46 protein-coding genes and 2 pseudogenes (2 of these 48 running past the window's edge) are annotated in these 57,671 nt (G+C 72.1%); 28 read left to right on the top strand and 20 right to left on the bottom strand.

The window, feature by feature from the left end:
* From glgC to SCAB_RS05570, 3 genes are all read left to right on the top strand, one after another.
* On the top strand, nt 1–1,089 hold the 3' portion of the coding sequence (gene glgC / locus SCAB_RS05580; RefSeq protein ID WP_037726963.1) for a glucose-1-phosphate adenylyltransferase. It extends 132 nt beyond the left edge of the window; 1,089 of the gene's 1,221 nt are visible here — the last part of the coding sequence; its start codon lies beyond the left edge, outside the window; the stop codon is at nt 1,087–1,089.
* A 216-nt stretch (nt 1,090–1,305) separates the two neighbouring features.
* Nucleotides 1,306–2,652 (top strand): wax ester/triacylglycerol synthase family O-acyltransferase, encoded by a 1,347-nt coding sequence (locus SCAB_RS05575; RefSeq protein ID WP_012999073.1) that lies wholly within the window; start codon nt 1,306–1,308, stop codon nt 2,650–2,652.
* A 210-nt stretch (nt 2,653–2,862) separates the two neighbouring features.
* Nucleotides 2,863–4,365: an SDR family NAD(P)-dependent oxidoreductase gene (locus SCAB_RS05570; protein ID WP_012999072.1), complete on the top strand. Its 1,503-nt coding sequence runs from the start codon at nt 2,863–2,865 to the stop codon at nt 4,363–4,365.
* On the opposite strand, the gene SCAB_RS05565 is transcribed toward SCAB_RS05570, so the two are convergent.
* Nucleotides 4,344–4,892, bottom strand: coding sequence for a hypothetical protein (locus SCAB_RS05565; RefSeq protein ID WP_041668908.1), 549 nt, complete (start codon nt 4,890–4,892; stop codon nt 4,344–4,346). The two genes, SCAB_RS05570 and SCAB_RS05565, sit on opposite strands and share 22 nt — an antisense overlap.
* Before the next feature lie 495 nt (nt 4,893–5,387).
* Between SCAB_RS05565 and SCAB_RS47645 the strand changes: the two genes are divergently transcribed.
* From SCAB_RS47645 to SCAB_RS05555, 3 genes are all read left to right on the top strand, one after another.
* On the top strand, nt 5,388–5,558 hold the full coding sequence (locus SCAB_RS47645; protein ID WP_012999070.1) for a hypothetical protein: 171 nt from the start codon (nt 5,388–5,390) through the stop codon (nt 5,556–5,558).
* 52 nt (nt 5,559–5,610) lie between these two features.
* Complete coding sequence (locus SCAB_RS05560; protein WP_012999069.1) at nt 5,611–6,093, top strand: GNAT family N-acetyltransferase; 483 nt, start codon at nt 5,611–5,613, stop codon at nt 6,091–6,093.
* Between the two features lie 102 nt (nt 6,094–6,195).
* Nucleotides 6,196–7,110 (top strand): IS982 family transposase, encoded by a 915-nt coding sequence (locus SCAB_RS05555; RefSeq protein ID WP_012999068.1) that lies wholly within the window; start codon nt 6,196–6,198, stop codon nt 7,108–7,110.
* Between the two features lie 162 nt (nt 7,111–7,272).
* Here SCAB_RS05555 and SCAB_RS05550 read toward each other — a convergent pair whose 3' ends face one another.
* From SCAB_RS05550 to SCAB_RS05540, 3 genes are all read right to left on the bottom strand, one after another.
* The gene (locus tag SCAB_RS05550) at nt 7,273–8,508 is read right to left on the bottom strand and encodes an IS701 family transposase (protein WP_078580060.1); all 1,236 of its coding nucleotides are present in this window, start codon (nt 8,506–8,508) and stop codon (nt 7,273–7,275) included.
* Nucleotides 8,509–8,725: 217 nt separating this feature from the next.
* Nucleotides 8,726–10,075, bottom strand: a complete 1,350-nt coding sequence (locus SCAB_RS05545; RefSeq protein ID WP_012999066.1) for an amidase — start codon at nt 10,073–10,075, stop codon at nt 8,726–8,728.
* A 149-nt stretch (nt 10,076–10,224) separates the two neighbouring features.
* Entirely contained in the window at nt 10,225–11,649 is a 1,425-nt protein-coding gene (locus tag SCAB_RS05540) for a lipase maturation factor family protein (protein ID WP_012999065.1), read from the bottom strand.
* Between the two features lie 76 nt (nt 11,650–11,725).
* Here SCAB_RS05540 and SCAB_RS05535 point away from each other — a divergent pair, with 76 nt between their 5' ends.
* Both SCAB_RS05535 and SCAB_RS05530 read left to right on the top strand, forming a co-directional pair.
* Nucleotides 11,726–13,810: a SpoIIE family protein phosphatase gene (locus SCAB_RS05535; protein ID WP_012999064.1), complete on the top strand. Its 2,085-nt coding sequence runs from the start codon at nt 11,726–11,728 to the stop codon at nt 13,808–13,810.
* A gap of 219 nt (nt 13,811–14,029) precedes the next feature.
* A complete protein-coding gene (locus SCAB_RS05530) occupies nt 14,030–14,899 on the top strand; it encodes an Fpg/Nei family DNA glycosylase (protein WP_012999063.1) in 870 nt (289 codons plus the stop codon).
* 150 nt (nt 14,900–15,049) lie between these two features.
* Here the strand turns inward: SCAB_RS05530 and SCAB_RS05525 are convergent, their stop codons facing one another.
* The 3 genes from SCAB_RS05525 to SCAB_RS05515 form a co-directional block, all read right to left on the bottom strand.
* Nucleotides 15,050–15,709: a hypothetical protein gene (locus SCAB_RS05525; RefSeq protein ID WP_012999062.1), complete on the bottom strand. Its 660-nt coding sequence runs from the start codon at nt 15,707–15,709 to the stop codon at nt 15,050–15,052.
* Between the two features lie 206 nt (nt 15,710–15,915).
* Nucleotides 15,916–16,431, bottom strand: a complete 516-nt coding sequence (locus SCAB_RS05520; protein WP_012999061.1) for a hypothetical protein — start codon at nt 16,429–16,431, stop codon at nt 15,916–15,918.
* Between the two features lie 155 nt (nt 16,432–16,586).
* Nucleotides 16,587–17,132, bottom strand: coding sequence for a sigma-70 family RNA polymerase sigma factor (locus SCAB_RS05515; protein WP_012999060.1), 546 nt, complete (start codon nt 17,130–17,132; stop codon nt 16,587–16,589).
* Nucleotides 17,133–17,350: 218 nt separating this feature from the next.
* Here SCAB_RS05515 and SCAB_RS05510 point away from each other — a divergent pair.
* Nucleotides 17,351–18,246 (top strand): annotated as a pseudogene (locus SCAB_RS05510) (CapA family protein).
* A gap of 48 nt (nt 18,247–18,294) precedes the next feature.
* On the opposite strand, the gene SCAB_RS05505 reads toward SCAB_RS05510, so the two are convergent.
* Nucleotides 18,295–18,756: a universal stress protein gene (locus SCAB_RS05505; protein ID WP_012999057.1), complete on the bottom strand. Its 462-nt coding sequence runs from the start codon at nt 18,754–18,756 to the stop codon at nt 18,295–18,297.
* Nucleotides 18,757–18,902: 146 nt separating this feature from the next.
* Between SCAB_RS05505 and SCAB_RS05500 the strand changes: the two genes are divergently transcribed.
* Nucleotides 18,903–19,778 carry a polysaccharide deacetylase family protein gene (locus SCAB_RS05500; RefSeq protein ID WP_012999056.1) on the top strand — a complete coding sequence of 292 codons (876 nt, stop codon included), beginning with the start codon at nt 18,903–18,905 and terminating at the stop codon, nt 19,776–19,778.
* Nucleotides 19,779–19,821: 43 nt separating this feature from the next.
* On the opposite strand, the gene SCAB_RS05495 is transcribed toward SCAB_RS05500, so the two are convergent.
* Nucleotides 19,822–20,493, bottom strand: a complete 672-nt coding sequence (locus SCAB_RS05495) for a class F sortase (protein ID WP_037726952.1) — start codon at nt 20,491–20,493, stop codon at nt 19,822–19,824.
* 344 nt (nt 20,494–20,837) lie between these two features.
* On the opposite strand from SCAB_RS05495, the gene SCAB_RS05490 reads away from it, so the two are divergent.
* Entirely contained in the window at nt 20,838–21,329 is a 492-nt protein-coding gene (locus SCAB_RS05490) for a hypothetical protein (protein WP_012999054.1), read from the top strand.
* Between the two features lie 93 nt (nt 21,330–21,422).
* On the opposite strand, the gene SCAB_RS05485 is transcribed toward SCAB_RS05490, so the two are convergent.
* The 3 genes from SCAB_RS05485 to SCAB_RS46855 form a co-directional block, all read right to left on the bottom strand.
* Nucleotides 21,423–21,941, bottom strand: a complete 519-nt coding sequence (locus SCAB_RS05485; RefSeq protein WP_012999053.1) for a hypothetical protein — start codon at nt 21,939–21,941, stop codon at nt 21,423–21,425.
* A gap of 228 nt (nt 21,942–22,169) precedes the next feature.
* Nucleotides 22,170–22,934: a bestrophin-like domain gene (locus SCAB_RS05480; RefSeq protein ID WP_078580059.1), complete on the bottom strand. Its 765-nt coding sequence runs from the start codon at nt 22,932–22,934 to the stop codon at nt 22,170–22,172.
* A gap of 16 nt (nt 22,935–22,950) precedes the next feature.
* Nucleotides 22,951–23,574, bottom strand: coding sequence for a hypothetical protein (locus SCAB_RS46855; RefSeq protein WP_231884897.1), 624 nt, complete (start codon nt 23,572–23,574; stop codon nt 22,951–22,953).
* 274 nt (nt 23,575–23,848) lie between these two features.
* On the opposite strand from SCAB_RS46855, the gene SCAB_RS05470 reads away from it, so the two are divergent.
* From SCAB_RS05470 to SCAB_RS05460, 3 genes are all read left to right on the top strand, one after another.
* On the top strand, nt 23,849–24,856 hold the full coding sequence (locus SCAB_RS05470) for an SCO0930 family lipoprotein (protein WP_012999050.1): 1,008 nt from the start codon (nt 23,849–23,851) through the stop codon (nt 24,854–24,856).
* 364 nt (nt 24,857–25,220) lie between these two features.
* A complete protein-coding gene (locus tag SCAB_RS05465) occupies nt 25,221–26,033 on the top strand; it encodes an SAM-dependent methyltransferase (RefSeq protein ID WP_012999049.1) in 813 nt (270 codons plus the stop codon).
* The gene (locus tag SCAB_RS05460; protein WP_012999048.1) at nt 26,030–28,174 is read left to right on the top strand and encodes a putative bifunctional diguanylate cyclase/phosphodiesterase; all 2,145 of its coding nucleotides are present in this window, start codon (nt 26,030–26,032) and stop codon (nt 28,172–28,174) included. The genes SCAB_RS05465 and SCAB_RS05460 overlap by 4 nt, the downstream gene beginning before the upstream one ends.
* 149 nt (nt 28,175–28,323) lie before the next feature.
* Here the strand turns inward: SCAB_RS05460 and SCAB_RS05455 are convergent, their stop codons facing one another.
* Nucleotides 28,324–29,208: a LysR family transcriptional regulator gene (locus SCAB_RS05455; protein ID WP_012999047.1), complete on the bottom strand. Its 885-nt coding sequence runs from the start codon at nt 29,206–29,208 to the stop codon at nt 28,324–28,326.
* Between the two features lie 93 nt (nt 29,209–29,301).
* On the opposite strand from SCAB_RS05455, the gene SCAB_RS05450 reads away from it, so the two are divergent.
* From SCAB_RS05450 to SCAB_RS05430, 5 genes and pseudogenes are all read left to right on the top strand, one after another.
* Nucleotides 29,302–30,027, top strand: coding sequence for a succinate dehydrogenase (locus SCAB_RS05450; RefSeq protein ID WP_046773914.1), 726 nt, complete (start codon nt 29,302–29,304; stop codon nt 30,025–30,027).
* Between the two features lie 2 nt (nt 30,028–30,029).
* Nucleotides 30,030–31,988 carry a fumarate reductase/succinate dehydrogenase flavoprotein subunit gene (locus SCAB_RS05445; RefSeq protein ID WP_012999045.1) on the top strand — a complete coding sequence of 653 codons (1,959 nt, stop codon included), beginning with the start codon at nt 30,030–30,032 and terminating at the stop codon, nt 31,986–31,988.
* Complete coding sequence (locus SCAB_RS05440; protein WP_012999044.1) at nt 31,985–32,734, top strand: succinate dehydrogenase/fumarate reductase iron-sulfur subunit; 750 nt, start codon at nt 31,985–31,987, stop codon at nt 32,732–32,734. Before SCAB_RS05445 ends, SCAB_RS05440 begins: the two co-directional genes overlap by 4 nt.
* Nucleotides 32,735–33,059: 325 nt before the next feature.
* Nucleotides 33,060–33,830 carry a GNAT family N-acetyltransferase gene (locus SCAB_RS05435; protein WP_012999043.1) on the top strand — a complete coding sequence of 257 codons (771 nt, stop codon included), beginning with the start codon at nt 33,060–33,062 and terminating at the stop codon, nt 33,828–33,830.
* A gap of 4 nt (nt 33,831–33,834) precedes the next feature.
* Nucleotides 33,835–34,602: pseudogene (locus SCAB_RS05430) on the top strand (lysophospholipid acyltransferase family protein); the annotation flags it as partial.
* 61 nt (nt 34,603–34,663) lie between these two features.
* On the opposite strand, the gene SCAB_RS05425 reads toward SCAB_RS05430, so the two are convergent.
* The 6 genes from SCAB_RS05425 to SCAB_RS05400 all read right to left on the bottom strand — a co-directional run bounded on the left by SCAB_RS05425 (nt 34,664) and on the right by SCAB_RS05400 (nt 45,336).
* Nucleotides 34,664–35,713: an LLM class flavin-dependent oxidoreductase gene (locus SCAB_RS05425; RefSeq protein ID WP_012999042.1), complete on the bottom strand. Its 1,050-nt coding sequence runs from the start codon at nt 35,711–35,713 to the stop codon at nt 34,664–34,666.
* 107 nt (nt 35,714–35,820) lie between these two features.
* Nucleotides 35,821–41,013 carry a family 43 glycosylhydrolase gene (locus tag SCAB_RS05420; RefSeq protein WP_012999041.1) on the bottom strand — a complete coding sequence of 1,731 codons (5,193 nt, stop codon included), beginning with the start codon at nt 41,011–41,013 and terminating at the stop codon, nt 35,821–35,823.
* Between the two features lie 260 nt (nt 41,014–41,273).
* Entirely contained in the window at nt 41,274–42,233 is a 960-nt protein-coding gene (locus SCAB_RS05415; protein ID WP_012999040.1) for a GNAT family N-acetyltransferase, read from the bottom strand.
* A 287-nt stretch (nt 42,234–42,520) separates the two neighbouring features.
* Nucleotides 42,521–43,288, bottom strand: a complete 768-nt coding sequence (locus tag SCAB_RS05410) for an FAD:protein FMN transferase (RefSeq protein WP_012999039.1) — start codon at nt 43,286–43,288, stop codon at nt 42,521–42,523.
* Nucleotides 43,289–43,292: 4 nt separating this feature from the next.
* Complete coding sequence (locus tag SCAB_RS05405; RefSeq protein WP_012999038.1) at nt 43,293–44,033, bottom strand: FMN-binding protein; 741 nt, start codon at nt 44,031–44,033, stop codon at nt 43,293–43,295.
* Between the two features lie 16 nt (nt 44,034–44,049).
* Complete coding sequence (locus SCAB_RS05400; protein ID WP_012999037.1) at nt 44,050–45,336, bottom strand: ferredoxin reductase family protein; 1,287 nt, start codon at nt 45,334–45,336, stop codon at nt 44,050–44,052.
* Nucleotides 45,337–45,540: 204 nt separating this feature from the next.
* On the opposite strand from SCAB_RS05400, the gene SCAB_RS05395 reads away from it, so the two are divergent.
* Entirely contained in the window at nt 45,541–46,230 is a 690-nt protein-coding gene (locus SCAB_RS05395) for a response regulator transcription factor (protein WP_012999036.1), read from the top strand.
* A complete protein-coding gene (locus SCAB_RS05390; RefSeq protein WP_012999035.1) occupies nt 46,227–47,684 on the top strand; it encodes a sensor histidine kinase in 1,458 nt (485 codons plus the stop codon). The genes SCAB_RS05395 and SCAB_RS05390 overlap by 4 nt, the downstream gene beginning before the upstream one ends.
* A 37-nt stretch (nt 47,685–47,721) precedes the next feature.
* On the opposite strand, the gene SCAB_RS05385 is transcribed toward SCAB_RS05390, so the two are convergent.
* Nucleotides 47,722–48,489, bottom strand: coding sequence for an SDR family NAD(P)-dependent oxidoreductase (locus SCAB_RS05385; RefSeq protein WP_037727071.1), 768 nt, complete (start codon nt 48,487–48,489; stop codon nt 47,722–47,724).
* Between the two features lie 935 nt (nt 48,490–49,424).
* On the opposite strand from SCAB_RS05385, the gene SCAB_RS05380 reads away from it, so the two are divergent.
* The 7 genes from SCAB_RS05380 to SCAB_RS05350 all read left to right on the top strand — a co-directional run.
* A complete protein-coding gene (locus tag SCAB_RS05380) occupies nt 49,425–50,201 on the top strand; it encodes a response regulator transcription factor (protein ID WP_374195353.1) in 777 nt (258 codons plus the stop codon).
* Between the two features lie 382 nt (nt 50,202–50,583).
* The gene (locus SCAB_RS05375; protein WP_012999032.1) at nt 50,584–51,825 is read left to right on the top strand and encodes a cytochrome P450; all 1,242 of its coding nucleotides are present in this window, start codon (nt 50,584–50,586) and stop codon (nt 51,823–51,825) included.
* Nucleotides 51,826–51,860: 35 nt separating this feature from the next.
* Nucleotides 51,861–52,058 carry a ferredoxin gene (locus SCAB_RS05370; RefSeq protein ID WP_037698895.1) on the top strand — a complete coding sequence of 66 codons (198 nt, stop codon included), beginning with the start codon at nt 51,861–51,863 and terminating at the stop codon, nt 52,056–52,058.
* Nucleotides 52,055–53,278 (top strand): NAD(P)/FAD-dependent oxidoreductase, encoded by a 1,224-nt coding sequence (locus SCAB_RS05365; RefSeq protein ID WP_012999030.1) that lies wholly within the window; start codon nt 52,055–52,057, stop codon nt 53,276–53,278. Before SCAB_RS05370 ends, SCAB_RS05365 begins: the two co-directional genes overlap by 4 nt.
* The gene (locus tag SCAB_RS05360; RefSeq protein WP_012999029.1) at nt 53,247–54,086 is read left to right on the top strand and encodes an SDR family oxidoreductase; all 840 of its coding nucleotides are present in this window, start codon (nt 53,247–53,249) and stop codon (nt 54,084–54,086) included. The genes SCAB_RS05365 and SCAB_RS05360 overlap by 32 nt, the downstream gene beginning before the upstream one ends.
* Nucleotides 54,087–54,157: 71 nt before the next feature.
* Complete coding sequence (locus tag SCAB_RS05355; RefSeq protein ID WP_012999028.1) at nt 54,158–56,011, top strand: flavin-containing monooxygenase; 1,854 nt, start codon at nt 54,158–54,160, stop codon at nt 56,009–56,011.
* Nucleotides 56,008–57,671 carry the 5' portion of an NHL repeat-containing protein gene (locus SCAB_RS05350; protein ID WP_012999027.1) on the top strand. It continues 31 nt past the right edge of the window, so 1,664 of the gene's 1,695 nt are visible here — the first part of the coding sequence; it begins with the start codon at nt 56,008–56,010; the stop codon falls past the right edge of the window. The genes SCAB_RS05355 and SCAB_RS05350 overlap by 4 nt, the downstream gene beginning before the upstream one ends.

Genomic DNA, 57,671 nt, shown 5'->3' with positions numbered 1-57,671 from the left:
GTCCTGTCCAATCTGGTCAACGCGGACATCCTGCGCATCTGCGTGCTCACGCAGTACAAGTCGCACTCGCTCGACCGGCACATCACCACGACGTGGCGGATGTCGAGCCTGCTCGGCAACTACGTCACCCCGGTCCCGGCGCAGCAGCGGCTGGGCCCGCGCTGGTACCTCGGCAGCGCGGACGCGCTGCTGCAGTCCCTGAACCTGGTCCACGACGAGCAGCCCGAGTACGTGGCCGTGTTCGGCGCCGACCACGTCTACCGCATGGACCCGCGCCAGATGCTGGCGCAGCACATCGAGGGCGGCGCCGGCGTGACGGTGGCCGGTATCCGGGTGCCGCGCACGGAGTCGTCGTCCTTCGGTGTGATCACGCCCGGCTCCGACGGCCGATCGGTGGAACGCTTCCTGGAGAAGCCGACGGACCCGCCCGGCCTGGCCGCCGACCCCGAATGCGTGTTCGCTTCCATGGGCAACTACATCTTCACCACCAAGGCCCTGGTGGAGGCGCTCCAGCGGGACGCCGAGGACGAGGACTCCATCCACGACATGGGCGGGTCGATCCTGCCCCAGCTCACCGACCGCGGCGAGGCGCAGCTCTACGACTTCAGCGCCAACCACGTGCCCGGCGAGACCACCCGCGACCAGGGCTACTGGCGGGACGTGGGCACGCTCGACGCCTACTACGACGCCCATATGGACCTGATCGCCGAGCGCCCCGCCTTCAATCTCTTCAACCGCAGCTGGCCCATCTACACCAGCTCCGGCCAGCTCTCCCCGGCCCGCTTCAACGCGGGCGGCATGGCCAGCGAGTCGATCATCAGCGCGGGCTGCCTGATCCGCGGCCAGGTCACCCGATCCGTCCTCTCCCCGGGGGTCGTGGTGGACCCGGGCGCGGTCGTCCAGGGCTCGGTCCTGCACGACAACGTGCACATCGGGCGGGGCGCGGTGGTCCGGGGCGCCGTGCTCGACAAGAATGTCCAGGTGCCCCCGGGGGCGACCATCGGCGTCAACCCCGAGCGGGACGCCGAGCTGTACACCGTCTCCGAGGGCGGAGTGATCGCTCTGGGCAAGGGGCAGCAGGTTCCCTAGCCGCCGGGCGGTCCGGCGGGCGGTCCGCCGCACGACCGGACCGCCGGATGGTCCGTCAGGGTGACCTCGGTGCACACGGATGTCCCATGCGTCCCGCCTTCACCAGGAGATGGAACGTAATCTGTTGTTAACTGTGCGTAGCTTGATCGTACTTGACCGTAATCGGCCAACAGCGATTGACTGCTGACTCACCCGTCGTCGACGCGAGGCAAGCCATTGACTTCCGACCTGCTGGCCCCCCTCGACCTGGCGTTCTGGAACATCGAGTCCGCCGAACATCCCATGCACCTGGCCGCCCTCGGCGTCTTCACGGCCGACTCGCCCACCGCGGGCGCCCACGCCGCCGAACTGCTCGCCACGCGGGCCGCCGCCGTGCCGGGACTGCGGATGCGGATCCGGGACGTCTGGGTCCCGGACGTCCGGCTGCCGCTGGCGTTCGGCGGCGCGACCCGGGAACCGGTCGCCGACTTCGAGCCCTTCGACCACGTACGGCTGCACGCGCCGACCCCCGACTTCCACGAGGCGGCCGGGCGGCTGATGGAGCGTCCGCTGGAGCGCGGCCGGCCGCCCTGGGAGGCCCATGTGCTGCCCGCGGCGGACGGTGCCTCCTTCGCCGTGCTGTTCAAGTTCCACCACGCCCTGGCCGACGGACTGCGGGCACTGACGCTCGCCGCCGCCGTCATGGACCCCGTCGAGATGCCCGCGCCCCGGCCGCGTCCCGCCGAGCCGCCGCGCCGCCTCCTCGACGAGGTGCGCAAACTGCCCGACCTGGTCCGGGGCACCTTCTCCGACCTCGGGCGCGCCCTCGACATCGGCGCCTCCGTGGCCCGCACCACACTCGACGCGACCCTCGCCGCCCGCTCCTCCGCCGCGCTGACCTCCGGGGCCAGCGGCACCCGCCGCACCGCCGGGGTGCTGGTGGACCTCGACGACGTGCACCGGATCCGCAAGACCGTCGGCGGCACCGTCAACGACGTCCTCATCGCCGTGGTCGCGGGGGCGCTGCGCCGGTGGCTGGACGAGCGCGGGGACGGCAGCGAGGGGGTCGCCCCCCGGGCCCTGATCCCCGTCTCCCGGCGGCGCCCCCGCACCGCGCATCCGCAGGGCAACCGGCTCTCCGGCTATCTGATGAAACTCCCCGTGGACGACCCGGACCCGCTCGGCCGGCTGCGGACGGTGCGCGCGGCGATGGACCGCAACAAGGACGCCGGGCCCAACCGGGGCGCCGGCGCGGTCGCCCTCCTCGCGGACCACGTGCTGCCGCTCGGCCACCGGCTCGGCGGCCCGCTGGTCAGCCAGGCCGCCCGCCTCTGGTTCGACATCCTCGTCACCAGCGTGCCGCTGCCGAGCCTCGGGCTCCGCCTCGGCGGCTGCCCCCTCGCCGAGATCTACCCCCTGGCCCCGCTCGCCCACGGCCAGTCCCTCGCGGTGGCCGTCTCGACGTACCGGGGCAGCGTCCACTACGGCCTGGTCGCCGACGCGGAGGCCGTCCCGGACCTGGAGCGGCTCTCCCGGGCGGTCACCCGGGAAGTGGAGGACCTGTTGGCGGCGTGTGAGGTGTGACGCGTAGGGGTGCGTCGCCGCGCCCCGTGCCCTTCGGGCGGAAAAGCAGGGGCGCAGCCCCGCTTTTTCAGGGGCGCGGGGAACTGCGCGACCAGCCCCCACCGGCCCGCACCCGAAGTTTGGCCACTACAGCCTCCCCTCCGTACAATTCCCCGTTCGACAGCGGACGCGTCCCGGCGGGCCGCACGTGATCAGGGAAGCGGCAGCGCGATGACGGTGACAGAGGACGGCCCGGCGGCCATGGACGAGGTCGTGTACGGCCCGGGCATCGACCCGGACCGGCTCGCCGTGTGCCTCGGCGTGCTGGAGGAGCTGGACAAGCTGGAGGTCGACCACCCGGACGCCATCGCGGTGCGCCGGGCGACCGCCGGTGTCTACCGCATGGTCAAGCAGCGCCGCCGCCAGGAGCGCCGCGCCGCGAAGACCGCCCACGACAAGGCGGTCACGGAGTCCACCGCCACCGGCTCCGCCCAGCGGATCGACGACGAGACCGAGGGCATCCTGCCGTCGTCCGTGACGGAGGAAGGGAAGATCGCGGGGATACTCCAGCGCCCCCGCTCCTGCTACACCTGCAAGACCCGGTACGTCGAGGTCGACTACTTCTACCACCAGCTCTGCGCCGACTGCGCCAGCCTGAACCGCGGCAAGCGCGACGCCCGCGCCGACCTCACCGGCAAGCGCGCCCTGCTCACCGGCGGCCGCGCCAAGATCGGCATGTACATCGCCCTGCGGCTGCTGCGCGACGGCGCACACACGACGATCACCACGCGCTTCCCCAAGGACGCCATCCGCCGCTTCAACGCCATGGACGACTCGGCGGACTGGATGCACCGCCTGGAGGTCGTCGGCATCGACCTGCGCGACCCGGCCCAGGCCGTGGCCCTCGCCGAGCGGGTGGCCGAGGCGGGCCCCCTGGACATCCTCATCAACAACGCGACCCAGACCGTACGCCGGCTGCCCTCCGCCTACGCCGCCCTGGTCGAGGGCGAGAGCGCCCCGCTGCCCGCCGGCGAACTCCCCCCGCACCACGTCATCGGCGCCTTCAACTCCGGAGCGGTGGACGGCCTGACCGGGCTGACCGCACTCCCGGCGGGGGTCAGCGGACTCGACGCGCAAGCGGTCGCCGACCTCGCCCTGGTCGCCGGCAACGCCAGTGTGGCCCGCCACCTCGACGGCACCGCCATCGACGCGGGCGGCCTCGTCCCCGACGTGGTCGAGAGCAACACCTGGGTGCAGACCATCGAGCAGATCTCCCCGGTGGAGCTGCTGGAGACCCAGCTGTGCAACTACACGGCGCCCTTCATCTTGATCAGCAAGCTCCGCCCGGTCATGGCCGAGGCCGCGAAGGCGGCGGCCAGCGGACGGGCGTACGTCGTGAACGTCTCCGCGATGGAGGGCGTCTTCGGCCGCGGCTACAAGGGTGCGGGCCACCCGAACACCAACGCTGCCAAGGCCGCGATGAACATGGTGACGCGCACCAGCGCCCAGGAGATGTTCCAGACCGACGGCATCCTGATGACCTCGGTCGACACCGGCTGGATCACCGACGAACGCCCCCACTTCGACAAGCTGCGCCTCGCCGACGAGGGCTTCCACGCCCCGCTCGACCTCGTCGACGGCGCGGCCCGCGTCTACGACCCCGTCGTGCTCGGCGAGCAGGGCGAGGACGTGTACGGCGTCTTCCTGAAGGACTACGCGCCCGGCAAGTGGTGAGCCGACGCCCCGACCTGGCGGGCCCGCTCGGCGCGGTCCGCCCGGTCGGCCACCAGTTCCAGCACGGTGCGCCAGTCCTCCGGATCCCCGGTGTCCAGCCCCGCCGACCGGCCGGCCTCACCCGCCTGGCGTAGCGTCAGTACGTCCTCGACCAGACCGGCGTCCACCCAGCCGCCCGCGTGCAGTCGTACCAGGTGATCGGGGCCGAGAGCGTGCAGGCGTACGAGATGGGCGACGCGGTCGCCGAGCAGCGGCCGGACCGCGTCGGCCGCCAGATCCGTGTCCTCCGTGTCCTCACCCGGTCGGAGCAACTGCCCCAGGGTGTGCACCAGACCGGCCACCTGCAGTTCCTTGTCGGCGGGCCGGCCCCGGCGCAGCAGCGCCGCGGTCCGCAGCGCGTGTGCGTGCGGGTCCGGACGGGTGCCGGGAGGGCGGTCCGGTCCGTCCCGGCGCCGCTGTGGTGCCGGGACGCCGCCCCGGCGGCCGTGCAGCAGATCCATCAGCTCGTCGACGCCGCGCAGTTCCATCCGCCGGTCCTCCCGAGTCCGCCCGCGAGAAATGCCGTTGCGGCACAGGAGCAGATCATGGTCCGCTTGCCATTCGGCCAACGGGACCTGAACTGCGCGCCGAGGCCGGTGATCCGACGGGTCGTCGGGCCGGTGCGCGGAGCGGGAACTGAGCCGAACGGGTGATGAGAAAACCTACCAAATGGGTCAAATTGCCCTAGGGTGGGGCCTGCTGGGCGCTGAACGACTCAAGACAGTTACCTCTTGTTTCCAGCCCCATAGAGCGGCCACCCGCTCATTTGGTTACTCTGTACCGGACGGACAGCCTTATCTGGGTCCCACCCACACCCACGGTCCGTCCCGGGACAAGCCGGTCACCACGGCCTGATCTCACACCCATACGATCCGGCGCCACCGCGTCCGAACTGACATCGACTCAGACCCGAGCGGACGTCAGGCGCACAGCGGCAGGCTGGGCCGACGTCCCGAGGGTGACCGACACATAAGGAGTGCGCGGTGACACCAGAGAAGACGAAGGGCGATCAACGCCCCAAGGAACGCACCGAGGGCGGCCGGGCGAAGAAGGACCTGGGCAGCCTGGACGTGTGGGCCAGGTCCGCCCCGATCCGGCTGGCGGGCTACGAGGACGACCTCGCCGAGCCCCACATCCTGCCCAGCGTGGACTGACCGGCACAGGCATGTGATCGCCGACCTGCATGGGCGTGCCAGACTCGCGCCCATGCAGATCAGAGAAGCCACCGCCGACGACTGGCCCGGCATCTGGCCGTTCTGGCACCGCGTCGTCGCCGCCGGGGACACCTACACCTGGGACCCGGACACCTCCGAGGAAGCCGCCCGCGCCCTGTGGATGGCCCCCGCCAAGCGCGTCTACGTCGTCGAGGACGAGACCGGGGCACTGACCGGCTCCGCCTTCCTCACCCCCAACTACGGCGGTCCCGCGGCCCGCGTCGCCAACGCGGGCTTCATGGTCGACCCCGCCCACGGCGGCCGGGGCATCGGCCGCGCCCTCGCCTCTCACGTCCTCGCCGAGGCCAGGGCCCAGGGCTTCCGGGGCATGGTGTTCAACGCCGTCGTCGAGACCAACCCCGCCGTACGGCTGTGGACCTCGCTCGGCTTCACCGTCCTCGGCACCGTCCCGGACGCGTTCGAGCATCCGAAGCACGGCCCGGTGGGGCTGCACATCATGTACAAGGCGCTCTGACGCGGGGCGCCGCGACGCCGCGGAGATCCGTCAGAAGGGCCTAGATGAATGAGTCCAAGGGTTGGCCTGCGAACATAGGACGAGGGCGTCCAATGTCAGTGTGTGAAGACAGACCTGGACACCCTCGCAACGGCACTCTATGCCCGAATCGACGACGAGTTGAAGGCTTCGCCGTGGCTGGCCCCGTACCGGCCCGTCGTCGGGATCGCGCCCACGCTCAGTGACGCCGAACTGGTCACCCTCGCGGTCATGTCGGCGCTGCTCGGTTACACCTCCGAGCGGCGCTGGCTGCGCCGTGTGGGGAAGGACCTCGGTCGCCTCTTCCCTTACGTGCCCCAGCAGTCCGGCTACAGCAAGCGGCTGCGCGCCGCTTCCTCGCTGCTCACCAGCATGATCCGGATCCTCGCCCGGGACACCTCGCTGTGGAGCGATGACGTGTGGCTGGTCGACTCCACCCCGGTCGGCTGCGGATGCTCCCGCGAGACGACCAAACGCTCGGACCTGGCGGGCTGGGCCCAGTACGGCTACTGCGCGTCGCACTCACGGTACTTCTGGGGACTGCGGCTGCATCTGGTGTGCACGCTTGGCGGGCTGCCGGTCCTGTTCGCCCTCACCGGTGCGAAGGCCGACGAGCGCGAGACACTGCGCGACATGCTCGACACCGCGCCCGATGTCACAGCGGCCCGCCCCGGCCAGACGATCATCGGGGACAAGAACTACTACGGCCGCGAGTTCGAGCACGACCTGGCCGAGCGTCACCTTGAGTTGCTGCGGCCGGCCCGCAAGGGAGAGGCCGAACGGGCCGGGGCACACCTGTTCAAGCCGCTGCGGCAGGTCATCGAATCGATCAACCAGACCCTCAAGGCCCAGCTCGACCTGGAACGACACGGCGGCAAGAGCCCGGCAGGGGTGGCGGCCCGCGTCCTGTGCCGGATCCTCGCGCTCACAGCGGCGATCTGGCACAACGACAAGACCGGACAGCCGATCAAACGGTCACTCACCGCCTACGATCACTGACCGCAACGACACCCCTTGGACTCATTCATCTAGTAGTGCTTCGTTAGGTTCTGGGCTGTCTGTGGCGGCTTCGAGGGCGGGGCAGGGGGCGGCCGCAGGTGGTGCAGGTACCGGTCCAGCACCTCAGCAGGCCCTGAAGGACGTCGAGGACCTGGTAGAGGGTCAGGCCGGTGTGCGGACTTTTGGGTCGAGCCGCCGCAGGGTGAGGAAGGCTTGTGCGGCGGTGACGAGGGTGACGTGGTGGTGCCAGCCGCGCCAGGTGCGGCCCTCGAAATGGTCCAGGCCGAGGCCGTGCTTGAGTTCGCGGTAGTCGTGCTCGATCCGCCAGCGCATCTTCGCCCACCGCACCAGGTCAGCGGTCGGTGTGGTGGCGGGCAGGTTCGATATCCAGTAGTTGGTCGGAGTGTCCTGCCCGTCGGGCCATTCGACGAGCAGTGTCCGGACGGGCAGGATGCCGTCCCACCGGTTGCGGCCGCCGCCCGCCTCCTGAGCTGCGGCCAGGGACTGCTTGCCCGCGGGCCGCATGGTCAGCACCGCGAACCGTGAGGTCATCGCGCCTTTGCTGCCCTGCCTCCAGGTCACCTCGGTGAACTGCCGTGCACCCGCGTGCGCCGCGAGGACGGAAACGGCTTGGGGTGGGGTGCGGTAGCGGGGAAGGGCGGGCGGTCCGAGCCCGCCGTAAGCAGGCCGGTGCGGCTCGGCTTCGTCCGGGTGGGCGACTTCCTTCCCGGTCAGGGCCAGGACATAGGACAGCCCCCGCTCCTCAAGACCGAGCCGGAACAGAGTGCTGACGCCGTAGCCGGCGTCGGCGACCACGACCGGCGCCTTCAGCTGCCACTCGGCGAGCGTGTCCAGCAGGCCGAGCGCGAGGCGCCACTTCTCCCGGTGCACCACATCGTCGGGGACTCCTGCTCTGCGGCACCGCTCCGGCTCGTCCGTCCACTCCCGCGGCAGATACAACTGCCACTGCAACGGGCACGAGGCGGTGTCGGTGGCGGCATGGACACTGACCGCGACCTGGCAGTTCGCCCGCTTGCCGACCGCTCCGCAGTACTGGCGGGCCACCCCGACCGACGCCTTCCCGCACTTGGGGAACGACACGTCGTCGATCACCCACACCTCGGGCCTGACAACTTCGCACAGCCGCCCGGCGATCCGCCGCCGGACCGGCAGCGGATCCCACGGCGACTGGCTCACGAACTGCTGCAGAGCCTGCATGTTCCCGTCCGGCAGCCGCTCGGCCATCGGCTGCACCGACTTGCGCCTGCCGTCCAGCATCAGACCCCGCAGATAACACTCGCCCCACCGCCGCTGATCCCGCCGCGGAAACGACCCGAACACATCGGCAACGAACTCCGCCAACTCACCCCGGAGCCGTTCCACTTCCCCCAACCTCACCCCGGGAAGCTGCCCACGAACAGCCGAGATCACCCAACGTAACGAAGCACTACTAGTGCCGCGGCAGGCAACGTTCGCCCCGTCGCGACGCCCGGCACGCACTCTCGCCGCACCGGGCACAAGCCCAAGTACATCCAGTACGAGGGCATGCGCCCGGCACGCCGAGAGCACGCACCGGACGCCGCTCCTTCACGGGCAAACGTTGCCTGCCGCGGCACTAGTCGAGCGGCGCCGTCCGCCGCCACGGGTTCAGCTCCTCCAACCGGCCCGCCACCTCCAGGAGTTGCGGTTCCGAGCCCGGCAGGCCCACCAGCTGCACGGCGCAGGGCGCGCCCGAGGGCAGCGTGCCGAACGGCACGGACATCGCCGGCCAGCCCGTGAGGTTCCACGGCGGCGTCAGCGGCGAGCAGGCGGTGTTCACCAGCAGATTGCGCAGCCACCCCCGCTCGTGCCAGGGCGCGGCCGCGGGCCCGCGCCGGGCCAGCGCCGGGGTGAGGAGCACGTCGTGGGCGGCGAAGAACGGCTCCAGACGCCGGCGCAGCCGCTCCCGGTGGTCGCCCGTGCGCACCCCCTTCACGAAGCGTCGCCCCACGGCCGCGTGCACCCGCGTGCGCCGGGTGAGCAGCCTCGGGTCCAGGCCCTCCGCGTCCACCGCCGTGCCCGCCGTCCAGTGCGCCAGCGACGTCGTGCCCAGCCGGACGGGGTACGGCGGATCGGCCGGCCGGACCGTCAGACCGTCCCCGGTCAGCAGCCCGGCCGCCCGGCGCGCGGCGTCGGCGTACGGGCGGGTGACGGTCACGCCGACCAGGGGGCTGCGCACGGACAGGGCGATGCGCGGTGCGGACGGGGCGGAACCCGGCGGCGGGGCGGTGCCGGTGCCCGCCAGGACGCCGAACATCAGCCGGGTGTCCTCGACGGTCGTTGCCAACGGCCCGTTCTCCGACATGCCGAACCAGTCGCCGTGCCCGATGTCCGCCGGGACGACACCGAAGCCCGGCTTGAGCCCGAGCAGGCCGCAGTGGGCCGCCGGTATCCGCAGCGACCCCATCCCGTCGTTGCCGAGGGCCAGCGGCACCAGCCCGGCGGCGACGGCGGCCGCGCTGCCGCCCGACGAGCCGCCCGCCGTGCGCGAGGTGTCCCAGGGGTTGCGGGCGATGCCGTGCACGCCGTCCGTGGTGCCGAACACGCACAGCTCGGGCACGTTCGTCAGCCCCACGACCACCGCGCCCGCCGCCCGCAGCCGGGCCACGGTCACATGGTCGTCCCCGGCCGGCGTCCGCGGGGTCGCGGCGGACCCGTTCAGGGTGGACTCGCCCCGTACGCCGAGGTTGTCCTTGACCGCCACCGGCACACCTGCCAGCGGCAGTCCGGCGAGGTCGGCCCGGCCGGCCACCTCGTCCGCCTCGGCCAGGGCCGCCTGTGCCCGGACCGAGCGGAACGCCCCGATGCGCCCGTCCAGCGCCTCGATCCGCGCCAGGTGCTCCGCCACCACCTCGCGCGGCGTCACCCGCCCCTCCCGTACGGCGTCGGCGATCTCGGCGGCGGTCCGGCCGGTCCAGCTGGTCACGGGCGCTCCCTGGCGGTGTCGTGCGCGTCGGTGTCGTACGCGGTGCGCGAAGGCGTACCCGTGAGTAGTGATCGAGTACGGGAGCACTGTGCCCTGCGGCGCGGCCCCGCGTCGAGGGTCCACCGGGAAGAAGTCCGTCCCCGACCCCGCTACGGCCTGCGCGTCGGCGTGCCGGTCAGCCGGGTCGGCGGCATGAACTCCCGTACGTAGGTGCGTTCCCAGCAGGCGCCGGTCTCCCTCAGCTCGCGCCAGGTCGTGTACCGGTAACGGAAGAGCCGGGCGCGGACGAAGCGGGGCGGGGCATCGGCGGGGAACGGGGAGCGGCCGAGCAGTCGCAGGGTGTCGCGGTCGTTCTCCAGGAGCCGTTCCATCAGGGCGCCGAACCAGGAGCCGGCGTACGCGGGGGAGAGCGCGGCGAACCACATCAGCCAGTCGAGCCGCAGATGGTACGGGGCGAACTGGCGCGGCCAGCGGCGTGGATCCCCCGGCTTGCCCCGGAACTCGTACTCCCGCCAGCCCGCGTCCTCGCGCGGCACCTCGTCCGCGGTCCCCTCGATCACCACCTCGTGGCGCACCCGGCTGACGCTCCCGAACGCCCCGTAGGTGTTGACCAGGTGCAGGGGGTCGAAGGAGCGGTTCATGACCTGGCGGCGGGAGAGCATGTTGCGGACGGGGCGGTGGCTGAGCGCGAGCACCAGGGCGGTGACCGCGAGCACCAGGGCCGTGTACCAGAGCGGAGTGCCGGGGGTCCTCGGCGCCGGCCCGCCGACGTCGACCGCGGACAGGGCCAGCACGATCGTGATCCAGTTCAGCCAGGCGAAGTTTCCCGACAGGACGAGCCAGAGCTGGGTGAGGATCATCAGCGCGGCGGCGCCCGTGGCGACGGGCTGCGGGGCGAACAGCAGGAACGGCACCACCAGCTGGGTGACGTGGTTGGCGGCCACCTCGACGCGGTGCAGCGGCTTCGGGAGGTGGTGGAAGAACCAGCTGAGCGGACCGGGCATCGGCTGGGTCTCGTGATGGTGGTCGAGGCACGTCAGCTTCCGCCAGCACGCGTCGCCGCGCATCTTGATCAGCCCGGCGCCGAACTCCACCCGGAACAGCACCCAGCGCAGCAGGAACAGCACGACGACCGGCGGCGCCACCTCGTCGTTGCCGAGGAAGACGGCCAGGAAGCCGGTCTCCAGGAGCAGTGACTCCCAGCCGAACCCGTACCAGGTCTGCCCGACGTTCACGATCGACAGGTACATCGCCCACGGCACCAGCCACAGCGCCATGCCCGCCCAGAGGGGCAGCAGCGCGTCCAGTCCCGCGACGAGCGCGGCCGAGACCGCACAGCCCGCCCAGGCCCACCCCGCGAAGAAGCGGTCCGAGTAGTGGAGGTGGAACACGCTCGGCGCCCGCCGGAACGGCACCCGCTCGACGAAGCGGGGCACCGGCAGCATGCCGCGCTCCCCGATCAGTGCGCGGAACTGCAGGGCCGCCCCGAGGAAGGCGACCAGATAGAGGGCGGCCAGCGACCGCTGGAGGAGCAGTCTGCTCAGCCAGAGGTCGGGCGCGGCGAACCAGTCCACGCCACCGACGATAGTGAGTGTGCCGACAAGGGTCACTCCACTCGAATATTCGGGCAAATGCTGTCAAAGTGTCCCCATGGTTGATCGGGGAGCGAGTGATTCGGACGTCCCGGACGACTGGCTCTCCCACCCGGACCCGGTCCTGGCGCTCAACCTCATGGGCACCTTCGACTGGGACCTCGACGCCGGTGCGTTCCACATGGACGCCACGGCCCACGAGATCTTCGACGTGCGCCCGGACGAGTACGACGGCAGGCCCGAGACCCTGTCGCTGCGGGTGCCCCCGATGGAGGGCCGCAGGCTCGACACCCTCGTCTCGCAGGCGCTCAAGGACGGCAGCGAGAACTACGGCGCCTACTTCCGTCTCCGGCTGCGCGACGGCACCATGCGCTGGACCCACACCCAGGGCTACATCCGCCGCGACGAGACGGGCCGCCCGTACCGGGTCATCGGCATCGTCCGCGACGCCACCCGGGAACTGCGCGAGATCCGCTCCCGCACCGAGCGGACCGCACACGACGAGGTCCGCCGCAGACAGGCCAACGTCGTCCAGATCATCACCGCCGCCCTGGCCCACGCCCGGACCGTCCAGGACGTGATCGACGTCCTGGAGGACACCGACGGCCTCACCCACCTCGGCGCGACCAGCCTGGTCATGGGCCTGCTGGAGGCCGGCCGCGTCCGGATGGTCGCCGCCGGCCCCGAGGACAGCTACGTGCCCGGCACCCGCGTCACCCGCCTCGACGTGAAGTACCCGATGAACGAGGTCGTACGGCAGCTCGCCCCGCACTTCATCGAGTCGCCGGAGGAGTTCGCCGAGTCCTACCCGCTGCTGTGGCCGCACATCACCGACCTCAAGATCACCTCGGCCGCCTATCTGCCGCTGATCGTGCAGGCCCGCCCCATCGGCGCGATGGGACTGCTCTACAACGACCGGCGCGGCTTCAGCTCCGAGGAGCGCGACGTCCTCATCGCGCTCGGCAGCAGCATCGCCCAGAGCCTGCAGCGGGCCATGTTCTACGAGCAGGAGAAGGACCTCGCCGAGGGTCTGCAGCAGGCCATGCTGCCGCGGTCCATCCCCAGCGTCCCCGGCGCCGACATCGCCGTCCGCTACCGGGCCGCGTCCTTCGGGGGCTCCCTCGGACGGGACATCGGCGGCGACTGGTACGACCTGATCCCGCTGCCCGGCGGGCGGGTCGGCGCGGTCATCGGTGACGTCCAGGGCCACGACACGCACGCGGCGGCCGTCATGGGCCAGCTCCGCATCGTCCTGAAGGCCTACGCCACCGAGGGCCACACCCCGGCCACCGTGATGGCCCGCGCCTCCGCCTTCCTCCACGAACTCGACACCGACCGCTTCGCCACCTGTCTGTACGCGGAGGCCGATCTGGCCACCGGGGTGGTCCAGGTGGTCAGGGCCGGGCACATCGACCCCCTCGTCCGGCACACCGACGGCAGCTGTCACCGGGTGACCGTGGAGGGCGGGCTGCCGCTCGGGCTGTCCGCCGAGTTCGGCGGCCTGGAGTATCCGGTGACCGCCGTCGAGCTGGACCCCGGCCAGACGCTGCTGCTGTGCACCGACGGGCTCATCGAGGAGCCTGGCGCCGACCTCGACGACGGCATGCGGACGCTGCGGGCGCTGATCGCCACCGGGCCCGAGGACGTCGACGATCTCGCCGACCGGCTCATCGACGTGGCGGAGGAGCGGGGCGGCGACGACGACGTGGCCCTGCTCCTGCTGCGCCGCCGCAGCCGCAGCGCCGAGCAGCCCGGCGGGCGGCTCCAGCAGCACGTCGGGCCCGGCGACCCGGAGGCGCTCAGGGAGGCCCGGCACATGATCGGCGCGGCCGTGCGGACCTGGGGGGCGGGGGACCGGGCCGACGAGATCGAACTCGTCGCCGACGAGCTGGTCACCAATGCGCTCATGCACACGGAGGGGTCCGCGATCGTGACGCTGCGGGCGCTCGCGGGGTCGGACCGGCGGCTGCGGGTGGAGGTCGAGGACTCCTCCAGCGCGCTGCCGCGGCGGCGGGAGGCGGGGGAGGCGGGGGTGTCGGGGCGGGGGTTGCTGCTCGTGGACCGGCTGACGGATGTGTGGGGGGTGGAGGCGCGGGGTGGGGGCAAGTGCGTGTGGTGCGAGTTTCTGCTGGTGGGTGCGTAGGGGGTGGGCGGTTGGGGTGCGTGTCGGGTGCGGGTGCGTGGGGGCTGGTCGCGCAGTTCCCCGCGCCCCTAGAAGCATCAGGCCCCTGCGGGCCTGAAAAGCACGGGGCGCAGCCCCTGCTTTTCAGGGGCGCGGGGAACTGCGCGAGAAGCCCCACCCACCCGCACCCGACAAACGCACCCCCCAGCGCCCGGTAGCACCCCATGGCACCCTTGACGTATGCCTGAATTGCCCGAAGTCGAAGCGCTCCGGGACTTCCTGGTGGGGAGCCTCGTCGGGCACGAGGCCGTGCGCGTCCTGCCCGTGGCGATCAGCGTGCTCAAGACGTACGACCCACCCGTGAGCGCGTTCGAGGGGCGGGAGATCACGGACGTACGGCGCCACGGCAAGTTCCTCGACATCGAGGCGGACGGGGGAGAGCTGCACCTCGTCACCCATCTGGCGCGCGCCGGGTGGCTGCAGTGGAAGGACCGGCTGCCGGACGGCCCGCCGCGGCCGGGCGGCAGGAACCCCCTGGCCCTGCGTGTCGCCCTGGAGACCGGCGAGGGCTTCGACCTCACCGAGGCCGGCACGCAGAAGCGGCTGGCGGTGTACGTCGTACGGGACCCGGCGCAGGTCCCCGGCATCGCGAGGCTCGGTCCGGACCCCCTCGCCGACGAGTTCGACGTGACCCGGTTCGCCGGGCTGCTGGCGGGGGAGCGGCGGCAGATCAAGGGCGCGTTGCGCGACCAGAGCCTGATCGCCGGGATCGGGAACGCGTACAGCGACGAGATCCTGCACGCCGCGCGGATGTCGCCCTTCCGGCTGACCTCGTCCCTGAAGCCGGAGGAGATCCGGCATCTCCACGAGGCGCTGCGCACCACGCTGACCGAGGCCGTGGAGCGCTCCCGGGGGCTTGCGGCGGGAAGGCTGAAGGCGGAGAAGAAGAGCGGGCTGCGCGTGCACGGCCGGGCCGGGGAGCCCTGCCCGGTGTGCGGTGACACCGTCCGGGAGGTCTCCTTCAGCGATTCGTCGCTCCAGTACTGCCCGACGTGTCAGACGGGCGGCAAGCCGCTCGCCGACCGACGGCTGTCACGGTTGCTCAAGTAGGGCGACGGCCCGGCCCGGATGTCCCCCGGAGCCACCCGGAACCGGGTCCCTGCCGGGTTCCACCATGATCCGCAACCATTGAAGGTCCGGACCAATTCAGCGGGCTTCGGTGGTGATGCGGGGAAGGGGCGGGGGGCCGGTTCGGCGCCTTCAGCGCCAGGCGGGGGCCTTCAGGGTCACCAGGAGATCGCCCTCCTGGCTGCGCACCTCGAAGTGGCTGATGTCCTCGCGCTGCATGGCGGTTCCGCCCACCATTTCGGAAGCCTTGTCGGCGCCCTCGGGGGACTTCCAGTTGGCGGCCGTCTCCTCGGAGCCGTCCTTGCCGATCACGACGAGCCGGCAGGCGTGGACGCCCTCGGCCTCCTTGACCTTCAGCTCGATGTCGCTGCCCCAGAGCCGTTCCTCGGCCCTGACCTCGGCCCAGACGCCCGTCTTGGCGTCGGTGGCGGCCACGGTGTCCGGAGCCTCGCCCGGACCTGCGAGAACGGCCACGGCGGGGCCGCCGACGGCGATCACCACGGACGCCGCGAGGGCGAACAGCCAGCGCCTGCGCTTCGCCCGGTGGCGGGCGGACACCTCGTCGAGCAGCCGCCCGAGCATCCGGGGGCCGGGGGCCGCGAAGGGGTGCACGGCGCGCGGTGTCGCGTTGCGGTAGAGCATCAGCTGCCGGGCAGCCGGGCGGAACTCGGTGACCTGTACCGCGCACTGCGGGCAGCCGCGGACATGGTCCTCGAAGTGGAACGAATCCACCTCGTCCAGCACGCCCAGCGCGTACGCGCCGACGTCGTGATGACGATCCTGGGACCACATGGCAATTCCTCGGGCCGGTGTGCGGTGGGGGTTGCTTCCTGCCCCCACCGGTACGGACCGGACCGGCGAATCACTCAAGCCACCCGGCCAATGCCAACCAAAAGATTCGGAGCCCTCCGCCACGCGGATTGGTCCGGGACCGAAAAACTTGGTTCACCGAGGCGGCGACATCCGGGCGGACGCCGGATGAACGCCGGGTGCCGCCGCTAGAAGAGGTGGATCGCCAGGTGCCCCAGCGGCAGACCGAGCCGCCAGGCCGGCGTCCAGACCTTTGGGCCGTCGTCCTCCCCCGGGACCGCGCCGCCCCCCGGCACCGCGTCCAGATCGGGGGCGAGCAGTTCCGTCTCCTCCAGCCACCGCCACGCGGCGGCGGCCAGCTCCAGATCGGGCGACGGGCCGCCCGCCTCCAGCGCCTCGGCGGTGAAGTCGGCCATGCGCTCGCACACCCAGTCCTGCCACGGCTGGTCGTACGCCGTCAGCGACAGCCACATCTCCAGCTGGGTGACGACCCGGATGCCGGACAGCTCGCGGCCCGCGTCCGAGAGGAAGATGGTCAGCGCCAGGGCGTCGCGCCCCGCACGGAACTCGAAGGACGTCGGCGGCATCAGGTCGCCCGTCCGCAGCAGTTCCTCCGCGATGTACTCGGCGTAGAACCACGCCATGGGGACGGTCAGTTCGCCTCCACCGGCGCCGTCCGTGCTCTCCTGCCCTCTGTGCAGCATCCCTTCCTGCCTTCCTCCGGTGCGTGCGCGTCGCCCGACCCGGGCCTGGAGACCAGGCTGCGGGCCCCCATCCGGAACACGGATAGAAGACAGCTGATTGCTCAACCGGGGTCCTCAGCAAGGCGCTTTACGGAGGTTTGACTCGGCCATGGGTTTCACCGCAGGTCGGCCGCGTATCCGGGAAGCACCCGGCGAAGGGCGCGCAGCGCGTAGTACGCGCGGGACTTCACCGTACCGGGCGGGATTCCCAGGGCCTCGGCGGCTTCCGCCACACTCGCACCCTGGAAGTACACCTGCACCAGTACTTCGCGGTGCTCGGGAGTGAGTGTCTTCACAGCTTCCCGTACGTCGAGGGTCGCCACCGACCGTTCGGCGTGATCGGCCATCACACGCGCGTTCTCCAGCACCGCGTCCCCCACCTCGGCGGGGCGCGCCTGCCGGGCCCGCCGCGCGTCGATGGCGAGCCGCCGTCCGACGGTGAGCAGCCAGGGGCGTACGGAGTCGAAGGCGTCGGCGCGCAGGGCCTCGGGGTGCTGCCAGGCGCGTACGAAGGTCTCCTGCACCAGGTCCTCGGCGCGATGGCGGTCCCCGTCGGAGAGCCGCAGCAGCAGGGCGAAGAGGGGGCGGCCGTGTTCGCGCTGGAGTTCGGCCAGCTCGTGTTCGGCGGTCGTCCCGTCGGTGATCGTGGTTCCGGCCGTCATGGCCGTATGGGAACGCGGGGCGCGGCGCGAGGACAGGGGCCGGTCACGGATCTGCGGCGGGCGGTCGAACCTGTCGGCGAACGGTGCGACGAACGGTATGCCGCCGGACGGGGCACGGTGTACCGGTGCGCCGGTGTGCCTGCTTGACGGGTGTGTGTCGCTGTATGTGGATGCGTATCGAGTAGTCATTTAATACGACAAAATTGGGGTACTCATCCATGACCGCACACAGGGGTCCCGTCGCCCTCTCCGTGGCCCTCCTCCTGGCCGCGACCGCCGCCTGCCAGTACCCGGGCCCCGGCCCCCGGCCCGGGCCCTCCGCCTCCGACGACGACGGAGGCTTCACCCTCGTCGCCTCCGGTGACGTCCTCCCCCACATGTCGGTCATCGAGCAGGCGCACGCGGACGCGGGCGGCCACGGCCACGACTTCGTTCCCATGCTCGCGGGGGTGAAGCACGTGGTGTCCGCGGCGGATCTGGCGATCTGTCATATGGAGACGGTCTACGGGGCGGACGGCGACTACAGCGGCTACCCGGTGTTCAGGTCACCGCCCGAGGTGGCGGAGGCCCTCGCGGCCACGGGGTACGACGCGTGCTCCACAGCGTCCAACCACACCCTGGACGACGGCGCGCCCGGTGTCCGGCGCACGCTGGACGCGCTCGATCGCGTCGGCGTACGCCACGCGGGCTCGGCGCGAACGGAGGAGGAGGCCCTGCAGCCGACCCTGATGCGCGTCCGGGGGGCCCGGGTGGCGCACCTGGCGTACACGTACGGGACGAACGGCATCCCGCTGCCGGCGGACCGGCATACGGGATGGGCGACCAGGTGGCGGGGGCGATGCGCAACCACTCCGGCGCCGCCGACCCGCGCGGCAACCAGGGCACCCTGGCCCGCTTCACCTTCGCCCCGCCCGCCCGCGCGGGCGACCGCTGGGCGGTGACGAGGGCGGAGTTCGTGCCGCAGTGGTTCGATGTCGCCCGGGGCCGCGTGGTCGACCTCGACTCCGTGATCGAGGCCGGGGCGGGGGCCGGCGTCACCGCCGTGCGCGACCGCATCCGGGAGATCGTCCTCAGCCGGGGCGCGGCCCAGGACGGACTGGTCACGGGGCGGTAGCCGCCCGAGCCCCGGGCGTCGCCGTGGACCCGTCGGGCTCCGCCGTGCCTACGGCACCACCGTCACCGGCCAGCGACCCGCCTTCACCAGGCGCAGGGCCACCGAGCCGACGATGCGGTGGCCGGCCTGCTGGGAGGCACCCACCACCACCGCGTCCGCCTTGAGCTGCTCCGCCGCCGTCACCAGGCCGTTGTACGGGTCGCCGCGGAAGGTGTGGAACTCCCAGCGCACCTCGAAGATGCCCTTGACCTGCTCGGCGGCCTCCCGGACCTCCGCGACCAGGTGCTCGGCGATCTCCTCGGTCGCCCCCGCGACCGGCACCCCGAGCGCCGCACCGGCCGCCAGCAGGGGCTGCACGTACACGATGGCGAGCAGCGCGTGCTGGCGGCGCGCGAGGCCGGCGGCGTACGCCACGGCCCGCAGGGAGGTGTCGGAGCCGTCCAGCCCGACGAGGACGACCTTGGGCCCGTCGGTACCCCGTTCGAACCGGTGTGCTTGCTGATCGGTCACGCTCGCGAGGCTATCCGAGCACCCGGGCTCCGGCGTGCGCCGGTCGTGCTTCGGGGGCGCGGACGACTACTCCCATCGGGTGTTTCCCTGCCGCCGCACCGGTGTCGTGGTGGTGCGGCGTCCCCGACTTGGTCGACTGATGAGTCATGACGAAGGATCAGATGTTCACGCGTCGGCACGTGTTGACGGGCGCCGCGGCCCTGCTGGGCGCGACCGCCACGGCGGGCACGGCCGCGTTGCTCGTCGGCGACGGAGGCACCGGCGGCGCGGCACCTGCCGACGCGGCCCCGGCCGGTGCTCCCGGCCCGGCGGCGGGCCCCGGGGGCCGCCCGGCGCTCACGCCCTCCTCCTACCGTCTGCGGCCCATCGCGGGCTACGGCCCCCCGCCCCGGCGCCGCACCCCCGTCCGGCCCGCCGTCCGGCACGAGCCGTTCCTGCGGGTCGACGGGCGCGGCCGCGGCATGGTGCTGACCTTCGACGACGGCCCCGACCCCCGCTACACCCCGGACATCCTGCGCATCCTCCGCGACCACGACGTCCGGGCGATGTTCTTCGTGTGCGGCGAGATGGCGGTCCAGCACAAGGACCTGCTGCGGGAGATGGCCGACGACGGCCACGTGGTCGGCAACCACACCTGGTCCCACCCTCTGCTCACCACCCTCTCCCGGTCCAGGATCCGTTCCGAGATGGGCCGCACCAGCGAGATCATCGAGAAGGCGTACGGCGAACCGCCGCTGTGGTTCCGCGCCCCGTACGGCGCCTGGAACCGGGCCGCGTTCCGGTTCGGCGCGGAACTCGGCATGGAGCCGCTGGCCTGGACCGTGGACACCCTGGACTGGCGGACGCCCGGCGCGCGGACCATCGCCCGGCGCGTGGAGGACGGGGCCGGTCCCGGTGTCGTCGTGCTCTCCCACGACGCGGGCGGGGACCGCTCGCAGAGTGTCAGGGCCCTGCGCGACTATCTGCCCGAACTTCTGGATTCCGGCTATCGCATCACCGTGCCCCGGCGTGAATACGTGTGACGCATTCCTTCGCGATCCCGCCCGCCCGGCCGGGGGAAAGCTTTCAGCGCACCTCGACCAGGCGGGCGAAGACGACGACGTTCCCGTCGTAGCCGTTCTGCTTGGAGAAACCACCGCCGCAGGTGATGACCCGCAGTTCGGGAATTCCGTTGTTCCCGTAGACCCGGTCGCCCGGGAAGTCGTTCTTCGCGAACACCTCGATGCCGTAGATCTCGAACACGGCGGTCTTCCGGTCCGCGCGCAGGATCTCCACCCGGGAGCCCTTCTTCAGCGCCCCCAGTCCGTAGAACACGGCGGGACCCTGGTTGTTGTCGACATGGCCGACGACCACGGCCGTGCCCTTCTCGCCGGGGGAGACCGCGCCGGTGAACCACCCGGCGAGATTCGGATCCCGGGCCGGCGGCGCGTCCACCCAGCCCTGCGTGTCCAGCCCGACGGGCGTGGCCGGCGCGTCGACCCTGATCGACGGGATCCGCACCCGGTCCACCATGGCGTACGGCAGCGGGTCGGGAACATCGGTGAAGGTCCCGTGCGGGGTCCGGCGGCCGTCCGCGGCCGCGGCCGACGCGGGCTGCGGCGGGCCCACGTCGAACTCCCCCGAGCCGTTGCGGATGAGAGCAAGCCCCGTCAGCAGAACAAGCGCTATCACGCCCCAGGGGGCACGCTTCTTCCGCGGCACCTCCCATGCGGACTCGGCCGGTCCGGACGAAGACATATCCCATCCCCTCTCGACCCGGCCGTCGCCGTGTCCCTCGCGCATACGGAAAAGCTAAGCCTGCCGCACGGCGAAGGCGACGGGGCAGGTGCGAACGGGTGGCGGGGGCGGGGGATCCTGCGCCATCCGGGTTCGCCGCCCCGAGGAATTTCCTGACGGTCCGTGACCTGCGGCGATATCCGATCGTACGGAGATATCCCGGCGTGTCCCTCCCCAGGAACTCACCAGGACGGACCAGCGCCGAAATGCGGGCCCGCCCACGGCATCTGAGGGTCTTTTTCGGGAGGCGTTTTCTCGCCGATCGACCGGGGACGGGACCCGGGGCGTCTTCCGCGGAGGATCACATGCGTACTACTCGTGTCCTGGCGGCCTCGGCCGCCGCGGTCGCCCTGGTCGGCGTGGCCGCGCCGACGGCCGCCGCCTGGGACCAGCCGAGCGCGGTCACGGCCGCCCCCAACGTCATCGCCCGCGGCGGTCAGCTCGTCCTCACCGTCAGCGGCGGTGACGCGTGCGCGATCGCCGGCAGCACCATCGCCTCGAACGCCTTCCCCACCACCAACCTCAGGTCCATGGGCGGCCCGACCGCCACGGCCGCGGTACGGGTCAACGCCGACGCCGCTCCCGGCTCGTACAGCGTCACCACCAACTGCGAAGGCAGGCGCAAGACGTTCACCGGTGTCTTCACCGTGATCGGCGGGGTCCGCGGCGGCCTCGGCGGCAGCAGCTCCACCGGCGCCACGGCGACCGACATGGCCATCGGCGGCGGCCTGGTGACGGCCGCGGTCGTCGGCGGTGGCGTGTTCTGGATGCGTCGGCGCGCGGAGAACAAGGTCTGAGCCCCGGCGGCACACGCGGCACGGCTCTTCGCCCCGGACCCTCACGGGTTCCGGGGCGAAGAAGTGTGCGAGCGGCGCCGCCATGGGCGCCCGTCAGGAGTGGCCGCCCTCCTCGGGGCGGCGACGCGCCCGGTGCCAGGCCACGCCCAGGGCCCCGGCGACGAGCGCGGCGCCGAGGCCGATCTCGTGCGCGTCGAAGCCCGCGACGGTGCCGCCTTCGCCGGCGTGGGAACCGCGGGTGGGGTAGTGCGTGGGGTGATGCGTCGGGTGGCCGGAGGAGATGGTGAGATCCGTGCGGCCGCTCTCGTCGCCGCACTGGAACAGCACCTCGTACACCGTGCCGGGCCGGGCGTCCCGGTCGACGGTCGCCGTGGCCGAGGAGTGGCCCCGGGGAATGACGACGGCGTCGAAGGCGCCGGAGGAGACGGTCGTCCTGTGGTGGCAGCCGTCGACACGCAGCAGCACCTGCCCGCCGGGGGCGACCGTCGAGGGCGCGACGCCGAAGCCGAACGACGTGATGTCGCCGGCCCGTGCCGCGTGCGCGGCGGGAGCGGTGAGGGAGAGGGCGGCCGCGCCCAGCAGAGCGGCCGAAGCGACGCGTATCGCGCGCATGATGAGCCTCCGGGTCCCCGAGGAGCCTGCCGCGGACCGGTTCCGCCTGCGTCTGAAATGCACCTCGATGACCGAAACGCTAGGAAGGCGCGCCCGGTGGCGCGATCGCAGTAGCGCGAATGGGGCACGCGTGTGCTCCGCACAGGGGACCGGCACGGGTACGGCCGGGGGGCCGGGCGCGGCGTGCCGCCCGTCCCCCCGGCCGTACGGCCGCGCGGGTGCGTCGCTCTATCGGTCCGCGTTCGGGAACAGGCTCAGGAACGGATCGGCCGTGGCCGACAGGCCCCGGCTGTAGGGCGCGTCGAAGTCCCAGACGAGGAACAGCAGGAACGCGATGAGGGCGGAGAACAGACCGGCGAGGATCAGCTCGCGCGGCGTGCGCCGGATCTGCAGGGCGAACACCATGCCGACCGTCACGACGGCCCCGATGATCAGGCCGAACCACACCACGCCGGGCATGGTCTCGCCGGTGGAGTCGGCGCGGCTGCCGCGCGCGGCGTCGGCCGTGGCCACCTGGTCGAGCAGCGGCTGGTACGCCTGTGCCTCGAAGTCGTCACGCGGTTCGTAGTCGGTGACGTCGTGGCGGACGGTCTCGAACAGCTCGGCGCCGCGCTCGGTCACCTCGCCCTTCTCGGCCATGACCTTCCACTCGGTGGACACGACATGGCCGACGTAGGCGTCGATGTCGCCGCGGATGCGGTCGCGCACGTCCTCGGGGTACACCCGCACCCGCTCGCTGATCTCGTGCAGGGCCTGCGCCTCGGCCTGGACCTGGTCCTGGGCGGCGCTGCGGGCCTCCCAGACGCCGGCGATGGCGAGACCCAGCACGATGGCGTACACCACGCCGATCATCATGGTGATGTACTCGATGACGTCCGGGGTCTCGGACGGGTCCTCGTCCGCCGGCGCGGCGTGATGCCGTACCAGGGCCACGAGGAGGACGACCACACAGGCCGCCCCCATCGCGAGGGTGAGAACAAGCCATTCCGACAAGAGGTTCCTCCAGGGATCAGCGGGGGCGCAGTGCGGCGGCGGCGAACACCGCGGGCACGGTGACCAGCAGGGCGAGCGAGACGAGGGACGGGCCGGAGCGCTTGGCAGCGGAGTGGGTCGGCGCGCGGTACGGCGGATAGCTCACCGGGGTCGGCGAGACCTCCGGGCGGACGCTGGGCGCGGGGTCGGGCCGTGCCTTCGGTTTCGGCGCGGGAGTCGGGGTGGGGGCGGGCCGGGGTGTCTGCGTGACGGGCGGCGGGGGAGGCGGGGGCGCGGCCTTGCGGGGCGGGGCGGGCGTCGGCCTCGGGGGCGGCGGGGGGTCCGGGGCCGGGTCGGGGGTGGGTGTGGGCGACGGCGGTCTCGGCCGGGGCGGGGGCGCGGGGGTGGGGGGCGGCTCCGGCGGGCACGACGGCGACGGAGTCGGCGGGGGCGGGGGTGGGGGCGGCGGGGTCGGCTCGCAGGAGTCGGTGCCGCCGACCGCCACGGCGACCGCGCCCCCGCCGCCCGGGCCGACGTCGGCGTACGCGCAGGCGTCGGCGGCCGCCGGGCCGCTCGGTGCTCCGGCGAGGAGCCAGGTCAGTGCGAGCAGGGCCGACAGCCGCAGGGCGAGAGCGGACCGGGTCCGCTGGGGTCCTTGCACGTCGCAGATCATCCGTGCTCGCGCGCCCGCGTACGCGGGAGCACGGGCCGAATGCTCCGGACGAGGGAAAAACGGACCTCGAAGGTTTGAGTGCGGATGCACCGTGCTGACCCCGTTTTCGAACCCTCCGCAGGCGGACGGCCGGTGCCGTGTCACAGCTTTCGGAAAGAAATTCGCGCCACGTTGAACACTTCGGCCACCCCCGCCCGTACCTAGGACCAGCAAGCGGCGCACTAGGGCGCTGCAACACCCACCGGATATACGGGGAGTTGGAATGAAGACCTCCTGGCGGAGCGCCTCGCTCGTAGCGACAGCTGCGGCTGTACTGGTGCTGACGACGGCGTGCGGTCAGGAACAGGGGTCGACGTCCTCGCAGAACGTGGGCGCCGCTTCCAGTCCGACGCTCGGCGCCGGCACCATCGCGGGCACCGGTGCCGGTACGGCCGGTGTCGGCGCGGCCGGTTCCGACACGTCGGACCAGGCCCAGTCCACCACGGCGGCCTCGGCGGGCCAGCTGACGGTGTGGAACAGCGACGAGTACGGCAAGGTCCTCACGGACAGTTCCGGCCGCACCCTGTACCGCTTCGACAAGGACTCCTTCGAGCCGCCGAAGACGACCTGTGAGGGCGAGTGCGCCACCACCTGGCCGCCGGTTCCCGCCTCGGGCGCCACGGCCGCCGAGGGTGTCGACCAGGCCCTGCTCGGTGAGGTCAGCCGTCCCGACGGGACCAAGCAGCTGACGGTCGCCGGCTGGCCGCAGTACTACTTCGCCAAGGACACCAAGGCCGGCGACATCAAGGGCCAGGGCCTCAAGGGCTCCTGGTTCGCCTCGGCGCCCAACGGCAAGAAGGCCTCCACCAAGGGTGGCGGTGCCGGCGGTACGGGCGGCACCGGCGGAGGCGGTGGCGGTGCGGTCGAGCAGGCCGGCCTGACCACCCGCAAGGACGCCAAGCTCGGCGAGATCGTCGTCGACAAGAACGGCATGACGGTCTACCGGTTCCTCAAGGACAAGCAGTGGCCGATGTCCACCAAGTGCACCGGCGCCTGCCTCGACAAGTGGCCCGTCGTCGCCCCGGTCGACAAGAACGACACCAAGGGCATCCTGCTGAAGGGCTACACGGTCTTCGACCGTCCTGACGGCTTCAAGCAGCAGACCATCAACTGCATCCCGCTCTACACCTTCGCCAACGACAAGTCGCCCGGCGACACCAACGGCCAGGGTGTCGGCGGTACCTGGTTCGCCATCAACGGCGACGGAGAGCCGATCGGCGCGCAGCAGTAAGGACACCTTCCCCAGGGTGGACCGCCTCGCCATTCACATCACCGCACGCGGAAGGGAGTGGACGAGAAGAGAGTGCCGGACGCACCACACCAGCGCGGCCGATCAGGTCCGCCCCCTCCGCACCGCACGGAGGGGGCGGACCGCTTGGCATGCCCGGACACGCCCGAACAGGGGTGTCCGGGCGCGGTGTTCTCCGGCCGCCGGCCGAACCGGCACGCCCGGGCCGTCGGTTGAGCGGCCACCCCTGCGGAGATCTTGAACGGACGGTCAATTTCCGTTTTTACTCGCTCCTTCGGCGGACGATCAGTAGCCTCAGCTCGAACACCGGATCGCCCACGTCACCCCGAAGCGTTGGAGTACACAGATGGAGCGTCCCGCCTGGGCGCCGCGGAGCATCGACATCTCGATGCCGTCCGTGGCACGCATCTACGACTACTACCTGGGTGGTTCGCACAATTTCGAGGTGGACCGGGAAGCGGCCCGCAGGGCCATGGAGTTCGTCCCGGGACTGCCCAAGATCATGCAGGCGAACCGGGCGTTCATGCGCCGCGCCGTGCGCCACGCGGCCGACGCGGGCATCACCCAGTTCCTGGACATCGGATCCGGGATCCCGACCTTCGGAAACGTGCACGAGGTCGCCCGGGAGGCCAGCCCCGGCGCACGGATCGTCTACGTCGACCACGACCCCGTCGCCGTAGCACACAGTGAGGCCGTTCTGAAGGGGGTCGACGGCGTGGACGTGGTCGCGGCCGACCTCCGCAAGCCCCGCGAGATCCTCGAGAGCCCCCGTGTCCGGCAACTGATCGACCTGAACCGGCCGGTGGCGCTGCTCCTGGTTGCCATACTGCACTTCGTGGAGGACACGGACGACCCGTACGGGGCGGTGGCGCAGCTGCGCGACGCGCTCGCGCCCGGCAGCATGATGGTCGTCTCGCACGCCTGCAGCGAGGGGATCCCGCTGCCCGCGGAGCGGGCGGCGGCCATGGTGGACGTGTACAAGAACATTCGCAATCCGCTGACCATGCGCTCGGCCGACGAGGTCGCACGGTTCTTCGAGGGGTACGACATGGTGGAACCCGGAGTGGTGCCGATGGCGAAGTGGCGGCCCGACACGGCTTCCGAGGACGAGGATCCGTACGCCTACGCCCAGTTCGCCGGCGTGGGGACCAAAGCGTGAGGGCGGAGCCGGACGGGCCGGAGGACAGACTCCGCCGGTTCGCGACCATCTGGAGCCGCGCGGTCTTCCCCGCCACCTCCACGTCGCTGACCCGGCCCGAGTTCGAGGAACGCCTGCTGCCGCTCGCCCGCAGCCTGAGCGAGGCACTGCGGGCGAGGACGTACGACGCCGGAGCGGGCAGGGCCGTCGGCGCCGCCCTCGTCGAGGCGCACTGCACCGAACCCGACGCGCTCAGCCAGACCCTGGACTGCGTCGACGCCTATCTGGTGCTCTACTGCGGCGGCGACGGACCCCAGGAGGACCTGCGGGCCCGTGCCGGACGGCTGCAGTCCGCGATGGCCGCCGGGTTCGCCGAGGCCCTGCGGCAGCGGACGCTGGCCGAGCAGGAGGCCATCGCCCGTGCCGCGCTGGAGGCCCAGGGCGCGGTCGCCCTGGCGCTGCACGCCACCGAGGCCAGGTTCCGCGCGGTGTTCGAGGGCGCCGCCATAGGCATCGGCATCGCCGACCTCGACGGCAACATCCTCCAGGTCAACGGGGCGCTGCTGCGCATGTTCGGGCTCACCGAGCAGGCGATGCGCGGGCGCCGCGTCCCCGAGTGGAAGCACGCCGAGGACGCGCCCCAGGTGTGGCGCCTGTACGACGAACTGGTCGGCGGCGAACGCGAGCACTACCACACGGAGAAGGCGTTCCACCGGCCGGACGGCACGGTCCTGTGGACCAATCTGACGGTGTCCCTGCTGCGGGACGCGGACGGCCGGCCCCAGTACCAGCTGGCCCTCATGGAGGACACCACCGAGCGCCGGCTGCTCAACCTCCGCCTGCGCTACGAGGCCACCCACGACGCGCTCACCGGACTGCCCAACCGCACCCTGTTCTTCGAGCGTCTGGAGAAGGCCCTCGCCGCGGGCGACGGCCAGCGCTTCGGTCTGTGCTACCTGGACCTCGACGGCTTCAAGACGATCAACGACAGCCTCGGACACGCGGCCGGCGACCGGCTGCTCGTCGAGGTCGCCGACCGGCTGCAGTCCTGTGCGACCGCGCCCGGCGAGATGGTCGCCCGGCTCGGCGGCGACGAGTTCGTGGCCCTGACCACCGGCACCGACACCGAGCGCGAGGTCGACGATCTCGCCGACCGCATCATGAACGCGCTGGTCACCCCGGTCCGTATCGAGGGCCGTGAACTGCTGGTCCGCGGCAGCATCGGCATCGTCGAGGGCCCGGCGGGGGAGCGCGGCCCGGCGGAGGTGCTGCGCAGCGCCGACATCACGATGTACCGGGCCAAGTCCGCGGGCGGCAACCGCTACGAGGTCGCCGACGCGGAGGCCGACGCCCGCGCCATCACCCGGCACGGGCTCACGACGGCCCTGCCCGCCGCCCTGGACCGGGGCGAGTTCTTCATCGAGTACCAGCCGCTGGTCCACCTCGGCGACGGCACCGTGCGCGGCGCCGAGGCCCTGGTCCGCTGGCTGCACCCGCAGCACGGTGTCCTCGGCCCCGACCGCTTCATTCCGCTCGCCGAACGCACCGGCCTGATCGTCCCGCTCGGCCGCTGGGTCCTGGAGCAGTCGGTGCGCCAGGCCCGCGCGTGGCAGGAACGCGGCGGCGGCACACGGGCCGCCGGCCCGCTGCGCGTCAACGTCAACCTCTCCCCGTGCCAGCTGACCCACCCCGGGCTGGTCCAGGACACGGTGGACATCCTGGAGCGCGCCGGGCTCCCGCCGGACGCCCTCTGCCTGGAGGTCACGGAGTCCGCCCTGATCGGCGCCGACGACGACCTGCTCAAGCCCCTGCGCAGGCTCTCCGAGATGGGCGTCGACATCGCCCTCGACGACTTCGGCACCGGCTACTCCAACCTCGCCAACCTGCGCCGGCTGCCGGTCCGCGTCCTGAAGCTGGACCGGTCCTTCACCCAGAGCATGCAGCGGTTCCCGGCCGACCCCGTCGACCTGAAGATCGTCGAGGGGATCGTCTCCCTGGCGCACAGCCTCGACCTCGCGGTCACCGTCGAGGGCGTCGAGACCGGCGCCCAGGCCGAACAGCTGCGCATCCTCGGCTGCGACACCGCCCAGGGCTGGTACTACGCCCGCCCCGGCCCCCCGGACCGCCTCCACGAACTGGCCCTGGTGGACGCGACGGGGTAGGGGGTTCCTTTCTAGCCGCCGGGCTTTTCTCTGGGGGGCGCGCAGCGCCCCTTAAGGGGCGCGGGGAACTGCGCGACCAGCCACAACGAGCCCGCAGACCCGAACGGCGGCTCACCACCAACGGCGAAACAGGGCACAACACCCCACCCTCACCGCTCCACCAACATCCGCTGCAACTCCCGCGCGGCCCGAGGCGGAGCCACATCGCTGCGGTGGGCGAGGGCGATCGTGCGATGGAGGCCGGGCCGGGCCAGCGGGGTGACCCGCAGCCCCCGGCCGGCCCCGACGGCGACCATGCGGGGGACGACGGCGACGCCGAGCCCGGCCCGGACGAAGCCGAGGACGGCGTCCATCTCGCCGCCCTCGACCGCGAAGTCCGGCTCGAACCCCGCGGAGCGGCACGCGGCGACGGTGAGTTCCCGCAGGTCGTAGCCGTGGCGGAACATCACGAGGCGCTCGCCCTCCAGATCGGGGACCCGGACCGTGCGGCGGCCGTCGCCCGGCCCGGGCGCGTCCGGCGAGGAGACCACGACCAGGTCCTCGCGCAGCAGCTCCACCGTGGTGAGCGCGGGGGAGGGCGTGGGGAGCGGGAGGACCACCAGGGCCAGATCCAGCGCGCCGCGCGCCAGCTGCCGTACGAGGTCGTGCGAGCCGCCCTCCTCGATCAGCAGCCGGATGCCCGGGTAGCGGTCGTGGAAGGCGCGCAGCACGTCCGGGAGCAGGCCCGTGCACAGGCTCGGGGTCGCGCCGAGCCGGACCCGGCCCCGCCGCAGCTGGACCAGCTCCTGCACCTCGTGCCGGGCGGTGTCCGTGTCGGCCAGGATGCGGCGGGCCAGCGGCAGCAGCGCCTCACCGGCGTCCGTCAGCGTGATGTTCCCGCGCGCACGCCGGAAGAGGTCCGCGCCCAACTCCCGCTCCAGCGCCTTGATCTGCTGTGACAGCGAGGGCTGTGCCACATGGACCAGCTCGGCGGCCCGGGTGAAATGACGGGTCTCGGCCACCGCCACGAAGTACTGGAGCTGCTGGAACTGCATCCCCTCACGATACGCGGCGATAGTCTCTAGCTATCAAAACGAGCCGCTTCATGTCTTGGACCGATGGGGTGCGGTGGTTCTAGCGTCTGTCGTATGGCTCTGGCAACGCGGACGGACCGGGCGGACCGGACGGAACGGAAACCGTCCTTCGCACGCTCGGTGTGGGACAGCTCCCTCGGCAAGAAGACGGTGATGGCCGTCAGCGGACTGATCATGCTGGCGTACCTGGTCGTCCACATGCTCGGCAACCTCAAGATCTTCTTCGGCTCGGACGAGTTCAACGGCTACGCCCACTGGCTGCGCACCCTCGGCGAGCCCTTCCTGCACCACGAGTGGGCGCTGTGGATCGTCCGTGTGGTGCTCGTCGCCGCGGTCGTCGCCCACGCCACGGCCGCCTACCAGCTCAGCCGCCGCGACCTGCGGGCCCGGCCGAGCAGGTACGTGCACAGGAAGCGCCGGGCGAGCTACGCGACCCGCACCATGCGCTGGGGCGGCGTCATCCTCGCCCTGTTCCTCGTCTGGCACATTCTCGACCTGACGACCGGCACCGCCCACCCCGGCGGATTCGAGGCCGGACACCCGTACCAGAACGTGATCGACACCTTCTCCACCTGGTACGGCAACGTCGTCTACATCGCCGCGGTGCTCGCACTCGGCCTGCACGTGCGGCACGGCTTCTGGAGCGCCGCCCAGACCCTCGGCGCCGGCAGCCGCACCCGCGACCTGGCCCTGAGGACCACCGCGAACGTCCTCGCGCTCGTGCTGACCGCGGGCTTCGTCTCCGTACCCGTCGCCGTCATGACCGGAGTGGTGAGCTGACCATGACCCTGTCCTCCGCCTACACGGACTACACGACCGGGGCACCGGTCGTCGACGGCAAGGCCCCCGCGGGGCCGGTCGCCGAGCGCTGGGACCGGCGCCGCTTCGAGGCCAAGCTGGTCAACCCCGCCAACCGCCGCAAGCACACGGTGATCGTCGTCGGTACGGGCCTCGCCGGCGGCTCGGCGGGTGCCACGCTCGCCGAACAGGGGTACCACGTCGTCCAGTTCTGCTACCAGGACTCCCCGCGCCGCGCCCACTCGATCGCCGCGCAGGGCGGCATCAACGCGGCCAAGAACTACCGCAACGACGGCGACTCGGTCCACCGGCTGTTCTACGACACCGTCAAGGGCGGCGACTTCCGGGCACGGGAGTCGAACGTCCACCGGCTGGCGCAGATCTCCGTCGAGATCATCGACCAGTGCGTGGCCCAGGGCGTGCCCTTCGCCCGCGAGTACGGCGGGCTGCTCGACACCCGCTCCTTCGGCGGCGTCCAGGTGTCGCGGACGTTCTACGCCCGGGGCCAGACGGGTCAGCAACTGCTCCTGGGTGCCTACCAGGCGCTGAGCAGGCAGATCGCGGCCGGGAACGTGGAGATGCACCCGCGCACCGAGATGCTCGACCTGATCGTGGTCGACGGGCGGGCGCGCGGCATCGTGGCCCGGGACCTGATCACGGGGAGGATCGACACCTACTTCGCGGACGCCGTGGTGCTGGCGAGCGGCGGGTACGGCAACGTCTTCTACCTGTCGACCAACGCCATGAACTCCAACGCGACCGCCGTGTGGCGGGCGCACCGGCGGGGGGCGCTGTTCGCGAACCCGTGCTTCACCCAGATCCACCCGACGTGCATCCCCCGCACCGGCGACCACCAGTCCAAGCTGACACTGATGAGCGAGTCGCTGCGCAACGACGGCCGCATCTGGGTGCCGAAGGCGCGCGGCGACCGGCGACCGGCGAACCGGATCCCCGAGGACGAGCGCGACTACTACCTGGAGCGGATCTACCCCTCCTTCGGCAACCTCGTCCCCCGTGACATCGCCTCCCGCGCCGCGAAGAACGTCTGCGACGAGGGGCGGGGCGTCGGGCCCGGCGGGCAGGGCGTCTACCTCGACTTCGCCGACGCCGTCGCGCGCATGGGGCGGGGGGCCGTCGAGGCCAGGTACGGCAACCTCTTCGACATGTACCAGCGGATCACCGACGAGGATCCCTACGAGGTGCCGATGCGGATCTACCCGGCCGTGCACTACACGATGGGCGGGCTGTGGGTCGACTACGACCTCCAGACCACCGTCCCCGGCCTGTTCGCCGTCGGCGAGGCCAACTTCTCCGACCACGGCGCCAACCGGCTCGGCGCCTCCGCGCTCATGCAGGGCCTCGCCGACGGCTACTTCGTGCTGCCGGCCACCATCAACGACTACCTCGCCCGGCACCCGGAGCAGGACGGCATCGGCCCCGAACACCCCCTCGTCCAGGAGGTGCTGGCCGAGACCGAGGACCGGCTGAACCTGCTGCTCGCCGTCGACGGCGACCGCACGCCCGACTCCTTCCACCGTGAACTCGGCGAACTGATGTGGGAGTTCTGCGGCATGGCGCGCACCGACAGCGGCCTGCGCAAGGCCCTGGAGCGGATCCCGCAGATCCGCGAGGAGTTCTGGCGGCGGATCAAGGTCCCGGGGACGGGCGAGGAGTTCAACCAGTCCCTGGAGAAGGCCAACCGGATCGTCGACTACCTCGAACTCGCCGAACTGATGTGCCTCGACGCGCTGCACCGCGCCGAGTCCTGCGGCGGCCACTTCCGCGAGGAGTCCCAGACGGCCGACGGCGAGGCGGAGCGCCGGGACGAGGAGTTCTCGTACGCCGCCGCCTGGGAGTTCACCGGCACCGGCACCGCCCCCGTCCTGCACCGGGAAGACCTGGTCTTCGAGTACGTCCACCCCACCCAGCGGAGCTACGCATGAAGCTGACCCTGCGCGTCTGGCGGCAGCGGAACGCCGACGCCGACGGTGCCATGTCCACGTACGAGGTGGACGGCATCTCCCCCGACATGTCCTTCCTGGAGATGCTCGACACGCTCAACGAGGAACTCATCCTGCGCGGCGAGGACCCGGTGGCCTTCGACCACGACTGCCGGGAGGGCATCTGCGGAGCGTGCTCGCTCGTCATCGACGGCGACGCGCACGGGCCGGAGCGGACGACGACCTGCCAGCTGCACATGCGGTCCTTCTCGGACGGCGACACGATCGACGTCGAACCCTGGCGGGCGGCGGCCTTCCCGGTGGTCAAGGACCTGGTGGTGGACCGGTCGGCGTTCGACCGGATCATCCAGGCCGGGGGATACATCACCGCGCCGACCGGGGCGGCACCCGAGGCGCACGCCACGGCCGTCCCCAAACCGGACGCGGACCTCGCGTTCGAGCACGCGGAGTGCATCGGGTGCGGGGCCTGCGTGGCCGCGTGCCCGAACGGGGCGGCGATGCTGTTCACCTCCGCCAAGATCAACCATCTGAACGTGCTGCCGCAGGGCGCGCCCGAGCGGGAGACCCGGGTGCTGGACATGGTCGAACAGATGGACGCGGAGGGGTTCGGTGGGTGCACGCTGGCGGGCGAGTGCGCCACGGCCTGCCCCAAGGGCATTCCGCTGATGTCCATCACGAGCATGAACAGGGAGTGGCTGCGGGCCGCCCGGAAGGCCGGGACGAGGTAGCACGGTACGCGGCGGGGCCGGGCGGGCCCGCCGCGCGCCCCCGAGCGGGGGCAGGGAACGTTCGCCGACAGGTGCGGACGGGCGGGGCCGGGCGTGGTGCTCTCTCCCGGCCCCGCCAAGGTCTCGTCACCGTCGCGACACCCGCCGGTCGACGGACCCGGACGCCCCGGACACCTGGTCCGAGCCGTTCAACCTCTCCACATCCGGGCTCCCGCGACCGGTCACGCGGGTGTCAGCCGACGCCGGGAGAACTGGGGCGGCGGGCCGTACGTCCCCGGGTCCGCGCCTGACGCCGCCGAGTCGGCCCGTGTGACCAGGAGATGCCATGACCGCCTCCACCCTCGACAGCCCGCCCCGGCCGACGGCCCCCACCCGCTACACCGTCACCCTGGCCCGCGGCGAGGAGGACGTCCGCGCCGCCCAGCGGCTGCGGCACGACGTGTTCGCCGGGGAGATGGGAGCCCTGACGGCGTCGCCGCAGCCGGGACTCGACATCGACCCCTTCGACGCCCACTGCGACCACCTGCTCGTCCGGGACACCCTGACCGGACAGGTCGTCGGCACCTACCGGCTGCTGCCGCCCGAGCGGGCCGCGGTCGCCGGACGGCTGTACTCCGAGGGCGAGTTCGACCTCGGCAGGCTCGACGCGATCCGCCCCTCGCTGGTGGAGGCCGGCCGGTCCTGTGTGCACCCCGACCACCGTGACGGCACCGTGATCGGCCTGATCTGGGCCGGCATCGCCCGCTACATGGTCCAGGGCGGCCACGAGTGGCTGGGCGGCTGCTGCTCCCTCCCGCTCGCCGACGGCGGAGCCCTCGCCGCGGGCACCTGGGACCGGGTCCGGACCAGGAACCTGGCGCCGGAGGAGTACCGGGTACAGCCCCTGCTGCCCTGGGTGCCGAAGGCCGGGGCGGCGCAGGGCCGTACCGAGCTGCCGCCGCTGCTGCGCGGCTATCTGCGGCTCGGCGCCTGGGTGTGCGGCGAGCCCGCGCACGACCCGGACTTCGGGGTCGCCGACCTGTACGTCCTGCTGTCGATGCGCCGGGTCGACGCCCGCTACCTGCGGCACTTCCTCTCCCTCGTCCCGGCGGCGTGAACCGGTGAGCGCATGGCTGCCCGGCGCGCCCTGCAGCCCGCGGGCGTGCGTGACGGCGACCGGGCGGGGAGTGTCCCTGCCGCGGGCCGTGGCCCGGTTCGCGGCGGTCGTGGCCCTGGTCGCCGTCGGGGTGCTGGTGAGCCTCGCCGGACTGCGCCCGCCGTCCGGCGTCGTGCGCCGGTGGAGCCGGGCGGTCGTCAGAGCCTCGGGCGTCCGGGTACGGATCTCCGGCGCCGCACCGCCCGCCGGAGGACTGCTCATGGTCGCCAACCACGTCTCCTGGCTCGACATACCGCTGCTCGGGGCGGTGCGCCCGGCGCGGATGCTCGCCAAGGCGGACATCCGGGCGTGGCCGGTGGCGGGCGCTCTCGTCGCGCGCAGCGGGGTGCTGTTCATCGAGCGGGACCGGATCCGCGCGCTGCCGGAGACGGTCGCCCGCATCGCCGGGGCCCTGCGCGGGGGCGCGGCCGTCGTCGCCTTTCCCGAGGGGAGCACCTGGTGCGGCCGGGCGCAGGGCCGCTTCCGGCGGGCCGTGTTCCAGGCCGCGCTCGACGCCGGCGTGCCCGTGCAGCCGGTCCGCGTCCGGTACCGGGGGGCCGGGGGAGGGGCGAGCACCACGCCCGCCTACGTCGGGGACGACGCGCTGCTCACGTCGGTGTGGCGGGTGGTGTCCTCGCGCGGGATCGTCGCCGAGGTGGAGGTACGGCCCGTCGTCGCCCCGGCCGGCCGGCTCGACCGGCGGACCCTTGCGCGGGCGGCGCAGACGGCGGTGATCGACGGGCCGGCTCCGGTCGCGCCCCCGCCGGGCGCCGCCCTCGCCGGCCACGCCGCCCTCAGCGGTCGCGGGGAGAACCGTCCGAAGGTCGGGCCTCGGCCGGGGGGCGGCCGAGGCCCGCGATCCGGGACAGCCTCCGATACGAGTCCAGCAGCGCCTCGCGGTCGTACGTACTCGTCGTGACCAGGACCTCCTGGGCGCCCGTCTCCTCCACCACCGACTCCAGTGCGCGCGCGACCTGTTCCTCCGTGCCGTGCACGTGGCCGGTCAGCCCGGACTCGTAGAAGGTCCGCTCCCTGGCCGTCATCGACCGCCGCTCGACCTCCTGCGCCGGGGCGAGCGGCGGGAACGTGCCGTGGGTGCGTGAGTACGCCATGGCCCAGGCCTCCGGCAGGAGCAGACGGCGGGCGCTGTCCGGCGTGTCGGCGACGGCGACCGTGCCGGAGACGACGACGTACGGCTCGTCGGCCCACGCGGACGGGCGGAACCCGGCGCGGTAGCGGTCCACGCCCCGGCGCATCCGGTCACGGTCGCGGAGGTCGCCGATCACCAGCGGCAGGCCCGCCCGTGCGGCGATCTCGGCGCCCTCGCCCGTCGCCAGCACGAACGGGGGTACCTTCAGGCCCTCGGGAGGACGCGCGTGCACCCCGGTCGGGGACGTGCCGGCGAACCAGCCGAGCAGCTCGTCGAGCCGGCCCTCGAAGTCCTCGGCGTCGTCCTTGTCCCGGCCCAGTGCGCGGCGCACACCGTCCGTGAAGCCGACGGAGCGGCCGAGCCCCATGTCGATCCGTCCGGGGAACAGGGACGCGAGGACGCCGAACTGTTCCGCGACGACCAGCGTGCGGTGGTTGGGGAGCATGACCCCGCCGGTGCCCACCCGGATCGTGCGGGTGGCCGCCGCCACGGCCGCGGCCAGCACGGTGGGCGCGGAACCGGCCACCCCGGGCACCCCGTGATGTTCCGACACCCAGAAGCGGTGGAAGCCGAGACGCTCCGCGTGCCGGGCCAGTCGCACGGTGTCGCGCAGGGCCTCGGGGGCGCTGTGGCCCTCGCGGATGCGGGAGCGGTCGAGGACGGAGAAGCGGGTGGCGGCGAGTACGGAGGTCACACGGGGTTCAACGTCCTGGGGGTGAGGGGATTCCCCCGCCTCACGCGCCGAGCCGCGCCCGGAAGGATCCGGACGCGGCTCGGTGGTGCCGGTGTGGTGCCTCGGTGCTACTTGCGGCCGATGGTGACGCCCTTCGTCGTCGAGGCCGTCCGGTTGTCGTAGACCACCTTGCCGTCGGACTTCTTCCAGATCTTGATCTGGAAGGTGTCCGGACCGTCGGTGGCCGTGACGCGGAAGAGGTAACCGCCCTTGCCGTTGACCGTGCCGTAGCCCTGGAGGACCGCCTCGGAGCCGGTGACCACGAGCCACTCGGTGCTGGTGGAGCGGAACTTCAGCTTGGCGCCGGCGAAGTCGAACGCGACCTTGCCGGACGGCTTGTTGCCGCTCTTGCCGTACGCGGCGGTGAAGGAGAAGTCCGCCTTGCCGGTCAGCTTCGGGCCGGCCGGGTAGGCCCCGGCGGGGGAGGTGAAGCTGCCGTCACCGGTGGCGCCGCCGGCCTTGCGGTCGTAGACGACCAGCTCGGCGACGGTGTGGCTCACCGAGGCGCCGTCGTCGTCGGTGACGGTGATCACCGGCGCGAAGAGGCCGGCCGTGCGGTAGGTGTGCTCGGCCTTGCAGCTGCCGGCCGTGACCTTGCCGGCCGCCGGCTTGGAACCGTCCTTCCAGTCGATCCGGCAGGTGTGCTCGTCACGGGTGCCCGCGTCGGTGAACTTGACCCGGACCCGGGTGACCTTGCCCGTCTCCACGGTCTTCCCGCTGCTCACCGAGGTGATCTCCGGGGCCGCGTTGGTGACGGTGACGGTGGCCGTGTCCGAGCTGCGGCCGCCGGTCAGGGTGACCTCGTAGGTGCCGTTGTCGGCACAGGTGATCGTGGTCCTCGCGGATCCGGCGTCGGCGAAGACGCAGGGCGCGCCCTTCTCGGCCGTCCACTTGGCGGTGCCCGCGCCGGAGACCGTGCCGTTCAGCTGGATCTTGGAGCCTTCCTTGCCGGAGACGTCCGCGCCGGCCCGGGCGATGGTGACCGGGTCGATGCTCTCCAGGGTGGGGACGACCTTCTTCAGCAGGCCGTCGGCGTCGAACTCCAGCTTGTCGATGGTGGTTTCGCGGTGGGTGCCGTCTCCGCCCGGGATGGCGAAGCGGTGGTAGGCGATGTACCAGTCGTCGGTGCCGGGGACGTGGACCACGGAGTGGTGGCCGGGGCCCTTGACGCCGAGCGAGAGGTCCTTCTCCAGGATGACGCCCCGCTTGGTCCAGGGACCGGTGGGCGAGGAGCCGGTGGCGTAGGCGACCTGGTAGTTCTCGTCACGTGTGTCGTTCTCCGACCACATGAAGTAGTAGGTGCCCTTGCGCTTGATGACGAACGTGCCCTCGTTGTAGCCGCTGGGGGTGATGTCCGAGATCTTGGCGGAGTCGAACGACACCATGTCGTCGTTCAGCGGGACCACGTAGGCGCGGCCGTTGCCCCAGTAGAGGTACGACTTTCCGTCGTCGTCGGTGAAGACCGCCGGGTCGATCATCTGACCCGGGAGGGTTCCGGCCTTGAGCAGCGGCTTGCCGAGCGCGTCCTTGAACGGGCCGGTGGGCGAGTCGGAGACCGCGACACCGATGTTCGCGTCGGCGCAGAAGTAGAAGTAGTACTTGCCGTCGCGCTCCTCCATCGCGGGGGCCCAGGCCCTGCTGTCCGCCCAGGAGACGTCCGGACCGAGGTCCAGGATGACGCCGTGGTCCTTCCAGTTGACCAGGTCCTTGGAGGAGTACGCCTTGAACTGCGTACCGCTCCAGCCCTCGAAGCCGTCGGTGGTCGGGTAGATGTAGAAGGTGTCACCGAAGCGGACGATGTTCGGGTCCGCGTTGAGGCCGGGCAGCACCGGGCTCTTGAGCTCGCGTGCCGACACCGTCCAGGTGCGCTTCTTGCCGTCGGACCCGGTGACCTCGTACTTCACCGGCTTGGTGAAGTTCTGCGCGGTGCCGGAGGCGGGGCTGATCTTCGCTCCGTGGGCGAGGGTGAACTCCGGTGCCAGCTTGGTGAGATCGGTGCCCGGCTTCATCGGCAGCGTGACGCGGCTGCCGGCGTCGTCGATGACGGCGTCCGTCTTCTGCGCCGGGTGGGTCACCTTGGCGATGCCCGTGGTGTTGCCGCTGATCTCCAGGATCTCGGCGGGCTTCAGAGCCCGGTCGTAGATCCGGAAGTCGTCGACCTCACCGCCGAAGTACGGGTCGGGGGAGTACATGGACCGGCCGATGTAGCCGCTGTAGTCCTTGTTCGCGTCGTACAGGTCGGACGGCTTGACGGAGACGTCGGTGGCGCGGGAGACCTCGACGCCGTCCGCGTAGAGGATCGCCGTCTTGGCGCCGCCGTCGACGGTGACCGTGACATGCTGCCACTTGCCGGGGGTGAGCCGGGCGCCGGACAGCTTCTTCTCCGCGCCCCAGCTCGCCGCCGTGATGGCCGAGTAGAGGGACGAGGAACCGTTCGACGGGCTGGCGAACAGGTACTTGTTGCTGTCCGGGCCGAGGCCGAACAGCCACTGCCAGTTGTCGCCGCCCTTCCACTTCGCGTACGTGGAGACGGTGACGCTGTCGGCGCCCTTCAGCACGCCGTTCGGGATCTTGACGTAGGGCGAGCTGGAACCGCTGTTGCCGCCGGACATCTTGAACGAGCCGCCGTCGACGCCGGTCGCGAAGTCGGGGGTGCGGACATAGGTGCCGTGGTAGCCGTGGCCGCTGGAGTCACGGGCGATGCTGCCGCCCTTCTCGTCGAAGCCGTAGTGCACCAGCAGGTCGGCCGGGACGTCCGGGCCCCCGGTGGAGACCGTGACCTCGGCGCGGACCTCGATGGCCGAGTCGCCGGGCAGGTCGCCCTTCACCGTGAAGGTGCCGGCCTGCGCGTACTTCGAGGGGTCCACGTCCGCCCAGGTGACGGCGACGGGCCGCTTCGCGCCGTCGGCGAACTCGGCGATGACGGTGGCCGGCAGGACCGGGGCGTCACCGATGCGGGTCGTGACCTTGACGTCCTCGACGCTCGTGACGATCCCGTCGGGCTGGTAGGTCTTCAGCAGCCGGTCGTACTCGGACTGGGTGACCGGGAGCACGGTGCCGTGCCGGGGCTTGGACGGCAGGTCGTAATTGGTGGACGGCGTCCAGACGCCGGAGTCCAGGTCCTTCGTCTCGAAGGGGATGTAGCCGCGGCCGCCGAACTCGTCGAGGAACGCGTACCACTTGTCCTCGGTGTTCGACTTGAATACCAGCGGCCCCTCGGCGGCGCTCATCGTGCCCTTGCCGATGCCCTCGGCGACGGCGGTCCAGGAGAGGCTGCGGAGCGTGTCGCTCTTCTCCTCGAAGATGAACTTGCTGTTGGGGGTGGAGGAGCTGTTGTTCCGCTCGTCCTTGGAGAGGCGGTAGTACTCGCCGTCGTGCTGGATGACCGTGGAGTCGATGACGGAGTAGCCGCGGTCGACCCAGACCTTGGGCTCGCTGAACGTGTAGAAGTCACGGGTCGTCGCGTACATCATGCGGTTGTACGTGTCGCCGGAGTGGGCCTCGTTGTCGTACAGCTTCGACGCCCAGAACACCACGTACTCGCCGCGCTGGTCGTCGTAGTACGCCTCGGGGGCCCAGGTGTTGCCCGCCGAGTCGGGGGAGACCTTCACCAGGCGCTGGTTCGTCCAGTGCACCAGGTCGGTGGACTCCCAGACCATGATCGACTTGCTGCCGGTGCGCTGCGAGGCGTCCCAGTCGCCGTTGCCGTAGATCTTCAGGTCGGTGGCGATCTGGTAGAACTTGTCGCCCTCGGGGGAGCGGATGATGAACGGGTCGCGCAGGCCCTTCTCACCGAGCGTGGAGGTGAGGACCGGCTTGCCGTCGTTCAGCTCCCGCCACTTCAGCGGGTCGTTGCCCTTGCTGAGCGCGGCGTACAGCTGCTCGCCGTCCGAGGTGCCCTCGCCGGTGAAGTAGCTGAACATGTAGCCCTTGAGGGCTTCCTTCGCGGGCAGTTCCGGCACCTTCGCGGTGAAGGTGCGGGTGGTCTTCGCGTCGCCCTTGGTGACCGTCGCGGTCAGTGCCGCGGTCGTGTCGCCGCCGCCGTGGGCGGGACGCTTCACCACGCCGTTCGCAGAGACGACGTCCGGGTTCGCGGAGGACCATGCGACCTTCGTGCCGAAGCCGCCGTCGCCCGGGAGTGTGAGGTTGCCGCGGACGTCGTCGAGGTTGTGCACCGTCAGCGCCTCGGCGGCCTGCTTGACGGCGGTGGTGTCGTCGAACGTCGGCAGGACCGTGACCTCGAAGGACTTGGTCGCGGTCGCCGGACCCTTCTTCAGGGTCGCCGTCAGCGTGGCGTGGCCGTTCGGCTCGCCGGCGGCGGGACGGGTCACCGCGCCGGAGTTCGAGACCACGCCGGTGTTGTCGCTCTTCCAGGTGATCGTGGAGCCGCCGGCGGTACCGGTCTTCGGCAGGGTCAGGTCGGCGGTCACCGCGCTGGTGTCGCCCAGGGTGAGGGCGGCCTTGTCGGCGGCGAGGCCCTCCTCGGCGATGGGGAGCGCGAGCTGCTCGACCTCGGAGCCGGCGAGCGCGCGGTCGTAGACCCGGAAGTCGCGGATCTTGCCCTGGAAGAGCTTGTCGCCGGTGTAGACCGACTTGCCTATGTAGTTGGCGGTCGTCGTGCCCGCGCCGATGGACCCCGGGGTGGTGGTGACCGACGTGTTGCGGCCGACCTCGGCGCCGTCCTCGTAGAGCACGCCCGTGGTGCCGGTCTGGGTGTAGGTGAGCTGCTTCCACACCGAGCGGCTCAGGTTGTGCCCGTCGGAGGGCCGGGTGTTCTGCTCGGTCGACCAGTTGCCCGAAGCGATGGCCGTACGCAGTGAGTTGCCGGTGGCGAAGAGGTAGCCGTTGCCCGTGCCGCTGCTGCTGTTGCCGAAGCCGTAGATGAAGTAGGGACCGGTCTGCGCCTCGTCCATCAGCACGTCCATGGAGACGCTGATGGAGTCCATGCCCTTCATGACGTCGTTCGGCACCTTGATGTAGGTGTCCGACCCGTTGAAGGAGAGCCCCTGGCCGTTGCCCGTCCAGCCCGCGGTGCCGTTCACCGTGCCGTCGCGGCCGTGGCCGGAGGCGTCGACGGCCTTGCTGCCGGAGGTGGCGTCGAGCTTGTACCAGAGGGCCAGCCCGTCGGTGAGGCCGGCGGCGTCCGCGGCGGCCGGGGCGGCCGGCCCGGCCAGTCCCAGGACGAGTGACGCGGCGGTCAGTCCGGCGAGCGGACCCGCCCAGCGTCTCGCGCGGCCGCGCAGACGTTCGATGTACGTCATATCGAGATATCCCTGCTGAGAGCACGGCTGATGAAGGGGTGGCGAAGGCAAGGTGAACGCGAGAGGGGAGGGGTCGGGAAGAGGCGGGAACCCTCGCCCCGGGCATCCCGCTGTTTCGACCATGTGACGTCGTGTTGCGAGAGTGTCAATCGGCGTGTGCTGAGGCGTCAAGAGGTTTCGAACAATGTCCGACATGCCGAACGCAGAACCCCCGTTCCCCGGGGGACATCCCGGGAGAACGGGGGCTTCATGGACCGCGTCTACTGGACGGGGCGTATCAATTCCCAGGTGTCGACGGCGAAGTCCAGCTTCATGCCGTGCCGTTCGTAGAGGGCGAGAGCACCGGTGCTGTTGTCGGTGTCGACGCCCAGACCGATGCGGTCGCGGCCCAGCGCCGCGAAGTGACCGAAGGCGTGGCCGAGGAGCAGACTGCCCAGGCCCCGGCCCCGGGCCTCGCGCAGGACACCGATGCTGGGGATCCAGGCCATCGCGGACCGGTCGTTGCGGCTCCGCAGGGCGGCCACGTCACCGAGGCCGTCGACGTGCGCGATCCAGGTCAGGGACCAGTCGACGTGTTCGGCGTCGATGTCGTCCAGCCACTGCTCGTACGTGCGCGGCTGGAAGTCGAAGTGGTCGGCGAAGGCCGCCTGGAGCAGGGCGTGGGCCGTCCTGCGGTCCGGCTCGGCCACGCAGTCGCGCAGACCGACACCGGGCGGGAGAGTCGCCGGCGGCTCGGCGGGGGACAGGGGGCGGGCCATCACGTGGTAGCGGCGGACCGCGCGCCAGCCGCGCAAGCGCAGGGCGTCCAGGTCCATCGTGGGCGCGATGTTGAGGTGCATGTGCACGACGGCCCGGTCCGCGCCGTTGGCCGCCGCGCGCTCCACCGCGCGGGCCTCCATCAGGTCGAACAGGTGCAGGGCGCCGAGGGGTTGGTCCGGCAGCGTGTAGTGGTCCATGTCGATGCGTTCACCGCCGGACTCGTCCCACTGCAGCCCGTACGCCACCAGCCGCTCGCCGTCGAACAACAGCCAGGAGTCACGCGCCAGATCCGCCTCGGGATGCTTCAGGTCGGCCTGTACCTCGCCCAGTTCGGTCTCGGCGCGGCCGATCTCCAGTACGTCGATCTCGTTGAGCAGCGCGCACACCGCCTCCGCGTCGTCGAGCGTCGCCGGGCGCACGGTCAGGCCGGGCGGCAGGGGGGTGGGGTGTGTCGTCGTCATGGGGTCACTGTCGGGGGGCGGGGGCGCGGGCCGCAACGGGATTTCGGGCCCGCAGGGGCCTGGGCTTTCAGGGGCGCGGGGTGCGTGGTCGGGTGCGGGCCCGGTGGGGCTTCTCGCGCAGTTCCCCGCGCCCCTGAAAAGCAGGGGCTGCGCCCCAAGCTTTTCAGGCCCGCGGGGCCTTGGCTTTCAGGCCCGCAGGGCCCGGGCTTTCAGGGGCGCGGGGAACTGCGCGACCAGCCCCCACTCACCCGCACCCGGCAAAGCACGTCCGGCGCGGCGGAACGACGTCACGACGCCACGGGCAACCCCGGGGTGCGGAAGACCCGCCGCTCCGCGTCGACCGCGAACACCTCGCAGCCCTCCCGGGACGCGGCCCATTCGATGCCCTCCGCGCCCATCGCGAAGGCCGCCGTCGCGGTCGCGTCGGCCTCGGTGAGGGACGGGGCCACGACCGTGAGGCTCAGCAGGCCCGTCGCGGGGCGGCCGGTACGGCCGTCGAGGATGTGGTCCCCACGCTCGTAGCGGGCGGAGGTGGCGACCGCCCCGTCCGTGAGGGACAGGACCGTACAGAGACGGTCGGCCCGCTCGGGATGCCGTACGCCCACCCGCCACGGACCGCCGGTCGTCGCCACGTCACCGCCCGCGTTGAGGCACAGCCGCCGCGCGCCCAGGCCCGTCAGCAGCTCCGCCGCCCGCTGCACCGCCCACCCCTTCACCATGGCGCAGGGGTCGAGCCCGCGCCCCGGCAGCCGTACGTCGAACGCGCCGCCCGTGGCCACCCGGTACTCCTCGCAGAGCGCCAGCACCTCGGCCAGGTCCGGGCTGACCTCCTCCGGCGCCAGCTCGCCCCGGTCCAGCCGCGAGACCTCGCTGTCCGCCCGGAACGGGCTGAACCGCGCGTCGACCTCACGCAGCCAGGCGAACGCCGGCTCCGCTGACTCGGCGGTCGGTCTCCCCGCGCGGCCCGTGCCCCCTCCGCCGTTCGCGCTCCCGGGCTCGCCGTCCTCGACGAGCAGCGAGATCGGGAACCCCATGATGTGTTCGACGCGGCGCACCGGATCAGACCTTCGTGTCGAGGGCGGCCTGCAGGGACTCCCGGTAGCCGTCGCTGGTGATGGTGGCGCCGGAGACGGTGTCGATGTCGGCGCTCTGCGCAGCCAGCGTCTCCTTGATCAGCACCGGGACGGCCGCCTCGGTCTGCGGGTGGTTCGGCTGCTTCAGCATCGTCACCGAGGCGATCGCGTCGCCCTCGAAGGTCACCTGGACCTGGACGTCCCCCTTGGACGTGCCCACGGTCGGTCCGGCGACGGTCCGGCTCGCGCTCTCCTGCGACTCCTCCGCCTTCTCCGAGGCGCCCGACTCCTCGGTGCCGGAGTCCGTCGAGGACGCCGAGTCGGCCGAGGACGCCGTCTTCTCGTGCTCGTCGATCGTCGCCTGCAGGGACTTCCGGTAGGCGTCGCTGGTGATGGTGGCGCCGGAGACGGTGTCGATGTCGGCGCTCTGCGCCGTGAGCGTCTCCTCGATCAGTACCGGCACCGCCGCTTCCGTCTGCGGGTGGTCCGGCTGCTGGAGCATGCTCACGGCCGTGATCTTCGTGCCCCGGAAGGTCGCCTGGACCTGCACGGGACCCTTCTCGGTCTCGACGGTCGGGCCCTTGACCACGGTGGAGCCCGCCGCGGCGGAGGCCGACGGCGCCGGCTCGGCGGTCACCGTGGTGGTCGTCCCGGTCGAGGGGGTGTATCGCCAGACGGGCACCAGCGCGGCCGCGCTGAGGACCAGGGCGGGAATGACTCGTTTCACAGTGCGTTCCTGTCCCTCAGCCGGCCAGGCTGAAGCGTTCGAAGTGGATCTGCGGCTTGGGGACGTCCAGTTCGCGCAGGCTGCCGAGGACCGCGTTCATCATCGGCGGCGGCCCGCACAGGAACACGTCCCGGTCGGTGATGTCCGGCACCATGCGCCGCAGTTCGCCCGCCGCCAGCAGGTCGGGGCTGACGGGGCCGGAGACCAGGTGCAGTTCGGCCCCCTTGTCGAAGGCGAGCTGCTGCAGCTCGTCGTAGAGGACCGCGTCCTGCTCCGCGCCCACCCGGTAGATGACCACCGCGTGGCCCTCGATCTCCTCCAGCAGGGCCCGGATGGGGGTGACCCCGACGCCGCCGGCGACGAGGACGGACTCCGGCCGGGTGCGGTGCATCGCGGTGAAGGCGCCGTACGGGCCCTCGGCGAAGACACGGGTGCCGACCTTCACATGGCGCAGGGCGGCGGAGCCCGGGCCGGCGGCCTTCGCGGTCAGCCGCAGCTGCCTGCCGTCGGGCGCGGCCGACAGGGAGAAGGGGTTGGCCTGCCACCAGCGGTCCCGGGTCAGGAACCGCCACAGGAAGAACTGGCCGGCCCGCGCGGGCATCCGGTCCAGGTCCCGGCCGCTCATGTAGATCGACACGACGTTGTCCGCCTCGGGCACGACGGCGGTGACCCGCAGCTGGTGACGCCAGTTGCGCCACAGCGGCAGCACCAGCCGGCCCAGGAACACGGAGGCCAGGGCCAGGCCCCACAGCACGTACCAGTACGCCGTCGCCGTCTTCGACGAGGCGAAGGAGGTGCCCGCCGCGACCTGGTGCGTGAAGGCCAGCACCACCGCGACGTAGGTGTAGAGGTGGATGAAGTGCCAGGTCTCGTAGGCCAGCCTGCGGCGGGCGAAGCGGGCCGAGACGACACCGATCACGATGATGATGCCGAGCGCGACGATCGCGCGCAGCACGCCCTCGACGGTCTCGGCGAGGTCGACCAGCTGGCTGACCGGGTCCATGTCCGAGGACTGCGCGTACCCGAAGCTGATGAAGGTGCCGTGCGCGACCAGCAGCCAGAGCACCGAGAAGCCCGTCCAGCGGTGCCAGGAGGTCAGCCGGTCCATGCCGATGCGCCGGTCGAACCAGGGCAGCCGGGCCACCAGCAGCAGCTGGAACGCCATCAGCAGCGCACCGTACAGACCGGTCAGGCGGCCCAGCACGATGAGGGCGTTCGAGGCGAAGCCCCCCTGCACGAAGAAGAAGGTCACCACGGCCACGTTCGCCGCCAGCACCGTGTACAGACCGGTGCGGGCGACCACTTTGGGGCGTGCTCCCGGGCGGCCGACCGCCGCGGGGGGTTGGTGGAGAGTGGTCACGGTGACAGCTCCTTGATCAGGTGGGGATACGAGCTTCGCCGGTCCCCGCTGTCGTTTTCCTGTCGGACAACTTTCAAGTTTTTATCGATCGGCTGCCGAATCGTGAGCGGCTATGGCGTCCGGCGATCGGTGCCGCACTATGAGCACGTGGAAAAAGTGCGACTTCTCGTGGTGGACGACGATCCGCCGATCGCTGACCTGGTGGCGACCGTCGCCCGCTACGAGGGCTGGGAGGCGGTCACGGCGCACTCCGGCGAGGAGGCGCTCAGGCAGGCGGCCGCGTTCCGTCCCGACATCGTGGTCCTGGACCTGATGCTGCCGGGCGTGGACGGCTTCGGCGTGCTCGACCGGCTGCGCCAGTCCGGCACGATGGTGCCCGTGGTGTTCCTGACCGCCCGCGACGGTGTCGCCGACCGCGTCGCCGGCCTCACCCGGGGCGGCGACGACTACCTGGTCAAGCCCTTCGCCGTGGAGGAGCTGATGGCCCGGCTGCGCACCGTGCTGCGCCGCAGCGCCGGGCCCGCCTTCCAGCGGTCCGTGCTCCATGTCGCGGACCTGTCGATGGACGAGGACACCCGCGAGGTCCGGCGCGGCGACAAGCTCCTGACCCTCACCCCCACCGAGTACGAGGTCCTGCGCTACCTCATGCGCAAGTCCCCGACGGTCCTCACCAAGGCGCAGATCCTCGACCACGTCTGGGAGTACGGCTTCGGCGGCCGCTCCAACGTCGTCGAGCTGGTCGTCAGCCGGCTGCGCCGCAAGCTGGACGACACCGGCGAACCCCTCATCCACACCGTCCGGGGCTTCGGCTACGTCCTGCGGCAGGCCACGGAGTGATCGCCCGCCTCCGGCAGAGCTACCGCTCCATGCGCCTCGGCACCCGGCTGGCCCTCGGCCTGGGCGCCCTGGCGCTCGTCGTGTTCGCCGTCGTCGGCAACGCCCTGACCATGTACATGCGCGACTATCTCTCCGCCCAGCTCACCGAACAGCTGAGGATCGCGCAGGTCGCCCAGTCCAAGAGCATCGCGGACGACGGCACGCTCACGGGCAAGAAGTACTGGGGCTGGTACTACGCGGTGTACGACACCTCCGGCGGCACCCCGGTGCTCCGCACGCCCGAGGACCCCGCCGACGTGCCCAGGGACGTCGAGCAGTTCACCCTCCTGGCCAAGGCGATGACCGCCGAGGGCACGGACGTCACCCGCACCGAGAACCTCAGGGGCGCGGGCCAGTACCGGCTGCGGGCCTGCGAGGTCGAGCCGGGCCTGGTCCTCGTCAGCGCGGCGCCGATGGAGGACATCGACGAGACCGTGACCCGGCTGATCACGGTCCAGGTCGTCACGTTCGCCCTCGCCCTGCTGGCGCTCGTCGTGGTCGGCCGGGCCATGCTGCGGCGCGGGCTGAAACCGCTGAGCGACATGGCGCACACCGCCCGCGGCATCACCTCGCACGACCTCACGGACTCGGCGCGGCTGCCCGTCCGGCACGACAACCGCGACGGCGGCTTCGAGGTCGAGGAGCTGCGCACCGCCTTCAACACGATGCTGGAGCACATCGACGACGCGCTCGCCGTGCGCACCGAGGCCGAACAGCGCCTGCGCCGCTTCGTCGCCGACGCCTCCCACGAACTGCGCACCCCCCTGATGTCGGTGCGCGGCTACGCCGACCTCTTCCAGTACGCCGCCGCCCACAGCCCCGAGGAACGCGACAAGCACCTCGCCCGGCTGCGCGCGGAGGCCGCCCGCATGGGGTACCTGCTGGACGACCTGCTGATGCTCGCCCGTCTCGACGCCGCCGACGTCGAGACCCCCCTGCGGCTGGAGGAGGCCGATCTGGTGGAGCTGGCGGTCCAGGCGGCGGACGCCTTCCGCGCGGGCCACCCGGACCACCCGCTGACCGTGACGACCGGCTCCGGCCCCGTACACCTGCGCCTGGACCCCCTGCGTCTGCGCCAGGTCCTCGACAACCTCCTCACCAACGCCGCCGTGCACACCCCGCGCGGCACGGAGGTCCGTCTGGAGGTGCGGGTCGCGTCCGGCACGGCCGAGGTGCGGATCACCGACTTCGGCCCGGGCATCCCGGCCGACGACCAGGAGCGCGTCTTCGACCGCTTCTACCGTGTCGACAAGGCCCGCAGCCGTGACCGGGGCGGCAGCGGTCTCGGCCTCGCCGTCGCCCGCTCCCTGGTCCGCGCCCACGGCGGCACCCTCACCCTGACCGCCGAGCCGGGCACGACGACGTTCACGGTGCGCCTGCCGTCGCAGGGCGGGGAGGGTGAGGGCGGGGCGTAGCGGAGGGGCCGCGGTCGCCCCGGCCGGCCGTGAGGTGTCAGACGGCGGCCCAGGCGTCGTCCACCGGCAGGATCACGCCGTTGACGAAGGCGGCCGCGTCGGAGGCGAGGAAGAGGATCGCGTCGGCCTGCTCCTCGGCGGTGCCGAGGCGGCCGATGGTGGCGCCGATCAGCCCGCCGACGACGGCGGGGCCGTGGGCCTGCTGGTCGGCGTCCACCTTGATGTTGGTCAGCGTCGGTCCGGGGGCTATCGCGTTGGCCCGGATGCCCTGCTTGCGGTACATCACCGACAGGCTCTTCACCAGCCCGACGACACCGTGCTTCGACGCGGTGTAGGCGGCCCCGGCCGCGCTGCCGCGCAGTCCGGCCTCGGAGGCGGTGAAGACGATCGCGCCGCGCCCCGCCTCCAGCATGTGCGGCAGGGCGGCCCGGGTGAGCAGGAACGGCGCGGTCAGATTGACCCGGAGGACCCGCTCCCACTCCTCGTCGGTCACGTCCGCGAGGGCCGACATCCGGTCCATGATCCCGGCGTTGTTCACCAGGACGTCCAGCCCGCCGAAGGCGTCCACGGCCCGCTCCACGACCGTGTCGACGACGGCCTGCTCGCCGAGGTCGCCGACCACCGCGAGGGCGGTGCCGCCGGCCGCCCCGATCGCCTCGACGGTCTCCTCGGCGGCCGCCCCGTCGAGGTCGGCGACCAGCACCTTCGCGCCCGCCGCGGCGAACTTCAGGGCCGCGGCCCGGCCGATGCCGGAACCGGCGCCCGTGACGACGACACCGCGGCCGTCGAGACCGTGACTGCTCATGAACTGATCCTCTTCCGTCGGGGTGGGCCGGTCGGCGGGCAGGGACGTCCGCCCGGCCGGGCCCACGATGAGTGCTCGGGCCGCGAGGGAGTGCCCCAGGGGCCCGGTGCCGTTCGGGGGAGTGACCGGCGGCCGGGCCCCGGGGACGGCGCCGGGCCCCGTCCCCACGGGTGCGGCGCGCCGGGGCCGTCCCGCTCGAACGGCCCCGGGGCCCGGGTCGCCCACGGCGGAAAGGCCCCGGGCGACGTCGTACGGACGACGCCCTTGTCGGACGCCGTGTCGGTCGAGCGGGGCCAGCGTAGGTGGATTACTTGAGTCAAGCAACCTAGTTCGCCGGATTGCTTGAGTTAGGCAACGAGAAGAGTAGAGTGGCGGGCATGCCGCCGTCGCCGCTTCCGTCGCCTTCCGCGGCGGGTGGCCGACGCCGGAGGCCGCCGCTTTCGGGGTGCCGGCGAGCGGGCGCGGGGCCCGGCGGGCGGGCTCGGCGGGCGGGCCCGGCGTCGAGGTCCGCCAGGTTGTTTCCCGGGTCGTTCCCGGCTCGCCCCAGCTGTCCGCGGCTCGCCCCCCAGGTCGTCTGCCGGGTGTTTCGCCGGGTGCCTCGACGGGGGAGAGGCCCGGCTGCGTCGCCCACAGCGCGCCCGACCGGCCCCGACCGGTACGGGCGGAGGTCGTCGTCCGGCGATGTGCGACGCCACCCCGCCGGCCCCGTCGCCGGTCGGCCGACCGTTCCGGGGCGCCGATGCGAGGCGCTGCGCGGGCACCCGAGGCGGCGGTGCGAGCGACCGCACGCTGCGGCGGGCATGGCATCGCACGGGCACCCGAGGGGGACGAGGGCCTCGCGGCGGACGGCCCTGTGCCCGCCGGACGGCACCCCCGCACCGTACGTACAGCACCCGGCCCCGCAACGTCCCTTCCCGCGAGAGAGCCCGATTCGAATGGCCTTAACCATGTACGGCAGTGCCGGTGGCGCACCGTCGCTCCCCCGGGGCGCGGGCCAGCATGTCCTCGTCGTCGCGGACGACCCGCCCGTGGCCGAACTCCTCTGCACGACGATGGAGTTGGCGGGATACCGGATTCATGCGGAGCGTACGGGCACCGCTGCCGTGCACCGGCTCACCGACCAGCGCTTCGATCTCGTCGTGCTCGACCTGGCGCTCCCGGACCTGGCGGACCTCGGCAGGGAGCGCCGCCCCGTCGTCCACCGCCCCCCGGTGCTCTTCCTGGCGCGGCACGACGCCCTCGGCGAACTGCTCCCCGAAGTCGGCCCGGGAGAACAGGACTACGTCACCAAACCCTTCCGTGTCGCCGAGGTGCTGGCCCGCGCACAGGTCCTGCTGCGCGGCCGGATGCCCGTCCGCCGGGAGGGCGAACCGTCCTACGGCTCGTCCTACGGCGAACCGTCCTACGGCGAACTGGCCTACGGTGACTTGGTCCTGGACGACCCCGCCTGTCAGGCCCTGCGCGCCGGCCGGGCGTTGAACCTCACCCCGGCGGAGTACCGCCTGCTGCGCTACCTCCTGGTGAACGCCCACACGGTGCTGTCCAAGGACAAGATCGGCCGCTACGTCTGGGGCGACTTCCACGGCGACAACGCCATCGAGCAGCTGGTCTCCCGCCTCCGCCGCAAGATCGACCGGGCGGGCCCGCCCCTCATCCACACCCACCGGGGCTTCGGCTACCGGCTCGGCGGCGCGAACGGCCGGGAGCACTGACCGCAGCCCCTGCCGCCGCCGCCCGGTCGCGGATCCTCCGGGAAGCAAACACGCCCTCACCGCCACGGAACACCCGACGCCCCACGCCGTCACCGCAAGGGCGGCGCCGAACCCCTCGGCGCCGCCCCTCCGTGTTCCGGGAGCACGCCACCCGGTCACCCAAGGCGATGCCAACAGGTTCTTCGGATAGGCCGGTTGATGTCACGTGCGCGTACCGGGCGGTACCCCGGCCAGTCAGGCGATGTGATCCGGGCCACGTCAGCTTCCTGTCAGGCAACTGACGGGGAGCCGTCAGACCGCTCTGTTTGCATGTGCTCATCGAGGCCTCGAAGCATCCCCCGGCGCTCCACCCCACCGGAGCCCCCACCACCGAGGAGAGACCATGGCCGGCACACCGACCGACGCCGCGTCCGGCACGGACGGGCAGCTCCCCGAGTACCCCATGCCCAGGGCCGCGGCCTGCCCCCTCGCACCGCCCCCGGCGGCGGCCGGGCTGCGTGGCGAGCACCCGATCTCCCGGGTGCGGATCTGGAACGGCAGCACCCCGTGGCTGATCACCCGCCACGCCGACCAGCGCACCCTGCTCACCGACCCGCGCGTCAGCAACGACGACCACGAGCCCGACTTCCCCCACGTCAACGCCCACCGCGCGGCCATCGCCCCGCACACCCCGAAGCTGATCACCAACACGGACGCGCCGGAGCACACCCGGCTGCGCCGCTCGGTCAACGCGCCCTTCCTGGTGAAGCGCATCGAGGCGATGCGTCCGGCCGCGCAGAAGATCGTCGACGACCTCATCGACGAGATGCTGGCCGGTCCGAACCCCGCCGACCTGCTCACCGCCCTGGCCCTGCCGGTGCCCTCGCTCGTCATCGCCGAACTCCTGGGCGTCCCCTACGAGGACCACCGCTTCTTCCAGGAGAACAGCAACCGCGTCCTCGACAACTCCCTCACCGCCGAGGAGGCCCAGGAGTCCAGCCGCGCGCTCGGCGGCTATCTGGACACCTTGTTCCGCACGAAGCTCGAACAACCCGGTGACGACGTCCTGTCGGAGATGGGCGCCAAGGTGAGGGCCGGGGAGATGACCCATCAGGAGGCCGTCAGCATGGGTGTCGCCATGCTGATCGCCGGGCACGAGACCACCGCCACCATGATCAGCCTCGGCACGCTCGCCCTGTTCGAGCACCCGGACCAACTGGCCGTGCTGCGGGACACCGAGGAGCCCCGGGTCGTCGCGGGTGCCGTCGACGAGCTGCTGCGCTACCTCTCGATCGTCCACTCGGGTCTGCGCCGGGTCGCCAAGGACGACATCGAGATCGACGGCCGGGTCATCCGCAAGGGCGACGGCCTCCTCTTCGACCTCCAGACGGCCAACTGGGACCCGAACGCCTTCCCGGAGGCGGAGCGCCTGGACCTCGGCCGCCCCGCCCGGCAGCACAACGCGTTCGGCCACGGCCCCCACCAGTGCCTCGGGCAGAACCTCGCCCGCCTCGAACTCCAGGTCGTCTACGGCACGCTCTACCGCCGCGTCCCCACCCTCCGCCCGGCCGTCCCCGTCGACCGGCTGGCCTTCCACCACACCGGCACCACCTACGGCGTGACGTGTCTGCCGGTCGCCTGGTGACACCGCCACGAGCTGCGAGTACCGAGGAGCGATTCATGCGTGTGGAACTCGACGAACCCAAGTGCGTGGCCTCCGGCCAGTGCGTGATGGCCTCCCCCGAGGTGTTCGACCAGCGCGACGACGACGGCGTCGCGATCCTGCTGGAGGAGCACCCCGCCGACGACCTCATGGACGGGGTGCGGGAGGCCGTCGCGATCTGCCCGGCCGCCGCGATCCGGCTGGTCGACCGGTGAGGCGGATCGTGGTCGTCGGCGCCTCGGCCGCCGGACTGGCGGCCGCCGAGACACTGCGCCGCGAGGGCTACGACGGCACGCTCACCCTCGTCGGCGACGAGCCCCACGCCCCCTACGACCGGCCCCCGTTGTCGAAGCAGCTCCTCGCCGCGCGGTGGGAGAGCGACCGGCTCGCCCTGCGCACCCCGGCCCACCTCGACGGGCTCGGCCTGGACCTGCGCCTCGGCACCGCCGCGACCGGCCTCGACCTGGACGGACGCCGGGTGCGGCTCAGCGACGGGGACGCGCTGCCGTACGACGCGCTGGTGATCGCCACCGGCGTGCGGCCGCGACGCCTGCCCGGTGAGGGCGCGCATGTGCTGCGCACCCTGGACGACGCGCTGACTCTGCGGGAGCGGCTGACACCGGGGACGCGGCTGGTCGTGGTCGGCGCCGGGTTCCTCGGCGCCGAGGCCGCCGCCGTCGGCCGGGGGCTCGGCGTGGAGGTCACCCTCCTCGAACCCGCGCCCGTGCCGCTCGCGCACGCGGTGGGCGCGGAGGTCGGCGCGGTGCTGGCCCGGGCCCACCTCGAACACGGCGTGGACCTGCGCACCGGCGTCCCTGTCACCGAGGTGACCGAGGACGGGGTGCGGCTCGCCGACGGCACGACGGTCGAGGCCGACGAGGTGCTGGTCGCGATCGGCTCGCTGCCCAACACCGAGTGGCTGGCGGGCAGCGGCCTGCCCGTCGGCGACGGTGTGCTCTGCGACCGGTACTGCGAGGCCGCACCCCACGTGTACGCGGCCGGTGACGTGGCCCGCTGGCACAACCCGCTGTTCGGCACGACGATGCGCGTCGAGCACCGTACGAACGCCGCCGAGCAGGGCATGGCGGTCGCCCGCAACCTCCTCGCGCCCGGGGAGCGCCGGCCGTTCGCCCCGGTGCCGTACTTCTGGTCCGACCAGTACGACCTGAAGGTCCAGGCCTACGGCGTGCTGCGCGGCCACGACGAGGTCGCGGTCGTGGAAGGCGACCTGGCCGAACGGCGGTTCGTGGCCGTCTACCGGGCCGGCGAGCGGGTCACCGGCGTCCTCGCCGCCGGGATGCCGCCGAAGACGGTCCGGCGGTGGCGGCAGGCCGTCGCGTCCGGCGCCGGACGGCGCGAGACGTGCCCGCCGGAGGGACCGGCAGGGCTCCAGGAGGTGGACCATGGCGGAGCAGCCGCCCGACCGCTCGCGTGAGGCGGTCGTCGTCACCGGTGCCGGTGGCATGGGGATGGCGGTCGCGCGCCGGATCGGCAGCGGACGGACGCTGTTCCTCGCGGACGCCTCGCCCGGCCGGCTGCACCTCGCGGTTCAGGAACTGCGTGACGAGGGCTACGCGGCGCGGGGCGTCGTGACCGACGTGTCCGACCGCGACGCCGTCGACCGGCTCGCGCGGGAGGCGGCCGGCGCCGGCCGGGTGGCCGCCGTCGTGCACACCGCGGGTCTCTCCGCCGTCCAGGCCCCGGCGAGGAGGATCCTGGAGGTCGATCTGCTGGGCACCGCCCACGTCGTCGACGCCTTCGAGGCCGTGGCCACACCGGGGACGGCCCTGGTCTGCGTCGCCAGCATGGCCGGCCATGTCGCCTCCCTCACGGGGGAGGAGGAGACCGCTCTGGCCACGGCACCCGCGCGGGACCTGCTGACGACCGGCGCCGTCCTGGCCGTCGGGGACAGCCCGACCCGGGCGTACGTCGTGTCCAAGCGGGGCAACCAGCTGCGTGCCGAGGCCGCCGCGCTCGCCTGGAGCCGGCGCGGCGCCCGCGTCAACAGCGTCAGCCCGGGTGTCGTCGCCACCGCCATGGCGAAGGCCGAGGCCGAGGGCCCGAGCGGCGCGCGCATGCGGGCGATGCAGGAGGCGAGCGGCGCGGGCCGCAGCGGCACCCCGGCGGAGATCGCCGGCGCCGTGGCATTCCTCGTCGGCCCCGAAGCGCGTTACATCAACGGTACGGATCTGCTCGTCGACGGCGGGCAGGCCGCCTGGCTACGACACCACCGACCGCACTGAACTCCCGCTCACCGCACCCCACTTCACCCGCTCCCCCCACCCGACGTACCAGGACCGCAGAGAGGACACCGATGTCCACCCCCCACACCCCGTCCGGCGCCGCCTCCCTCGACCCGCGCGAGCTGGGCTTCGACCCCGAAGCGCTCCGCGCCCGCTACCGGGCCGAACGCGAGCGCCGGATCCGGCCCGACGGCGGCGCGCAGTACCAGCGGATCGCCGGGGAGTTCGGCTCCTACGACGACGACCCCTACGCCGACAAGGAGTTCACCCGTGAGCCGCTGCACGACCGGGTCGAGGCGGTCGTCGTCGGCGGCGGCTTCGGCGGGCTGCTCGCCGGGGCACGGCTGCGGCAGGCCGGCGTCGACTCGGTCCGGGTGATCGAGAAGGGCGGCGACTTCGGCGGGACCTGGTACTGGAACCGCTACCCCGGCATCCACTGCGACATCGAGTCGTACATCTATCTCCCGTTCCTCGAAGAACTGGGCTACGTCCCCCGCTGGAAGTACGCGCCGGGCGAGGAGATCCGGCAGCACACCCGCGCCATCGGCCGCCACTTCGACCTCTACCGCGACGCCTGCTTCCAGACGGTTGCCACCGAACTGCGGTGGGACGAGAGCGAGTTGGAGTGGATCGTCGCCACCGACCGCGGCGACCGCATCCGGGCCCGCTACGTCGTCGTCTCCAGCGGCACGCTCAGTCAGCCGAAGCTGCCGGGCATCCCCGGCATCGACACCTTCGAGGGCCACACCTTCCACACCAGCCGCTGGGACTACGACTACACCGGAGGAGACGCCGACGGAGGGCTGACCGGGCTCGCCAACAAGCGGGTGGCCGTCATCGGCACCGGTGCCACCGCCATCCAGGTCGTCCCCCACCTCGCGGCCGACGCCGCCCACGTGTACGTCTTCCAGCGCACCCCCTCGACGGTCGACGTACGCGGCAACGGCCCCACCGACCCGGAGTGGGCGAAGACGCTCACTCCCGGCTGGCAGGCGCGGCGCATGGACAACTTCCTGCGGACCGTCACCGGTGTACGGGCCGGCACGGACCTGGTGAACGACGCCTGGACCAGCAGCGCCCGCCTCCAGGAGAAGCTCATCCCGACCGACGCGTACGCGGACGTACCCGCCCAGGAGCGTGAACGGGCCTACGAGATCGCCGACTTCCAGAAGATGAACGAGCTGCGCGACCGGGTCGCGGCGATCGTCGAGGACCCGGAGACCGCCGAGAAGCTGAAGCCCTGGTACCGCTACATGTGCAAGCGGCCCACCTTCAGCGACCAGTACCTGCAGACCTTCAACCGGCCCAACGTCACCCTCGTGGACACGGCCGACACCCACGGCGTCGAGCGGATCACCGAGAAGGCCGTGGTCGTCGGCGGGGTCGCCCACGAGGTGGACTGCGTCGTCTTCGCCACCGGCTTCGAGGTCGGCGTCTCGGGTCTGCTGTCCGGCCGGCTCCCGGCGTACGGCCGCGGCGGCGCCGGTCTGCTGGAGACCTGGCGGACGGCCGGCCCGAGGACGCTCCACGGCTTCTACAGCCACGGCTTCCCCAACCTCTTCCAGCTGGGCCCCCTGCAGAACGCCAGCGCGGTCAACTACGTCCACATCCTCGACCAGCAGGCGATCCACGTCGGTGAGGTCGTCGCCGAGGCCCGCAGGCGCGGCGCCCGGTACGTCGAGCCGACCGCGGAGGCCGAGGCCGCCTGGGTGGCCACCGTCCGGGAGAAGGCCGCCGACCTGTACCGGTTCCAGGCGGAGTGCACACCCGGCTACTACAACAACGAGGGCCGGCCCCGGCAGCGCAGCGAGGCGTACGGCGACGGCCCGGTCGCCTTCCACGAACTGCTCCGGCGCTGGCGCGCCGACGGCGGCATGGACGACGTGCTCGTCGGTGCCGAGCACGTGGGGCGGGAGAGCGCGTGACCGGCTCCGGAGCGGCCCCGGCGCCGCGGGGCAGCCGGTACGACGAGAGCGGCGAACTCCGTACCAGCAGCGCCCGTTGGCGGGCACGGCGGCTCAACCCGCCCAGTCCGCTGTGGGGTTCGAACGGCGTCGCGTTCGGTCCGGACGGGCGGCTGTACGTGGCGCAGTTCCTCGCCGGGCAGATCAGTGCCGTCGACCCGGCCACCGGGGACGTCGAGGTCGTCGTGCCCATGGACGGTCCGGTGCAGTCGCCGGACGATCTCGCCTTCGGCGCGGACGGCTCGATGTACGTGGCCGACCTGGTGCCGGGCCGGGTGTGGCGCCGGACGCCGACGGGGGAGTACACCCTGGTCAGCGAGGAGGCGACCAACCCGAACGGCATCATGTGCGTCGGGAACCGCCTGTTCGTCAACGAGATGAGACCGGGCGGCCGTCTGCTGGAGCTGTTTCCGGACGGCGGCGAACCGGTGGTGCTCACGGACGGCCTGGCGCTCGGCAACGCGATGCAGCTCGGCCCCGACGGCCACATCTACTACCCGCACATGATCACCGCCCAGGTCTGGCGCATCCCGCCGGACGGCGGTACGCCCGAGGTGGTGGCCGAGGACGTGCACGAACCGGTGGCCGTCCGCTTCGACCGAGGGGGCGTCCTGCACGTCCTGTCCCGGGGCGTCGAGGGCATCGTCACCCGGATCGACCTGCACGGCAGCGGGACCCGCACACTCCGGCCCAGCGGTCTGACGGGCCTGGACAACGCGGCCTTCGACGACGAGAACCGCATGTTCGTCTCCAGTTACGCCGCCGGCGGCATCACCGAGCTGCACCCCGACGGCCGCACCCGTGAGATCGTGCGCCGCGGCTTCGGCGGCCCCTACGGGGTGACCGTCGACCTCGGCGGCACGGTCCACGCCGCCGACCACTACCGCCTCGCGAGCCCGGCGGCCGTCGACGGGGGCGAGCCGCCCGGCGCGGCCCCGCGGCCGGGGTCCGACGCTGTGCTGACCCGTCTCCTGCTGCCCTTCGCCCACGGCATCACCGCCGAGGGCCATCTGCTGCACCACACCTCGCAGTTCGGCACGGTACGTACCTACGACACCGTGAGCGGTGTCGTCCGCGAACGGGCGCGGGGGCTGGACCGCCCCCTCGGCATCGCGGTCGGGCCCGACGGCGCGCTCGTGGTCGCGGAGACCGGCGCGGGCCGGGTCCTCGCCCTCGGGGACGGGGACGGCCCCGGCTCCGTGACCGTGCTCGCCGAAGGGCTCGACCGGCCCACGGACGTGGTGTTCGACGCGGAGGGCCGGCTCTACGTCAGCGAGGAGCGGCTCGGCACGGTGCTCCGGATCGGGACGGACGGGGCCACGGCCGTCGTCGCGGAAGGGCTCGGCTCACCGCAGGGGCTGGCGGTCCTGGACTCGGAACTCTTCGTGGTGGAGGCCGGGCCCCGCAGACTGCGGTCGGTCTCCCTCGTCTCGGGGGCGTCGCGGACCGAGGCGGAGGACCTGCCCGTCGGGCCGCCCCCGGGGATCGTCCCCCGCACGGAACCCGCGCTGTTCGCGGACGTCATGCCCGGTCTGGCGCGCCGCTTCGCGGGCCTCGCGACGGCGCCGGACGGAACCCTCCTGCTGTCCGCCGACGGCGAGGGAACGGTGCTGCGGCTGAC

The organism is Streptomyces scabiei 87.22 (genome assembly GCF_000091305.1).
GTDB lineage: Bacteria > Actinomycetota > Actinomycetes > Streptomycetales > Streptomycetaceae > Streptomyces > Streptomyces scabiei.
Note: the sequence above shows the minus strand (reverse complement) of the source record. Positions and strands in the feature narration are given on the sequence as shown.

Excerpts from the sequence above, each read along its gene's own strand:
- SCAB_RS05375 (WP_012999032.1), top strand. The coding sequence starts at position 50,584 with ATGGCCGGCACACCGACCGACGCCGCGTCCGGCACGGACGGGCAGCTC.
- SCAB_RS05355 (WP_012999028.1), top strand. The coding sequence starts at position 54,158 with ATGTCCACCCCCCACACCCCGTCCGGCGCCGCCTCCCTCGACCCGCGC.
- SCAB_RS05525 (WP_012999062.1), bottom strand. The coding sequence starts at position 15,709 with ATGTGGTCCCAGGATCGTCATCACGACGTCGGCGCGTACGCGCTGGGC.
- SCAB_RS05450 (WP_046773914.1), top strand. The coding sequence starts at position 29,302 with ATGGCTCTGGCAACGCGGACGGACCGGGCGGACCGGACGGAACGGAAA.
- SCAB_RS05380 (WP_374195353.1), top strand. The coding sequence starts at position 49,425 with ATGGCCTTAACCATGTACGGCAGTGCCGGTGGCGCACCGTCGCTCCCC.
- SCAB_RS05440 (WP_012999044.1), top strand. The coding sequence starts at position 31,985 with ATGAAGCTGACCCTGCGCGTCTGGCGGCAGCGGAACGCCGACGCCGAC.
- SCAB_RS05530 (WP_012999063.1), top strand. The coding sequence starts at position 14,030 with ATGCCTGAATTGCCCGAAGTCGAAGCGCTCCGGGACTTCCTGGTGGGG.
- SCAB_RS05445 (WP_012999045.1), top strand. The coding sequence starts at position 30,030 with ATGACCCTGTCCTCCGCCTACACGGACTACACGACCGGGGCACCGGTC.
- SCAB_RS05515 (WP_012999060.1), bottom strand. The coding sequence starts at position 17,132 with ATGACGGCCGGAACCACGATCACCGACGGGACGACCGCCGAACACGAG.
- SCAB_RS05415 (WP_012999040.1), bottom strand. The coding sequence starts at position 42,233 with ATGACGACGACACACCCCACCCCCCTGCCGCCCGGCCTGACCGTGCGC.
- SCAB_RS05435 (WP_012999043.1), top strand. The coding sequence starts at position 33,060 with ATGACCGCCTCCACCCTCGACAGCCCGCCCCGGCCGACGGCCCCCACC.
- SCAB_RS05455 (WP_012999047.1), bottom strand. The coding sequence starts at position 29,208 with ATGCAGTTCCAGCAGCTCCAGTACTTCGTGGCGGTGGCCGAGACCCGT.
- SCAB_RS05465 (WP_012999049.1), top strand. The coding sequence starts at position 25,221 with ATGGAGCGTCCCGCCTGGGCGCCGCGGAGCATCGACATCTCGATGCCG.
- SCAB_RS05360 (WP_012999029.1), top strand. The coding sequence starts at position 53,247 with ATGGCGGAGCAGCCGCCCGACCGCTCGCGTGAGGCGGTCGTCGTCACC.
- SCAB_RS05500 (WP_012999056.1), top strand. The coding sequence starts at position 18,903 with ATGACGAAGGATCAGATGTTCACGCGTCGGCACGTGTTGACGGGCGCC.
- SCAB_RS05520 (WP_012999061.1), bottom strand. The coding sequence starts at position 16,431 with ATGCTGCACAGAGGGCAGGAGAGCACGGACGGCGCCGGTGGAGGCGAA.
- SCAB_RS05565 (WP_041668908.1), bottom strand. The coding sequence starts at position 4,892 with ATGGAACTGCGCGGCGTCGACGAGCTGATGGATCTGCTGCACGGCCGC.
- SCAB_RS05570 (WP_012999072.1), top strand. The coding sequence starts at position 2,863 with ATGACGGTGACAGAGGACGGCCCGGCGGCCATGGACGAGGTCGTGTAC.
- SCAB_RS05385 (WP_037727071.1), bottom strand. The coding sequence starts at position 48,489 with ATGAGCAGTCACGGTCTCGACGGCCGCGGTGTCGTCGTCACGGGCGCC.
- SCAB_RS05370 (WP_037698895.1), top strand. The coding sequence starts at position 51,861 with ATGCGTGTGGAACTCGACGAACCCAAGTGCGTGGCCTCCGGCCAGTGC.
- SCAB_RS05535 (WP_012999064.1), top strand. The coding sequence starts at position 11,726 with ATGGTTGATCGGGGAGCGAGTGATTCGGACGTCCCGGACGACTGGCTC.
- SCAB_RS05495 (WP_037726952.1), bottom strand. The coding sequence starts at position 20,493 with ATGTCTTCGTCCGGACCGGCCGAGTCCGCATGGGAGGTGCCGCGGAAG.
- SCAB_RS05560 (WP_012999069.1), top strand. The coding sequence starts at position 5,611 with ATGCAGATCAGAGAAGCCACCGCCGACGACTGGCCCGGCATCTGGCCG.
- SCAB_RS05420 (WP_012999041.1), bottom strand. The coding sequence starts at position 41,013 with ATGACGTACATCGAACGTCTGCGCGGCCGCGCGAGACGCTGGGCGGGT.
- SCAB_RS05490 (WP_012999054.1), top strand. The coding sequence starts at position 20,838 with ATGCGTACTACTCGTGTCCTGGCGGCCTCGGCCGCCGCGGTCGCCCTG.
- SCAB_RS05470 (WP_012999050.1), top strand. The coding sequence starts at position 23,849 with ATGAAGACCTCCTGGCGGAGCGCCTCGCTCGTAGCGACAGCTGCGGCT.
- SCAB_RS05485 (WP_012999053.1), bottom strand. The coding sequence starts at position 21,941 with ATGCGCGCGATACGCGTCGCTTCGGCCGCTCTGCTGGGCGCGGCCGCC.